Source organism: Pseudomonas sp. GW460-LB5, assembly GCF_059423245.1.
Map to the genome: position 1 here is coordinate 1 of NZ_JBWKXT010000032.1, position 56,362 is coordinate 56,362.

51 protein-coding genes and 1 pseudogene (1 of these 52 cut by a window edge) are annotated in these 56,362 nt (G+C 63.6%); 19 read left to right on the forward strand and 33 right to left on the reverse strand.

Annotated features, from left to right (window positions below; genetic code table 11):
* The 9 genes and pseudogenes from AC07XM_RS19060 to rpsB all read right to left on the reverse strand — a co-directional run.
* A pseudogene (locus AC07XM_RS19060) lies at window positions 1-185 on the reverse strand (POTRA domain-containing protein); the annotation flags it as partial.
* 73 nt (window positions 186-258) lie between these two features.
* A complete protein-coding gene (rseP, locus tag AC07XM_RS19065; RefSeq protein ID WP_102689596.1) occupies window positions 259-1,611 on the reverse strand; it encodes an RIP metalloprotease RseP in 1,353 nt (450 codons plus the stop codon).
* A 70-nt stretch (window positions 1,612-1,681) separates the two neighbouring features.
* Window positions 1,682-2,872 (reverse strand): 1-deoxy-D-xylulose-5-phosphate reductoisomerase, encoded by a 1,191-nt coding sequence (gene ispC, locus AC07XM_RS19070; RefSeq protein WP_060517529.1) that lies wholly within the window; start codon window positions 2,870-2,872, stop codon window positions 1,682-1,684.
* Entirely contained in the window at window positions 2,869-3,684 is an 816-nt protein-coding gene (locus tag AC07XM_RS19075) for a phosphatidate cytidylyltransferase (protein ID WP_016485211.1), read from the reverse strand. The genes ispC and AC07XM_RS19075 overlap by 4 nt, the downstream gene beginning before the upstream one ends.
* Entirely contained in the window at window positions 3,684-4,439 is a 756-nt protein-coding gene (uppS, locus tag AC07XM_RS19080; RefSeq protein WP_016485210.1) for a polyprenyl diphosphate synthase, read from the reverse strand. Before uppS ends, AC07XM_RS19075 begins: the two co-directional genes overlap by 1 nt.
* 15 nt (window positions 4,440-4,454) lie before the next feature.
* A complete protein-coding gene (gene frr / locus AC07XM_RS19085) occupies window positions 4,455-5,012 on the reverse strand; it encodes a ribosome recycling factor (protein WP_016485209.1) in 558 nt (185 codons plus the stop codon).
* Window positions 5,009-5,752 (reverse strand): UMP kinase, encoded by a 744-nt coding sequence (pyrH, locus tag AC07XM_RS19090; RefSeq protein ID WP_012270836.1) that lies wholly within the window; start codon window positions 5,750-5,752, stop codon window positions 5,009-5,011. The genes frr and pyrH overlap by 4 nt, the downstream gene beginning before the upstream one ends.
* A gap of 179 nt (window positions 5,753-5,931) precedes the next feature.
* Window positions 5,932-6,795 carry a translation elongation factor Ts gene (gene tsf / locus AC07XM_RS19095; protein ID WP_016485208.1) on the reverse strand — a complete coding sequence of 288 codons (864 nt, stop codon included), beginning with the start codon at window positions 6,793-6,795 and terminating at the stop codon, window positions 5,932-5,934.
* Window positions 6,796-6,980: 185 nt separating this feature from the next.
* Window positions 6,981-7,718, reverse strand: a complete 738-nt coding sequence (gene rpsB / locus AC07XM_RS19100) for a 30S ribosomal protein S2 (protein WP_016485207.1) — start codon at window positions 7,716-7,718, stop codon at window positions 6,981-6,983.
* Window positions 7,719-8,063: 345 nt separating this feature from the next.
* On the opposite strand from rpsB, the gene map reads away from it, so the two are divergent.
* From map to dapC, 3 genes are read left to right on the forward strand one after another with little or no spacing between them, the layout of a single operon-like run.
* Window positions 8,064-8,846 (forward strand): type I methionyl aminopeptidase, encoded by a 783-nt coding sequence (map, locus tag AC07XM_RS19105; RefSeq protein ID WP_016485206.1) that lies wholly within the window; start codon window positions 8,064-8,066, stop codon window positions 8,844-8,846.
* A 41-nt stretch (window positions 8,847-8,887) separates the two neighbouring features.
* On the forward strand, window positions 8,888-11,590 hold the full coding sequence (locus tag AC07XM_RS19110; protein WP_016485205.1) for a [protein-PII] uridylyltransferase: 2,703 nt from the start codon (window positions 8,888-8,890) through the stop codon (window positions 11,588-11,590).
* A 30-nt stretch (window positions 11,591-11,620) separates the two neighbouring features.
* The gene (gene dapC, locus AC07XM_RS19115; RefSeq protein ID WP_016485204.1) at window positions 11,621-12,817 is read left to right on the forward strand and encodes a succinyldiaminopimelate transaminase; all 1,197 of its coding nucleotides are present in this window, start codon (window positions 11,621-11,623) and stop codon (window positions 12,815-12,817) included.
* 119 nt (window positions 12,818-12,936) lie between these two features.
* On the opposite strand, the gene AC07XM_RS19120 is transcribed toward dapC, so the two are convergent.
* Complete coding sequence (locus AC07XM_RS19120) at window positions 12,937-14,583, reverse strand: Na+/H+ antiporter (protein WP_023047678.1); 1,647 nt, start codon at window positions 14,581-14,583, stop codon at window positions 12,937-12,939.
* Window positions 14,584-14,916: 333 nt separating this feature from the next.
* Between AC07XM_RS19120 and AC07XM_RS19125 the strand changes: the two genes are divergently transcribed.
* From AC07XM_RS19125 to AC07XM_RS19140, 4 genes are all read left to right on the forward strand, one after another.
* Complete coding sequence (locus AC07XM_RS19125; protein WP_172455938.1) at window positions 14,917-15,264, forward strand: ArsC family reductase; 348 nt, start codon at window positions 14,917-14,919, stop codon at window positions 15,262-15,264.
* Window positions 15,265-15,295: 31 nt separating this feature from the next.
* The gene (gene dapD / locus AC07XM_RS19130; RefSeq protein WP_016485200.1) at window positions 15,296-16,330 is read left to right on the forward strand and encodes a 2,3,4,5-tetrahydropyridine-2,6-dicarboxylate N-succinyltransferase; all 1,035 of its coding nucleotides are present in this window, start codon (window positions 15,296-15,298) and stop codon (window positions 16,328-16,330) included.
* Between the two features lie 77 nt (window positions 16,331-16,407).
* The gene (locus AC07XM_RS19135) at window positions 16,408-17,613 is read left to right on the forward strand and encodes a cysteine desulfurase (protein WP_095115722.1); all 1,206 of its coding nucleotides are present in this window, start codon (window positions 16,408-16,410) and stop codon (window positions 17,611-17,613) included.
* On the forward strand, window positions 17,610-18,020 hold the full coding sequence (locus AC07XM_RS19140) for a SufE family protein (protein WP_102689598.1): 411 nt from the start codon (window positions 17,610-17,612) through the stop codon (window positions 18,018-18,020). The genes AC07XM_RS19135 and AC07XM_RS19140 overlap by 4 nt, the downstream gene beginning before the upstream one ends.
* A gap of 49 nt (window positions 18,021-18,069) precedes the next feature.
* On the opposite strand, the gene tcdA is transcribed toward AC07XM_RS19140, so the two are convergent.
* Window positions 18,070-18,879, reverse strand: coding sequence for a tRNA cyclic N6-threonylcarbamoyladenosine(37) synthase TcdA (gene tcdA / locus AC07XM_RS19145; protein ID WP_161775553.1), 810 nt, complete (start codon window positions 18,877-18,879; stop codon window positions 18,070-18,072).
* Between the two features lie 119 nt (window positions 18,880-18,998).
* Between tcdA and AC07XM_RS19150 the strand changes: the two genes are divergently transcribed.
* The 4 genes from AC07XM_RS19150 to AC07XM_RS19165 all read left to right on the forward strand — a co-directional run bounded on the left by AC07XM_RS19150 (window position 18,999) and on the right by AC07XM_RS19165 (window position 24,150).
* Window positions 18,999-21,590, forward strand: a complete 2,592-nt coding sequence (locus AC07XM_RS19150) for a glycosyltransferase (protein WP_060517537.1) — start codon at window positions 18,999-19,001, stop codon at window positions 21,588-21,590.
* 201 nt (window positions 21,591-21,791) lie between these two features.
* Complete coding sequence (dapE, locus tag AC07XM_RS19155; RefSeq protein ID WP_016485195.1) at window positions 21,792-22,943, forward strand: succinyl-diaminopimelate desuccinylase; 1,152 nt, start codon at window positions 21,792-21,794, stop codon at window positions 22,941-22,943.
* Window positions 22,943-23,755 (forward strand): putative RNA methyltransferase, encoded by an 813-nt coding sequence (locus AC07XM_RS19160; protein WP_016485194.1) that lies wholly within the window; start codon window positions 22,943-22,945, stop codon window positions 23,753-23,755. Before dapE ends, AC07XM_RS19160 begins: the two co-directional genes overlap by 1 nt.
* A 17-nt stretch (window positions 23,756-23,772) precedes the next feature.
* On the forward strand, window positions 23,773-24,150 hold the full coding sequence (locus AC07XM_RS19165) for a hypothetical protein (protein ID WP_102689599.1): 378 nt from the start codon (window positions 23,773-23,775) through the stop codon (window positions 24,148-24,150).
* A gap of 122 nt (window positions 24,151-24,272) precedes the next feature.
* Here the strand turns inward: AC07XM_RS19165 and AC07XM_RS19170 are convergent, their stop codons facing one another.
* Window positions 24,273-24,482, reverse strand: coding sequence for a cold-shock protein (locus tag AC07XM_RS19170; RefSeq protein WP_003252255.1), 210 nt, complete (start codon window positions 24,480-24,482; stop codon window positions 24,273-24,275).
* A 232-nt stretch (window positions 24,483-24,714) separates the two neighbouring features.
* Here AC07XM_RS19170 and plsB point away from each other — a divergent pair, with 232 nt between their 5' ends.
* The 3 genes from plsB (at window position 24,715) to AC07XM_RS19185 (ending at window position 28,399) form a co-directional block, all read left to right on the forward strand.
* Window positions 24,715-27,201 carry a glycerol-3-phosphate 1-O-acyltransferase PlsB gene (plsB, locus tag AC07XM_RS19175; RefSeq protein ID WP_016485192.1) on the forward strand — a complete coding sequence of 829 codons (2,487 nt, stop codon included), beginning with the start codon at window positions 24,715-24,717 and terminating at the stop codon, window positions 27,199-27,201.
* Between the two features lie 76 nt (window positions 27,202-27,277).
* Window positions 27,278-27,676 (forward strand): YbaY family lipoprotein, encoded by a 399-nt coding sequence (locus AC07XM_RS19180; protein WP_016485191.1) that lies wholly within the window; start codon window positions 27,278-27,280, stop codon window positions 27,674-27,676.
* Between the two features lie 33 nt (window positions 27,677-27,709).
* Window positions 27,710-28,399 carry a DUF4197 domain-containing protein gene (locus AC07XM_RS19185; protein ID WP_016485190.1) on the forward strand — a complete coding sequence of 230 codons (690 nt, stop codon included), beginning with the start codon at window positions 27,710-27,712 and terminating at the stop codon, window positions 28,397-28,399.
* Between the two features lie 68 nt (window positions 28,400-28,467).
* Here the strand turns inward: AC07XM_RS19185 and AC07XM_RS19190 are convergent, their stop codons facing one another.
* Together AC07XM_RS19190 and AC07XM_RS19195 are read right to left on the reverse strand one after the other, a co-directional pair.
* Window positions 28,468-31,533, reverse strand: a complete 3,066-nt coding sequence (locus AC07XM_RS19190; RefSeq protein ID WP_016485189.1) for an efflux RND transporter permease subunit — start codon at window positions 31,531-31,533, stop codon at window positions 28,468-28,470.
* 6 nt (window positions 31,534-31,539) lie between these two features.
* The gene (locus tag AC07XM_RS19195; protein WP_070086572.1) at window positions 31,540-32,640 is read right to left on the reverse strand and encodes an efflux RND transporter periplasmic adaptor subunit; all 1,101 of its coding nucleotides are present in this window, start codon (window positions 32,638-32,640) and stop codon (window positions 31,540-31,542) included.
* Between the two features lie 166 nt (window positions 32,641-32,806).
* On the opposite strand from AC07XM_RS19195, the gene AC07XM_RS19200 reads away from it, so the two are divergent.
* Entirely contained in the window at window positions 32,807-33,448 is a 642-nt protein-coding gene (locus AC07XM_RS19200; RefSeq protein ID WP_024717681.1) for a TetR/AcrR family transcriptional regulator, read from the forward strand.
* A gap of 194 nt (window positions 33,449-33,642) precedes the next feature.
* Here AC07XM_RS19200 and AC07XM_RS19205 read toward each other — a convergent pair whose 3' ends face one another.
* Window positions 33,643-34,419, reverse strand: coding sequence for a class I SAM-dependent methyltransferase (locus AC07XM_RS19205; RefSeq protein ID WP_016485186.1), 777 nt, complete (start codon window positions 34,417-34,419; stop codon window positions 33,643-33,645).
* 103 nt (window positions 34,420-34,522) lie between these two features.
* Here AC07XM_RS19205 and AC07XM_RS19210 point away from each other — a divergent pair, with 103 nt between their 5' ends.
* Window positions 34,523-35,143, forward strand: a complete 621-nt coding sequence (locus AC07XM_RS19210) for an energy transducer TonB (protein WP_102689600.1) — start codon at window positions 34,523-34,525, stop codon at window positions 35,141-35,143.
* A gap of 2 nt (window positions 35,144-35,145) precedes the next feature.
* On the opposite strand, the gene AC07XM_RS19215 is transcribed toward AC07XM_RS19210, so the two are convergent.
* The 7 genes from AC07XM_RS19215 to ppc all read right to left on the reverse strand — a co-directional run bounded on the left by AC07XM_RS19215 (window position 35,146) and on the right by ppc (window position 42,409).
* The gene (locus AC07XM_RS19215; protein ID WP_102689601.1) at window positions 35,146-35,835 is read right to left on the reverse strand and encodes an extensin-like domain-containing protein; all 690 of its coding nucleotides are present in this window, start codon (window positions 35,833-35,835) and stop codon (window positions 35,146-35,148) included.
* Window positions 35,835-36,665, reverse strand: a complete 831-nt coding sequence (locus tag AC07XM_RS19220; protein ID WP_016485183.1) for an isocitrate lyase/PEP mutase family protein — start codon at window positions 36,663-36,665, stop codon at window positions 35,835-35,837. The genes AC07XM_RS19215 and AC07XM_RS19220 overlap by 1 nt, the downstream gene beginning before the upstream one ends.
* Window positions 36,666-36,693: 28 nt before the next feature.
* Window positions 36,694-37,563, reverse strand: coding sequence for a DUF72 domain-containing protein (locus AC07XM_RS19225; RefSeq protein WP_023049120.1), 870 nt, complete (start codon window positions 37,561-37,563; stop codon window positions 36,694-36,696).
* Between the two features lie 3 nt (window positions 37,564-37,566).
* Window positions 37,567-37,857: a hypothetical protein gene (locus tag AC07XM_RS19230; RefSeq protein WP_016485181.1), complete on the reverse strand. Its 291-nt coding sequence runs from the start codon at window positions 37,855-37,857 to the stop codon at window positions 37,567-37,569.
* 131 nt (window positions 37,858-37,988) lie between these two features.
* Entirely contained in the window at window positions 37,989-38,663 is a 675-nt protein-coding gene (tsaB, locus tag AC07XM_RS19235; protein ID WP_060517544.1) for a tRNA (adenosine(37)-N6)-threonylcarbamoyltransferase complex dimerization subunit type 1 TsaB, read from the reverse strand.
* 210 nt (window positions 38,664-38,873) lie between these two features.
* Window positions 38,874-39,524 (reverse strand): adenylate kinase, encoded by a 651-nt coding sequence (gene adk / locus AC07XM_RS19240; protein ID WP_016485179.1) that lies wholly within the window; start codon window positions 39,522-39,524, stop codon window positions 38,874-38,876.
* Window positions 39,525-39,781: 257 nt separating this feature from the next.
* Entirely contained in the window at window positions 39,782-42,409 is a 2,628-nt protein-coding gene (ppc, locus tag AC07XM_RS19245; protein WP_016485178.1) for a phosphoenolpyruvate carboxylase, read from the reverse strand.
* 165 nt (window positions 42,410-42,574) lie between these two features.
* Here ppc and AC07XM_RS19250 point away from each other — a divergent pair, with 165 nt between their 5' ends.
* The 3 genes from AC07XM_RS19250 to lptF all read left to right on the forward strand — a co-directional run bounded on the left by AC07XM_RS19250 (window position 42,575) and on the right by lptF (window position 44,451).
* Window positions 42,575-42,919 (forward strand): pilin assembly protein, encoded by a 345-nt coding sequence (locus AC07XM_RS19250; RefSeq protein ID WP_102689602.1) that lies wholly within the window; start codon window positions 42,575-42,577, stop codon window positions 42,917-42,919.
* Window positions 42,920-43,195: 276 nt separating this feature from the next.
* On the forward strand, window positions 43,196-43,609 hold the full coding sequence (locus AC07XM_RS19255; RefSeq protein WP_014592166.1) for a DUF4398 domain-containing protein: 414 nt from the start codon (window positions 43,196-43,198) through the stop codon (window positions 43,607-43,609).
* Between the two features lie 50 nt (window positions 43,610-43,659).
* Complete coding sequence (gene lptF, locus AC07XM_RS19260) at window positions 43,660-44,451, forward strand: lipotoxin F family OmpA-related lipoprotein LptF (RefSeq protein ID WP_016485176.1); 792 nt, start codon at window positions 43,660-43,662, stop codon at window positions 44,449-44,451.
* Between the two features lie 86 nt (window positions 44,452-44,537).
* Here lptF and AC07XM_RS19265 read toward each other — a convergent pair whose 3' ends face one another.
* The 11 genes from AC07XM_RS19265 to AC07XM_RS19315 all read right to left on the reverse strand — a co-directional run.
* Window positions 44,538-44,864 carry a PA3694 family proteiin gene (locus AC07XM_RS19265; RefSeq protein ID WP_016485175.1) on the reverse strand — a complete coding sequence of 109 codons (327 nt, stop codon included), beginning with the start codon at window positions 44,862-44,864 and terminating at the stop codon, window positions 44,538-44,540.
* Window positions 44,861-45,784 (reverse strand): alpha/beta hydrolase, encoded by a 924-nt coding sequence (locus AC07XM_RS19270; RefSeq protein WP_102689603.1) that lies wholly within the window; start codon window positions 45,782-45,784, stop codon window positions 44,861-44,863. The genes AC07XM_RS19265 and AC07XM_RS19270 overlap by 4 nt, the downstream gene beginning before the upstream one ends.
* Window positions 45,756-47,033, reverse strand: a complete 1,278-nt coding sequence (locus tag AC07XM_RS19275; RefSeq protein WP_016485173.1) for a flavohemoglobin expression-modulating QEGLA motif protein — start codon at window positions 47,031-47,033, stop codon at window positions 45,756-45,758. Before AC07XM_RS19275 ends, AC07XM_RS19270 begins: the two co-directional genes overlap by 29 nt.
* Window positions 47,034-47,187: 154 nt before the next feature.
* On the reverse strand, window positions 47,188-47,736 hold the full coding sequence (locus AC07XM_RS19280; protein WP_016485172.1) for a hypothetical protein: 549 nt from the start codon (window positions 47,734-47,736) through the stop codon (window positions 47,188-47,190).
* A 29-nt stretch (window positions 47,737-47,765) separates the two neighbouring features.
* Window positions 47,766-48,470: a TetR/AcrR family transcriptional regulator gene (locus AC07XM_RS19285; protein ID WP_016485171.1), complete on the reverse strand. Its 705-nt coding sequence runs from the start codon at window positions 48,468-48,470 to the stop codon at window positions 47,766-47,768.
* 209 nt (window positions 48,471-48,679) lie between these two features.
* Complete coding sequence (lysS, locus tag AC07XM_RS19290; protein ID WP_012270790.1) at window positions 48,680-50,182, reverse strand: lysine--tRNA ligase; 1,503 nt, start codon at window positions 50,180-50,182, stop codon at window positions 48,680-48,682.
* Between the two features lie 93 nt (window positions 50,183-50,275).
* A protein-coding gene (gene prfB / locus AC07XM_RS19295) for a peptide chain release factor 2 (RefSeq protein ID WP_096425666.1) occupies window positions 50,276-51,371 on the reverse strand; the annotation gives its coding sequence in 2 pieces (ribosomal slippage) (window positions 50,276-51,298 and window positions 51,300-51,371; 1,095 coding nt in all).
* A 123-nt stretch (window positions 51,372-51,494) separates the two neighbouring features.
* Window positions 51,495-52,499: a Wsp signal transduction system regulator diguanylate cyclase WspR gene (wspR, locus tag AC07XM_RS19300; protein WP_016485169.1), complete on the reverse strand. Its 1,005-nt coding sequence runs from the start codon at window positions 52,497-52,499 to the stop codon at window positions 51,495-51,497.
* Window positions 52,500-52,550: 51 nt separating this feature from the next.
* Entirely contained in the window at window positions 52,551-53,564 is a 1,014-nt protein-coding gene (gene wspF / locus AC07XM_RS19305; protein ID WP_095115735.1) for a Wsp signal transduction system protein-glutamate methylesterase WspF, read from the reverse strand.
* Window positions 53,561-55,861, reverse strand: a complete 2,301-nt coding sequence (locus AC07XM_RS19310) for a hybrid sensor histidine kinase/response regulator (RefSeq protein ID WP_102689604.1) — start codon at window positions 55,859-55,861, stop codon at window positions 53,561-53,563. Before AC07XM_RS19310 ends, wspF begins: the two co-directional genes overlap by 4 nt.
* Window positions 55,858-56,362, reverse strand: partial view of a chemotaxis protein CheW gene (locus AC07XM_RS19315; RefSeq protein WP_016485166.1) — the 3' portion only. The gene runs 161 nt beyond the window's last position; only the last 505 of its 666 coding nucleotides appear in the window; the start codon falls outside the window, past its right edge; the stop codon is at window positions 55,858-55,860. The genes AC07XM_RS19310 and AC07XM_RS19315 overlap by 4 nt, the downstream gene beginning before the upstream one ends.

The window sequence follows — 56,362 nt, forward strand, 5'->3', positions numbered from 1 at the left end:
GTCGAGTCCACCAGGCGGCGATCATCGGCCTGGTCGCCGACGTTCAGCGGCAAGGCACCGAAAACACTGCCAGCGGAAACCCGCTGCAGGCCGTTGACGCGAATATCGGAGATGGTGAAGGACTCGGCGTGAACTTCAGCGATCATCAGTGCGGACATGACCGCAGTTAGCAGCAGACGTTTCATGAAGTCCTTTTATTCCAACTGGCAATAAACAACCTGCCGCGAAAAAGCGGCAGGTTCGCAATTGAGCGAAGCTTTATAGTCGACCCAGATCGTTGATCAGGGCGAGCAACATCACCCCTATGACCAAACTGATACCGATCTGGACCCCCCAACCTTGCACCCGATCCGACAGCGGACGACCGCGCGCCCACTCGACCAGGTAAAACAGCAAATGCCCCCCATCCAGTACCGGGATGGGCAGCAAGTTAAGAACCCCCAGGCTTATGCTCAGGTAGGTCAGGAAATTCAGGAAATCCCCCACGCCGGACTGGGCTGAAGCGCCCGCCACTTTAGCAATGGTTATCGGTCCACTCAAGTTTTTTACCGAGAGCTCCCCGAACAGCATTTTCTTCAGCGATTCGAGGGTCAGCACGCTCATGCTCCAGGTGCGTGACAAGCCCTCACCCACCGCTTCAAGCGGGCCGTAGCTGATTTCGCGGAGCATGCTGGCAGGCCATTCGCCACCTTTTACTCCGGCACCCAGATAACCACCGGCAGCCTTGCCCTCCCCCTTGCGCGCCAGGGTTACCCGCACGTCCAGGGCCGCGCCGTCACGCTCGACACGCACTACCACATTGGCAGCCGGGCGGGCACGCACACTGTCGACCACCTGCTGCCATTGCGTCACGGCAACACCGTCGATGCTCAGCAGCTTGTCACCCGTCCTGAGGCCCGCAGCGGCAGCCGGCCCCTTCGGATCGATCTCGGCCAGCACCGGCTCAATCGCCGGGCGCCAAGGGTGCAGCCCCAGGGACTGGATAGGGTCCGGCTCGTCAGCGCCCTTTAGCCAGCTGTCCAGCTTGACCGGCAGTTGGCGCTCGGCGGACGCGCCTTCGTCGCGCACCCCAACCTGCAAGGTGCCGCTCTCGCCAAGGCGACGAACAAGCTGCAAGTTGACCGCCGACCAACCGCTGGTCGGCTTGCCGTCGATAGAGACGATTTCCTGACCTGCGGTCAGCCCGGCCGATGCAGCCAGGCTGCCAGCATCGACCGCACCGATCACCGGCCGCACTTGCTGGGTACCCATCATTGCCAGCACCCAGAAGAACAGGATGGCCAGCAGGAAGTTGGCGATCGGGCCCGCCGCGACGATCGCGATACGCTGGCCCACGGGCTTTCGGTTAAACGACTGATCAGCCAGCGCTGGCGGTACATCACCCTCGCGCTCGTCGAGCATCTTCACGTAGCCACCCAGCGGGATGGCGGCGACCACAAACTCAGTGCCATGGCGATCGTGCCAGCGCAACAGCGGTGTGCCGAAGCCCACCGAGAAGCGCAGCACCTTGACGCCGCAGCGGCGCGCCACCCAGAAGTGGCCGAATTCGTGGAAGGTGACCAGCACACCCAAAGCCACAAGGGTGCCGATAATCATGTAGAGCGCTGTCATGTCCATCTCCGAATGATGTTCAGCGGGCCGGCTGTATGCCAGCCCCCTCAGAAACCTGGGTGGGTTTGCATCAGCGACCGTGACGCCTCAGCCACTCACGGGAAAGCTCCCGGGCACGCTGGTCGGCGGCGAACACCGCGTCCAGCGACGGCAGCGGCACGACGGGCTCCTGATCGAGCACCTGTTCGATCATACCCGCGATCTCCGGAAAGCGGATACGCCGCTCAAGAAATGCTTCGACCGCCACCTCATTGGCTGCATTGAGTACGGCGGGTGCGCTGTTGCCCGCCTCGGCAGCCTGCCGCGCCAGGCGCAGGCAAGGGAAGCGCTGTTCGTCGGGCGCATGGAAATCCAGACGGGCGATGGCGAACAGGTCGAGCGGGGCCACCCCGGAATCGATACGTTCAGGCCACGCCAGGGCATTGGCGATCGGCGTACGCATGTCCGGATTACCCAGCTGCGCCAGCACCGAACCGTCCACGTAATCGACCAGGGAGTGAATGACACTCTGTGGGTGCACCACCACCTCGACCTTGGCCGGAGGGGCATCGAACAACCAGCAGGCCTCGATCAGCTCGAGCCCCTTGTTCATCATGCTGGCCGAATCCACGGAAATCTTGCGCCCCATCGACCAGTTGGGATGCGCACAGGCCTGCTCCGGCGTCACATCCAGCAAAGCTTCGACCGGCGTTTCACGGAACGGGCCACCGGAAGCCGTCAGCAGTATCCGGCGCACGCCAACCGCGCTCAGGCCACGCGCGTAGTCGCCGGGCATGCACTGGAAGATCGCGTTGTGCTCGCTATCGATCGGCAACAGCACGGCACCGCTGCGCCGCACGGCCTCGATGAACAGCGCACCGGACATTACCAAGGCTTCCTTGTTGGCCAGCAGCACCTTCTTGCCCGCCTCGACGGCAGCCAAGGTGGGGCGCAGGCCGGCAGCGCCGACAATCGCTGCCATCACCGCATCCACTTCCGCTGCCGAAGCCACCTGACAAAGCCCGGCCTCGCCTTCCAGCACCTCGGTGGTGCAGCCGGCAGCCGCCAGGTTTTCGCGCAGTCGCACAGCTGCTTCGGCACTCGGCACTACAGCGAAGGCCGGGCGATGGCGCATGCACAGGGCCAGCAACTCGTCGATGCGCGAATAACCGCTGAGGGCGAACACCTGATAGCGATCGGGGTGGCGCGCGATCACATCCAGCGTGCTCAGACCGATGGAGCCGGTGGCCCCGAGTACGGTAATACGTTGCGGACGGCTCACATCACACCCCATTCGGCAGCCCACAACAACACGGCAAAAATCGGGATCGCCGCAGTAAGGCTGTCAATGCGGTCGAGTACACCACCATGGCCGGGCAGCAGATTACTGCTGTCCTTGATACCGGAGCGGCGTTTGAACATGCTCTCTGTCAGGTCACCGACCACCGAGGACATGACCAGCAGCGCGGCACCCAGCAGGCCCAGCAGGATCTGACCGAAACCCCAGTCACGACTGATGCCAACCGCCAACGTAATCGCAAGGCTCACCGCCAGGCCGCCATACACGCCTTCCCAGCTCTTGCCTGGGCTGACCTGCGGGGCCAGCTTGCGCTTGCCGAAGGCCCTGCCAGAGAAGTAAGCGCCAATGTCGGCGGCCCACACCAGCACCATGACCGACAGGATCAGCCAATTGCCCAGCGGCCAGTGCTTGAGCAACACCAGCCCCTGCCAGGCAGGCAGCAATACCAGCAGGCCGATCAGCAACCGGCAGGCGGCACTGGCCCACAGCTCGCTGCTACGCGGGTAGGTAAGCACCAGCCAGGTGGCCAGCCCCCACCAGATCACTGCAGCACCCAGCACCCAGGGCGCCAGCTCCGGAAGGATGTACAGCAACATCAGCGCTCCGGCGACCACCGCGGCATAGGCGATACGCAGCGGCTGGGCCATCAACCCGGCCAGACGTGCCCACTCCCAGGCGCCAAGGGTCACCACGAAGCCGATGAACAGGGCGAAATCCCCGCCGTTGAGCAGGAAGAAGCCACCCAGCGCGATCGGCAGCAGGATCAGCGCAGTCATGATGCGTTGTTTAAGCATTAAGCACGAGCTCCAGCCTCGACCTGCTCGCTGGTCTTACCGAAGCGGCGCTGGCGCGAAGCGAAATCGGCCAGGGCATTGCGCATGGCCTCGTGTTTGAAGTCCGGCCAGTACAGGTCGGAGAAATACAGCTCGGCGTAGGCCAGCTGCCACAACAGGAAATTGCTGATGCGGTGCTCGCCACCGGTGCGAATGCACAGGTCCGGCAGCGGTAGCTCGCCGGTTGCCAGGCAGGTCTGCAGCAGGCCCGGGGTAATGTCTTCCGGGCGCAGGTGCCCGGCTTGCACTTCCCGCGCCAGCCGCTGAGCGGCCTGAGCGATGTCCCACTGGCCACCGTAGTTGGCCGCAATCTGCAGGATGAAGCGGTTGTTGCCGGCGGTCAGCGCCTCGGCCTCGCGCATGGCAGCTTGCAGTTCGGGATGGAAACGCGAACGGTCACCGATGATGCGCAAGCTGATGTTGTTCTCGTTGAGGCGCTTCGCCTCGCGGCGCAGGGCCGAGAAGAACAGCTCCATCAGCGCACCGACCTCTTCGGCGGGGCGCTGCCAGTTTTCGCTGGAGAACGCGAACAGGGTCAGTACCTCGACCCCGGACTTGGCACACACTTCGATGACCGCGCGAACGGCGTCTACACCCGCCTTGTGCCCGGCAACGCCGGGCAGCAGGCGTTTTTTCGCCCAGCGGTTGTTGCCATCCATGATGATCGCGACGTGACGCGGCACCGAGGACGGCGCCACTGGCTTGGTCTTTTCCATTAAGAAACCCCGGCCTTAGACGGCCATCAGGTCCTTTTCCTTGGCTTTGAAGGCAGCATCGACTTCGGCAACGAACTTGTCGGTCAGCTTCTGGATCTCGTCAGCGGCGCGACGTTCTTCGTCTTCGCTGATTTCCTTGTCCTTGGTCAGCTTCTTCAGGTCGGCAAGGGCGTCGCGGCGTACGTTGCGCACGGCAACCTTGGCATCCTCGCACACGCCACTGGCCTGCTTGGTATAGCCCTTGCGGGTTTCCTCGGTCAGGGCTGGCATTGGCACACGAATGGTAGTGCCGGCGCTGGACGGGTTCAGGCCCAGGTCAGAGGTAAGAATGGCCTTTTCGATGGCAGCGCTGAGGTTTTTGTCATGAGCGACAATTTTCAGGGTGCGGGCATCTTCGACGCTGATCGCAGCCACCTGGTTCAGCGGCATTTCGCTGCCCCAGGCAGTGACCTTGACGCTATCCAGGATGCTTGGGTGGGCACGACCGGTGCGGATCGCCGCCAGGTTACGGCTCAGGGCCTCAAGGGACTTGGTCATGCGCTCCTGCGCGTCTTTCTTGATGTCGTTGATCATGCTTGGCCTTCCTCGATCAGAGTACCTTCAGCGCCACCCACCACGATGTTCAGCAGGGCGCCAGGCTTGTTCATGTTGAATACCCGCAATGGCATCCCGTGGTCGCGGCACAGGACGATTGCGGTCAGGTCCATCACACCCAGCTTGCGATCCAGGACCTCATCGTAGGTCAGGTGATCGAACTTCTCGGCGTGTGGGTCCTTGAATGGATCGGCAGTGTACACACCATCGACCTTGGTCGCCTTCAGCACGACGTCGGCATCGATTTCGATGGCGCGCAGGCAAGCGGCGGAGTCGGTGGTGAAGAACGGGTTGCCGGTACCGGCGGAGAAAATTACCACATCCCCGGAGTTGAGGTGGCGAATAGCTTTGCGGCGATCATAATGATCGGTGACGCCGACCATGGAGATGGCGGACATGACCAGGGCCGGGATGTTCGAGCGCTCCAGCGCATCGCGCATGGCCAGGCCGTTCATCACGGTGGCCAGCATACCCATGTGGTCACCGGTGACGCGGTCCATGCCGGCTGCGCTGAGTGCAGCGCCACGGAACAGGTTGCCACCGCCAATCACCAGGCCGACCTGGACACCAATCCCTACCAACTGGCCAACTTCAAGGGCCATGCGATCCAGCACCTTCGGGTCGATCCCGAAGTCTTCCGAGCCCATCAGGGCCTCGCCGCTAAGTTTGAGCAAAATGCGTTTATAGCGAGGTTGGCGACCACTCACCTGCTGAGCCATTGCGAGTCTCTCCTGCGGCGTACTTTAGAAAATTCGTGCGGGCTGTTTTCAGCCTGCTAACTGTAGCGTGGCACCGCTTTGGTGCCAGCGGCGGCGGGTTTCATAAACCCTTCGCCGTTTTGACAAAGAGGCTGCGCGCGTGAGCGGGCAGCCTCTTTGGGGCGACAGACGGGGCTGTCTTACTGCTTGGCGGCAGCTACCTGAGCGGCAACTTCAGCAGCGAAGTCGTCGACTGGCTTCTCGATGCCTTCGCCTACTTTGAAGTAGGTGAAGGAAACGATTTCAGCGCCGGCTTTCTTGGCCAGCTCGCCAACCTTGACTTCTGGGTTCATGACGAAGGCCTGCTCTTTCAGCGAAGCTTCAGCCTTGAACTTGGTGATACGGCCGTTGATCATGTTCTCAACGATGTTTTCCGGCTTGCCGGCAATCTTGTCGGCGTTCAGCTGCAGGAAGACATTCTTCTCGCGCTCGATGGCCTCGGCGGAGATTTCCGACGAATCCAGGAACTCAGGGTTCGACGCTGCAACGTGCATGGCGATGTTCTTCGCCAGCTCGACGTCACCGCCTTTCAGAACGACGACTGCGCCGATCTTGTTGCCGTGCAGGTAGGCACCGACAACGTCACCTTCAACGCGCACCAGGCGACGGATGTTGACGTTCTCGCCACACTTGGCAACCAGGGCTTCACGAGCTGCTTCACGCGAGGCGATCAGCGGAGCGGCGTCGGTCAGTTTCTGGGCGAAGGCTTCTTCAAGGCTTTCGGCAACGAAGTTCTTGAAGTCGTCTTGCAGGGCCAGGAAGTCGGTCTGCGAGTTCACTTCCAGCAGAACGGCGGATTTACCGTCGGTCTTGACGGCGATAGCGCCTTCAGCAGCGACGTTGCCAGCCTTTTTGGCGGCCTTGATGGCGCCCGAGGCACGCATGTCGTCAATGGCTTTCTCGATGTCGCCGCCAGCCTTTTCCAGGGCTTTCTTGCAATCCATCATGCCTTCGCCAGTACGCTCGCGCAGTTCTTTTACCAGCGCTGCAGTAATTGCTGCCATTTCAAAATCCTCTTGGAAAGTTTTTCAACCATTCCACCCGTTCGTCACGGGCGTTAAATTCTGCGAATCCGCTGTTGTTATCTCAGCCAACCCATAATGCGGGGCCCTTGCTGACAGCAGGATTTCAAGGTGGCAAAAAGGGGGCAAAGCCCCCTTTTTGCGTGCCAAGTAGACGCTAGCGCCTATTACTCAGCAGCAGGTGCAGCCGCTTCTTCAACATAGACTTCGGTGCCGCCAGCAACGTTGTTGCGGCCGCGGATGATGGCGTCAGCCATCGAAGTCATGTACAGCTCGATGGCGCGGATGGCGTCGTCGTTGCCTGGGATGATGTAGTCAACACCTTCCGGGCTGCTGTTGGTATCGACAACGCCGATAACCGGGATGCCCAGCTTGTTAGCTTCGGTGATAGCAATGCGCTCGTGGTCAACGTCGATCACGAACAGGGCATCAGGCAGACCGCCCATGTCCTTGATACCACCCAGGCTGCGGTCCAGCTTTTCCAGATCGCGCGAACGCATCAGGGCTTCTTTCTTGGTCAGCTTGGCAAAGGTGCCGTCTTCGGCCTGGGCTTCCAGGTCGCGCAGACGCTTGATCGAAGCGCGGATGGTCTTGTAGTTGGTCAGCATGCCGCCCAACCAGCGGTGGTCAACGTATGGCGAACCGGCACGAGCAGCTTGCTCGGCGACGATCTTGCCGGCGGAACGCTTGGTGCCGACGAACATGATCTTGTTCTTGCCCTGAGCCAGACGCTCTACGAACGCCAGGGCGTCGTTGAACATTGGCAGGGTTTTTTCCAGGTTGATGATGTGGATCTTGTTACGCGCGCCGAAAATGTACTTGCCCATTTTCGGGTTCCAGTAACGGGTCTGGTGGCCGAAGTGCACACCGGCCTTCAGCATATCGCGCATATTGACTTGGGACATGATAGTTCCTTGGTAAGTCGGGTTGGGCCTCCACGCGTCCCAATGACCAACCCGCAAATTCGAGAATCCGGGGCACCCAGGTCATCGTGTCGACACGTGTGTGGGTTTAGGCTTACGGGGTCGTCCCCGAAAGCGGCGCATGTTATACCACAGACCGCCAGCGAACGAAACCCGAATGAGGTTGCGTCTGTCAGCGGTTTTTGCAGCGCCCCGCCAAACAGGCCAGAATGCCTCCTGTAGACAGCAGCATGGCCGCCTTTATCCCGACAGAATGCCGCCCTGCTCTGCTAGAATCCGGCCTTTCCCGTTTGTTCGCGCCGCGTGCGGCGCCGTAGAGAGCCTGTAATGACCGTCAACATCAAGACCGCAGAAGACATCGAGAAGATGCGCATCGCCGGCCGCCTGGCCGCCGAGGTGCTGGAAATGATCGAGGAGCACGTCAAGCCCGGTGTTACCACCGAAGAGCTCGACCGCTTGTGCCACGACTATATCGTCAACGTCCAGCAGGCCATCCCGGCGCCGCTCAACTACAAGGGCTACCCGAAGTCGATCTGCACCTCGATCAACCATGTGGTCTGCCACGGCATCCCCAACGACAAGCCGCTCAAGGACGGTGACACGCTCAACATCGACGTCACCGTGATCAAGGACGGCTACCACGGCGATACCAGCCGCATGTTCCACGTGGGCAACGTGCCGGTGTGGGCCGAGCGCCTGTCCAAGGTTACCCAGGAGTGCATGTACAAGGCCATCGAGCTGGTCAAGCCGGGCTGCCGCCTGGGCGATATCGGCGAAGTGATCCAGAAGCACGCGGAAAAGAACGGCTTCTCGGTGGTACGCGAGTTCTGCGGCCACGGCATCGGCAAGGTGTTCCACGAAGAACCGCAGATCCTGCACTACGGCCGCGCCGGCACCGGCATGGAGCTTAAAGAAGGCATGACCTTCACCATCGAGCCGATGATCAACCAGGGCAAGGCCGACACCAAGGTGCTGGGCGACGGCTGGACCGCCATCACCAAGGACCGCAAGCTCTCGGCCCAGTGGGAACACACCCTGGTGGTGACCGCGACCGGCTATGAGATCTTCACCCTGCGCAAGGACGACACCATCCCGCGCACCTCGGCCTGACCGCACTCCCACAGGCCACCCGACGACAGGAACGTGACGCGATGCCCCAGGTGGACCCCGAGCTGTTCGACCGCGGCCAGTTCCAGGCGGAACTGGCCCTCAAGGCGAGCCCCATCGCCGCCTTCAAGAAAGCCATCCGCCAGGCCGGCGAGGTGCTCGACAAGCGTTTCCGCAGTGGCGACGATATCCGTCCACTGATCGAAGCCCGCGCCTGGCTCGTCGACAATATCCTGCAACAGGCATGGAACCAGTTCGACTGGGGCGACCAGAATGGCATCGCCCTGGTCGCGGTGGGTGGCTACGGGCGCGGTGAGCTGCACCCGCATTCAGACATCGACCTGCTGATTTTGCTGGGCGCCGCCGAGCACGAACAATACCGCGACGCCATCGAACGCTTTCTCACCCTGCTGTGGGACATCGGCCTGGAAGTGGGCCAGAGCGTGCGCACCGTCGACGAGTGCGCCGAACAGGCCCGCGCGGACCTGACGGTGATTACCAACCTGATGGAAAGCCGCACCATCGCCGGCCCCGAGGCCCTGCGTCAGCGCATGCTGGAGGTGACCAGCACCGCGCACATGTGGCCGAGCAAAGACTTCTTCCTGGCCAAACGCGCCGAACTCAAGGCCCGTCATCACAAGTACAACGACACCGAGTACAACCTCGAACCTAACGTCAAGGGCTCGCCAGGCGGCCTGCGCGACATCCAGACCGTGCTGTGGGTGGCCCGCCGCCAGTACGGCACCCTGAACCTGCACGCGCTGGCCGGCGAGGGTTTCTTGCTGGAAAGCGAGAACGAACTGCTGGCCTCGTCTCAGGATTTTCTGTGGAAGGTACGTTACGCCCTGCACATGCTGGCCGGTCGCGCCGAGGACCGCCTGCTGTTCGACCACCAGCGCAGCCTCGCCGCGCTGCTTGGGTACAGCGACGACAACCCCAAGCGGGCAATCGAGCAGTTCATGCAGCAGTACTACCGGGTGGTGATGAGCATCAGCCAGCTGTGCGACCTGATCATCCAGCACTTCGAAGAGGTCATCCTCGCCGACGAAGACAGCGGCACCACCCAACCGCTGAATGCACGCTTTCGCCTGCACGACGGCTATATCGAGGCCACCCACCCGAACGTGTTCAAGCGCACACCGTTCGCCATGCTGGAAATCTTCGTGCTGATGGCCCAGCACCCGGAAATCAAGGGCGTGCGCGCCGATACGGTGCGCCTGCTGCGTGAGCACCGCCACCTGATCGACGACACTTTCCGCACCGATATCCGCAACACCAGCCTGTTCATCGAGCTGTTCAAGTGCGAAATCGGCATCCACCGCAACCTGCGGCGGATGAACCGCTACGGCATCCTTGGCCGCTACCTGCCGGAGTTCGGCCTGATCGTCGGGCAGATGCAGCATGACCTGTTCCACATCTATACGGTCGATGCACACACCCTCAACCTCATCAAGCACCTGCGCAAGCTGCAGTACACACCGGTGTCCGAGAAATTCCCGCTGGCCAGCAAGCTGATGGGGCGCCTGCCCAAGCCCGAGCTGATCTACCTTGCCGGCCTTTACCACGACATCGGCAAAGGTCGCCAGGGCGACCATTCCGAGCTGGGCGCGGTGGATGCGAAGAAGTTCTGCGAGCGACACCAGTTGCCGGCCTGGGACAGCCGGTTGATCGTCTGGCTGGTGCAGAACCACCTGGTGATGTCGACCACAGCCCAGCGCAAGGACTTGTCCGACCCGCAGGTAATCAACGACTTTGCCCTGCACGTGGGCGACGAGACGCGCCTGGACTACCTGTACGTGCTGACCGTGGCCGACATCAATGCCACCAACCCCAGCCTGTGGAACTCGTGGCGGGCCAGTCTGTTGCGCCAGCTCTACAGCGAGACCAAGCGCGCCCTGCGCCGCGGCCTGGAAAACCCGCTGGACCGCGAAGAGCAGATCCGCCAGACGCAGTCCTCAGCACTGGATATTCTGGTGCGCGAGGGTACCGACCCGGACGACGTCGAGCAGCTGTGGTCGCAACTGGGTGATGACTACTTCCTCAAGCACACCGCCGCCGACGTAGCCTGGCATACGGATGCGATCCTGCAGCAACCGGCTGATGGCGGGCCGCTGGTGCTGATCAAGGAAACCACCCAGCGGGAGTTCGAAGGCGGCACGCAGATCTTCATCTACGCCCCCGATCAGCACGATTTCTTTGCCGTGACGGTGGCGGCCATGTCGCAGCTGAACCTGAACATCCATGACGCGCGGATCATCACGTCGAGCAGCCAGTTCACCCTCGACACCTACATTGTGCTGGACAACGACGGCGGCTCGATCGGCGACAACCCGCAGCGGGTCAAGCAGATTCGCGATGGCCTGACCGAAGCGCTGCGCAACCCCGAAGACTACCCGACCATCATCCAGCGCCGGGTGCCGCGCCAGCTCAAGCACTTCGACTTCCCGCCGCAGGTGACCATCCTCAACGATGCCCAGCGGCCAGTGACCATCCTCGAAATCACCGCACCCGACCGCCCAGGCCTGCTGGCCCGGCTGGGGCGCATTTTCCTGGAGTTCGACCTGTCGCTGCAGAACGCCAAGATCGCCACTCTGGGCGAACGGGTGGAAGACGTGTTCTTCATCACTGATGCCGACAACCAGCCGCTGTCCGACCCGCAGCTGTGCAGCCGCCTGCAGGAGGCCATCGTGCAGCAGCTACAAGCCGGCCAAGGTAGCGACACCAGCCCGACCCGCGTGACCATTTAACGATTAGACGATTGACGAGACCTTGCGCCGATGAACCATGCCTTGACCCAGCTTCAGCCCTACCCGTTCGAAAAGCTCCGCGCCCTGCTGGGCAGCGTGAAGCCTGCGGCGGACAAACGCGCCATCGCCCTGTCGATCGGTGAGCCGAAGCATGAATCGCCGGCGTTCGTGGCCCAGGCCATGGCCGACAACCTTGACAAGCTGGCGGTGTACCCCAGCACCATCGGCGTGCCGGCCCTGCGCCAGGCCATCGGCCAGTGGTGCGAGCAGCGTTTTGGTGTGCCGGCCGGCTGGCTGGATGCCGAGCAGCACATCCTGCCGGTCAATGGCACCCGTGAAGCGCTGTTTGCCTTCACCCAGGCGGTGGTCAACCGTGCAGATGACGGCCTGGTAATCAGCCCAAACCCGTTCTACCAGATCTACGAAGGCGCAGCACTGCTGGCCGGGGCAACACCGCACTACCTGCCCTGCCTGGAAAGCAACGGTTTCAACCCCGATTTCGATGCCGTAACGGCGGACGTGTGGAAGCGCTGCCAGATCCTGTTCCTGTGCTCGCCGGGCAACCCCACCGGTGCATTGGTGCCGATGGACACCCTGAAAAAGCTGATTGCCCTGGCTGACGAACACGACTTCGTGATCGCCGCCGACGAGTGCTACAGCGAGCTGTACTTCGACGAAGATGCGCCACCACCGGGCCTGCTGACCGCCTGCGCCGAGCTTGGCCGTAGTGATTTTGCCCGCTGCGTGGTGTTCCATAGCCTGTCCAAGCGCTCCAACCTGCCGGGCCTGCGTTCGGGCTTTGTGGCTGGCGACGCCAAGATCATCAAGCCGTTCCTGCTGTACCGCACCTACCACGGCTGTGCCATGCCGGTGCAAACCCAGCTGGCCAGCATTGCCGCGTGGCAGGACGAGGCGCATGTGCGCGAGAACCGCGACCAGTACCGCGCCAAATACGATGCCGTGCTGGACATCCTGCAGCCGGTGCTGGACGTGCAGCGCCCGGATGGCAGCTTCTACCTGTGGGCCAAGGTGCCGGGCTGCGATGCCGAATTCACCCGCGACCTGTTCGAAGCCCAGCATGTGACCGTGGTACCAGGCTCGTACCTGTCGCGTGAAGTGGAGGGTGTGAACCCAGGCGCCGGGCGCGTACGCATGGCGCTGGTTGCACCGCTGGCCGAGTGCATCGAGGCGGCAGAGCGGATTCGTGCCTTCCTGCAAAACCGCTAATTGAGCTGGGGGCGCTGTGCGCCCCATTCGCGGGACAAGCCCGCGCCCACAGGCCTCCGGCAACCTCAAATGGAGGACCTGTGGGAGCGGGCTTGTCCCGCGAATGGCAACAAGGAGATCTACTTGACCTGCCCCAGGTTGGCCTCACTCATATCCAGCTCCCCAAGCACCTGCCGCACCACCTCATCGCCCACCTGGTGCTGGCGATGCAGGTTATACAGCTCCAGCCGCTGCGCCCTCAGCGCACGCAAGCGCAAACGCCGCTCCAGCAAGTCCATCTGTTCGGCCAGGGCCTTGGCCTCGGCACTGTCGTTGTAGCTGTCCAGTTCATCCCGATACTCAGCCATCAACCGTGCCTTCAGCTCGGTCGCCAGGGTCGCCTGCGCAGCATCTTGCGGGGCATTGGCGTCGATCACCTCCTCTGCTTCCAGGGCATGAATCGCTGCCTCGGCCGTGCGCCGCCAGGCTTCCTGCACCTCCTGGTGCAAGCGTTCGTCCGGGCTCTTGGTCACCCCGCGCAGCAATATCGGCAGCGCGATGCAGGCGCTGATCAACGACAGCAGGATCACCCCGGCGGCAATGAAAATCAGCAAATCACGCTCAGGGAAGGCCTTGCCCGCCCCCATCAGCAACGGCACCGACATCACACCCGCCAGGGTCACCGCCCCGCGCACACCGCCCAAGGTCAGCAGCCAGCAGGAGCGCGCCGTAGGCATCAGCACCAGCGCCGGTTTGCCGCGCCAGCGGCGCACCACGCCGATCGACCGCCAGATGCTCTGCACCCAGATGAACCGCAGCAGAATCAGTGCAGCAAAGATCGCCACCACGTCCAGGCAGCGGTAGGCCAGGGTCGGCCACACGGTGGCTTCGTGGCTGACCACCGCCTTGATGATGTCTGGCAACTGCAGGCCCAACAGCAGGAAGATCAGGCCATTGAAGGCGAACTCCAGCAACGACCAGACGCTCCGGTTAAGCAGGCGGGTGCTGGTCTGGCGTGGCAGCAGGTCGAGCCAGCTTTGCATCATGCCGGCCGCTACCGCCGAAAGGATGCCCGAAACGCCCAGGCGCTCGGCCAGCACGTAGGCCGCGAACGGCAGCAGCAGCATGAACACCACGTGGGTGGCCGGGTCGTCCCAGCCGCGGGCGATCATCCAGGCGCGCAGGCGGCCGACCAGCCAGCTCAGGCCCACCCCCACCGCCAGACCGCCAAGCGCGACCAGCACAAAGCTGAAGCTGGCATCGGCCAGCGAAAACACCCCGGTGATCGCCGCCGCCAGGGCGAACTTGAAGGTCACCAGGCCCGATGCATCGTTCATCAGGGCCTCCCCCTGCAGCATGTGCATCAGCGGGGTGGGCAGGCGGTCCTGGGCGATGGCCGAAACCGCCACGGCATCGGTCGGCGACAGCACCGCCGCCAAGGCGAAAGCCACCGGCAGGGGGATGCTCGGCAGCAGCCAGTGAATGAAATAGCCGGCCCCGACCACAGTGAACAGCACCAACCCTACGGCCAGCGCCACCACTGGCCCGCGAATGCGCCACAACTCACGCTTGGGGATGCGCCAACCGTCGGCAAAGAGCAGGGGCGGCAAGAACAGGAACAGGAACAACTCGGGGTCCAGGGCCACATGCAGCCCCAGTGTCGGCAGGGCCAGCAAGGCACCGGCAGCGATCTGCACCAGCGGCAAGGGCAGCGGGATCATGCGGCCGACCAGCTTCGACAGGCTGACCAGCGTCAGCAGGATGAGGACGGTGTAGGCGGACTGCATCCGGGAAAGCTTCCTTTGTGAACCAGAAACGGTAGCAAGGCGAACCATCGCCATTGAAACAATATGTTAGCGGCGACCGACGGTTCGGGGCCGCTGCACGATAGTCGCAGGTGACGGCGGAATATGTAACATGATGATACTTCAGAAGGCGCAGGCCTTGATTCTTGCAGCGCCCATGAGATCGAGCGCCGCCCGCGCGGCGCTCGATCTCATGGGCGCTGCAAGGCTCAGGGCAAGTACACCCGTGGCGCTCACTGTTTCGTTCCCGCATAATCCCGCGACTGACATCGAAAGACGGAGAGATTGGGGCGACTTGTAACCCCAATGTACACAATGACCTACACGCTCTACGGCATCAAAGCCTGTGACACCATGAAAAAAGCGCGTACCTGGCTCGAAGACAAAGCCATCGCCTACGAATTTCACGAATACAAGACCCAAGGCATCGACCGCGACCGCCTGAACCGCTGGTGCGACGAACACGGCTGGGAAGTCATCCTCAACCGTGCCGGCACCACCTTCCGCAAGCTGGACGACGCCAGCAAGGCAGACCTCGACCAGGCCAAGGCCGTCGAGCTGATGCTGGCCCAGCCGTCGATGATCAAACGCCCGGTGCTGGACCTTGGCGCGCGCACCCTGGTCGGCTTCAAGCCGGACCTGTACGCCGCTGCCCTGGCCTGAGCCCCCACCCTATTTCGCACGAGGTAATCACATGTCCAATACCCTGTTCAGCCTGGCCTTCGGTGTCGGCTCCCAGAACCGCCAGGGCGCCTGGCTGGAAGTGTTCTACGCGCAACCGCTGCTCAACCCGAGCGCCGAGCTGGTTGCCGCTGTAGCCCCTGTTCTCGGTTACGAAGGTGGCAACCAGGCCATCGCCTTCAGCAACGGCCAGGCCTTGAAATTGGCCGAAGCCCTGAAAGGCGTGGATGCGGCCCAGGCCGCCCTGCTGACCCGCCTGGCCGAAAGCCACAAGCCGCTGGTCGCTACCCTGCTGGCCGAAGACGCTGCCCTGACCTCCACCCCAGAGGCCTACCTCAAGCTGCACCTGTTGTCGCACCGCCTGGTCAAGCCACACGGCCTGAGCCTGGCTGGCATCTTCCCGCTGCTGCCGAACGTAGCCTGGACCAACCAGGGCGCGGTCGACCTGGCCGAACTGGCCGAGCTGCAACTGGAAGCGCGCCTGAAGGGCGAGCTGCTGGAAGTGTTCTCGGTGGACAAGTTCCCGAAGATGACCGACTACGTGGTCCCGGCCGGCGTGCGCATCGCCGATACCGCCCGTGTGCGCCTGGGCGCCTACATCGGCGAAGGCACCACCATCATGCACGAAGGCTTCGTCAACTTTAACGCGGGCACCGAAGGCCCGGGCATGATCGAAGGCCGCGTGTCCGCCGGCGTATTCGTTGGCAAAGGTTCCGACCTGGGCGGCGGTTGCTCGACCATGGGTACCCTGTCCGGTGGCGGCAACATCGTCATCAAGGTGGGCGAAGGCTGCCTGATCGGCGCCAACGCTGGTATCGGCATTCCGCTGGGCGACCGCAACACCGTTGAAGCCGGCCTGTACATCACCGCTGGCACCAAGGTGAACCTGCTGGACGAGAACAACGAGCTGGTCAAGGTGGTCAAGGCCCGCGACCTGGCCGGCCAGACCGACCTGCTGTTCCGCCGCAACTCGCTGAATGGCGCGGTAGAATGCAAGACCCACAAGTCGGCCATCGAGCTGAACGAGGCGCTGCACGCTCACAACTGAGCATGCTTGGCGTTTGAAATGTTAAGATCGGGTCTGGCACCACGCCAGACCCGATTTTCATTCCAGGCCCCGTGAACATGTTCCAGCCCTCCCCCTGGCGTGCCGACTTCCCCGCCATCGCCGCCCTGCAACGGCAGCACCAGACCTACCTGGACAGCGCCGCTACCACCCAAAAGCCGCAAGCCCTGATCGATGCCTTGAGCCATTACTACAGCCATGGCGCGGCCAACGTACACCGTGCCCAGCACCTGCCCGGTGCACTGGCGACCCAGGCTTTCGAAACCAGCCGAGACAAGGTCGCCGCCTGGTTGAATGCTGCGGACTCACGGCAGATCGTGTTCACCCACGGTGCCACCTCGGCCTTGAACCTGCTGGCCTACGGCCTTGAGCACCGCTTCGAAGCCGGTGACGAAATTGCCATCAGCGCGCTGGAGCACCATGCCAACCTGCTGCCCTGGCAACAGCTGGCACGCCGGCGCAACCTGCGCCTGGTGATACTGCCGCTGGATGCCTTTGGCCGCATCGACCTGAACCAGGCACTGCAACTGATAGGCCCGCGCACCCGGGTGCTCGCCGTCAGCCAGCTGTCCAACGTACTGGGTACCTGGCAACCGCTGCCGGCCCTGCTTTCCCATGCCCGCGCACAAGGCGCGCTGACCGTGGTCGACGGTGCCCAGGGCGTGGTGCATGGTCGCCACGATGTGCAGCAACTGGGCTGCGACTTCTATGTGTTCTCCAGCCACAAGTTGTACGGCCCGGATGGGGTTGGCGTGCTGTACGGCCACACTCGGGCGCTGGAGCTGCTGCGCCATTGGCAGTTCGGTGGCGAGATGGTGCAACTGGCCGAGTACCAGAGCGCCAGCTTTCGCCCTGCACCGCTGGGGTTCGAGGCGGGTACGCCGCCAATCGCCGGGGTGATAGGCCTGGGGGCGACCCTGGATTATTTGGCCAGCCTCGACGTCCAGGCTGTCGAAGCCCACGAAACCAGCCTGCACCAGCGCCTGCTGCGCGGCCTGGCTGACCGTGAGGGCGTGCGGGTATTGGGGGCACCGCAGACGGCGCTGGCCAGCTTCGTCATCGAGGGCGTGCACAACGCAGATATCGCCCACCTGCTCACCGAGCAAGGGATAGCCGTGCGTGCCGGACACCACTGCGCCATGCCGCTCTTGCAAGGGCTGGGGCTGGAGGGCGCAATCCGTGTATCGCTGGGCTTGTACAACGACAGCGACGACTTGCAGCGCTTCTTCGCTGCGCTTGATCAGGGCCTGGAGTTGCTGCGATGAGCATGCCGGAACAGGCGCGCCAGGCGCTGGAAGCGTTTGAACAGGGCAAGGGCTGGGAACAGCGCGCCCGGCTGCTGATGCAGTGGGGCGACCGCCTGGAGCCGCTGGCCGAGACTGACAAGACCGAAGCCAGCCGGGTGCATGGCTGCGAAAGCCGGGTGTGGCTGATGGCCGAACTCGTCGATGGGCAGTGGCGGTTCAAGGCCAGCAGCGATGCACGCTTGTTGCGCGGGCTGCTGGCGTTGTTGCTGGTGCGGGTGCAGGGGTTGACCAGTGAACAGCTGGCCGGCCTTGATCTGCGTGGGTGGTTCACCCAACTGGGGCTAGAGCGCCAGCTGTCCCCGTCACGCAGCAATGGGCTGCATGCGGTGTTGCAGCGAATGGCGGAGTTGGCGTCCAACCACTAAATCCAAGGCATACGCTGCTCCCTGTAGGAGCGAGGTGGCCTGTGCATGATTACTCAGGCTTGATCCGCTCCGAAGGCCGCCGCGCACCCGCCACCAATTTCTCGATCGCCTTGCTCGCCGCCACCATGCCAAAGGTCGCGGTCACCATCATCACTGCACCAAAGCCACCCGAGCAGTCCAGCCTTACCCCCTCCCCTACAAAGCTTTTTTGCAGGCAAACGCTGCCATCACCCTTGGGATAACGCAGCTGTTCGCTTGAGAACACGCACGGCACACCATAGTTGCGGCTGACATTGCGCGAGAAGTTGTAATCGCGGCGCAAGGTGGAGCGCACCCGCGAGGCCAGTGGGTCGTTGAAGGTCTTGTTCAGGTCGGCGATCTGGATCTGGGTCGGGTCGATCTGCCCACCAGCGCCACCCGTGGTAACGATGGCAATCTTTCGCCGCCGGCACCAGGCAATCAACGCCGCCTTGGCCATGACGCTGTCGATGCAGTCGATCACACAGTCCAGGTGCTCGTGGATATGCTCGGCCATGGTTTCACGGGTAACGAAGTCCGCTACCGCATGCACCGTGCATGCCGGGTTGATCGCACGCAAGCGTTCAGCCATGACGTCGACCTTGGGCCGCCCCACCTGGCCTTCCAGGGCATGGGCCTGGCGGTTGGTGTTGCTGACGCAGACGTCGTCCAGGTCAAACAGGCTGATTTCGCCCACGCCACTGCGGGCCAGCGCTTCAGCCACCCAGGACCCTACCCCGCCAATACCGACCACAGCCACATGGGCCTGCCCCAGGCGCTGCAGCCCCTGGTCGCCATACAGCCGGGCAACGCCGGCGAAGCGTGGATCTTCTGTGCTCATGTTCATACCCCAAAAAACCGGCGCGCATTATATGCCAGCGGGCCCATGGCCTGCATCGTTAGGAAAGAGACTACTAACCCTGCTTTAATGTCCTATCACTTCGACACAAATGGACGACAATGTCTTCACGTAAATTCGGCCTGAACCTGGTTGTGGTGCTGGCCATCGCCGCGTTGTTCACCGGGTTCTGGGCACTGATCAACCGCCCGGTCTCCGCCCCTGCCTGGCCAGAACAGATCTCTGGCTTTTCGTATTCGCCGTTCCGCCTGGGTGAAAGCCCGCAGAAGGGCCAGTACCCCACTGACGACGAGATGCGCCAGGACCTGGAGCAGTTGAGCAAACTGACCGACAGCATCCGAATCTATACCGTGGAGGGCACCCAGGCCGACATCCCGCGCCTGGCCGAGGAGTTTGGCTTGCGGGTGACGCTGGGGATCTGGATCAGCCCGGACCTGGAACGCAACGAGCGCGAAATCGCCACGGCCATCCAGTTGGCCAACACCTCGCGCAGCGTGGTGCGGGTAGTGGTCGGCAACGAGGCGCTGTTCCGTGAAGAAGTCACCCCGGAAAACCTGATCAAATACCTGGACCGGGTACGCGCAGCCGTCAAGGTACCGGTGACCACCAGTGAACAATGGCACATCTGGAAGGAAAACCCGGAGATCGCCAAGCACGTCGACCTGATTGCCGCGCACATCCTGCCCTACTGGGAATTCGTCCCGATGAAGGATTCGGTCGAGTTCGTGCTCGACCGCGCCCGGGAGCTGAAGCACCAGTTCCCGCGCAAACCCCTGCTGTTGTCCGAGGTCGGCTGGCCGAGCAACGGCCGCATGCGCGGTGGTGCCGATGCCAGCCAGGCCGACCAGGCCATCTACCTGCGCACCTTGGTCAATACCCTCAACCGCCGTGGCTACAACTACTTTGTCATCGAAGCCTATGACCAGCCGTGGAAGGCTAGCGACGAAGGCTCGGTAGGCGCCTATTGGGGCGTGTACAACGCCGAGCGTCAGCAAAAATTCAACTTCGATGGGCCCGTGGTGGCGATCCCGCAGTGGCGAGCCCTGGCGGTGGCCTCGGTGGTGCTGGCGATGATTGCGCTGATGGTGCTGTTCATCGACGGCTCGGCCCTGCGCCAGCGCGGCCGCACATTCCTGACCTTCATCACCTTTTTGTGCGGGTCGGTACTGGTGTGGATTGCCTACGACTACAGCCAGCAGTACAGCACCTGGTTCAGCCTGACCGTGGGCGTACTGCTTGCTCTTGGCGCGCTGGGCGTGTTCATCGTGCTGCTTACCGAGGCCCATGAACTGGCCGAGGCCGTATGGATACACAAGCGCCGACGCGAGTTCCTGCCGGTACAGGCCGACAGCGCCTACCGGCCCAAGGTATCGGTGCATGTGCCGTGCTACAACGAGCCACCTGAGATGGTGAAGCAGACCCTCGACGCCCTGGCCGCGCTGGACTACCCCGACTACGAAGTGCTGGTGATCGACAACAACACCAAGGACCCGGCCGTGTGGGAGCCGCTGAAGGCTCACTGCGAGAAGCTCGGCGAGCGCTTCAAGTTTTTCCACGTCGCGCCACTGGCCGGCTTCAAGGGCGGCGCGCTCAACTACCTGATCCCGCACACGGCCAAGGACGCTGAGGTGATTGCGGTGATCGACTCGGACTACTGCGTCGACCGCAACTGGCTCAAGCACATGGTGCCGCACTTCGCCGATCCGAAAATTGCCGTGGTGCAGTCGCCGCAGGACTACCGCGACCAGCACGAAAGCGCCTTCAAGAAGCTGTGCTACAGCGAGTACAAGGGCTTCTTCCACATCGGCATGGTCACCCGCAACGACCGTGACGCAATCATCCAGCACGGCACCATGACCATGACCCGGCGCACGGTACTGGAAGAGCTGGGCTGGGCCGAATGGTGCATCTGCGAGGACGCCGAGCTGGGCCTGCGCGTGTTCGAGAAAGGCCTGTCGGCCGCCTACGCCCACAACAGCTACGGCAAGGGCCTGATGCCTGACACCTTCATCGATTTCAAGAAGCAGCGCTTCCGCTGGGCCTACGGCGCCATTCAGATCATCAAACACCACGCCAGTGCCCTGTTGCGCGGCAAGGGCAGCGAGCTGACCCGTGGCCAGCGCTACCACTTCCTGGCCGGCTGGCTGCCGTGGGTCGCCGACGGCATGAATATCTTCTTTACTATCGGTGCGCTGCTGTGGTCAGCGGCAATGATCATCGTGCCGCACCGCGTCGACCCGCCGCTGATGATCTTCGCCATCCCGCCGCTGGCGCTGTTCTTCTTCAAGGTCGGCAAGATCATTTTCCTTTACCGCCGTGCGGTGGGGGTCAACCTCAAGGACGCCTTCGCCGCAGCGCTGGCCGGCCTGGCGCTGTCGCATACCATTGCCAAGGCGGTGCTTTACGGCTTTTTCACCAGCAGCATGCCGTTTTTCCGCACGCCCAAGAATGCCGACAGCCATGGGCTGTTGGTGGCACTTTCCGAAGCGCGCGAAGAGCTGTTCATCATGTTGCTGCTGTGGGGCGCGGCGTTGGGTATCTACCTGGTGCAAGGGCTGCCGAGTTCGGACATGCGCTTCTGGGTGGCGATGTTGCTGGTGCAGTCGTTGCCTTATGTGGCAGCGCTGGTGATGGCGTTGCTGTCTTCGCTGCCCAAGCCAGTGGAGAAGGCTGCCGAAGCGCAGCAGGCGTGAGATTGCCGGGGCTGCTTTGCAGCCCATTCGCGGCACAAGGCCGCTCCCACAAGGATGACCGCAGCCCATCAGGCATGTGCATGACCTGTGGGAGCGGCCTTGTGCCGCGAATGGGCCGCAACGCGGCCCCACTGCCACATCGGTTTGATATAAGATAACGCCCCTCAGATTTCCCCGCCTTGCCTTGCCCCGGAGTCCCCCATGACGGCCCCTGCCGAGCTCTCGCCTACCCTTCAACTGGCCTGCGACCTGATCCGTCGCCCCTCGGTCACCCCTGTCGACGCCGACTGCCAGGCGCAGATGATGAAGCGCCTGGGCGCCGTGGGCTTCGCGCTCGAGCCGATGCGCATTGAAGACGTAGACAACTTCTGGGCCACCCACGGCAGCCAGGACGGCCCGGTGCTGTGCTTTGCCGGCCACACCGACGTGGTGCCCACCGGCCCGGTGCAGCAATGGCAGCACGAACCGTTCGAAGCGCTGATCGACGCTGACGGCATGCTCTGCGGCCGTGGCGCCGCCGACATGAAAGGCAGCCTGGCCTCCATGGTGATCGCCAGCGAGCGCTTCGTGCACGACTACCCGAACCACCGCGGCAAGGTCGCCTTCCTGATCACCAGCGACGAGGAAGGCCCGGCCCACCACGGCACCAAGGCAGTGGTCGAGCGCCTCAAAGCACGCAACGAACGCCTGGACTGGTGCATCGTCGGCGAACCCTCCAGCACCACCCTGCTGGGTGACGTGGTCAAGAACGGCCGCCGTGGTTCGCTGGGAGCCAAGCTGACCGTGCGCGGCAAGCAGGGCCACGTGGCCTACCCGCACCTGGCACGCAACCCGATCCACCTGGCCGCCCCGGCCCTGGCGGAACTGGCAGCCGAGCACTGGGACGAAGGCAACGCGTTCTTCCCGCCGACCAGTTTCCAGATCTCCAACCTCAATTCCGGCACCGGCGCCACCAACGTGGTACCGGGCGAGCTGACCGCGCTGTTCAACTTCCGCTTCTCCACCGAGTCGACCGTCGAAGGCCTGCAGGCGCGAGTGTCGGCGATTCTCGACAAGCATGAACTGGACTGGTCGATCGACTGGGCGCTTTCAGGCCTGCCGTTCCTCACCGAACCGGGCGAACTGCTCGACGCGGTGGCACACAGCATCAAGGGCGTCACCGGCCGCGACACCCAGCCGTCTACCAGCGGGGGTACCTCCGATGGCCGCTTCATCGCCACCATGGGTACCCAGGTGGTCGAGCTTGGCCCGGTCAACGCCACCATTCACCAGGTGGACGAGCGGATTCTGGCCAGCGACCTCGACCTGCTGACCGAAATCTACTACCAGACCCTGGTTCGGTTGCTCGCCTGATGCTCGCCTGCCCTCTTTGCCAGGCGCCGCTGAGCCGGCTCGACAACAGTGTGATGTGCCCGGCCGGTCACCGCTTCGACCGAGCGCGCCAAGGTTACCTGAACCTGCTGCCGGTGCAGCACAAGAACAGCCGCGACCCGGGTGACAACCAGGCCATGGTCGAGGCCCGCCGCGACTTTCTCGACGCGGGCCACTACGCCCCTGTCGCCCACCGCCTGGCCGAGCTTGCCGCCGAGCGCCGGCCCGGCGCCTGGCTGGACATCGGCTGCGGCGAGGGCTACTACACGGCGCTGCTCGCCCAGGCGCTGCCAGCTGCCGAGGGCTATGCCCTGGACATCTCCCGCGAGGCGGTCAAGCGTGCCTGCCGCCGCGCGCCACAGGTCACCTGGATGGTCGCCAGCATGGCCCGCGTGCCGCTGGCGGACGCCAGTTGCCAGTTCATCGCCAGCGTGTTCAGCCCGCTGGACTGGGCCGAAGCCAAGCGCCTGCTCAGCCCCGGTGGCGGCCTGATGCGGGTCGGCCCGACCAGCGGCCACCTGATGGAGTTGCGTGAGGTGCTCTACGATGAAGTACGTCCTTACGCCGACGACAAGCACCTGGCCCTCGTCCCCGAAGGCATGGCCCACGCCCATAGCGAAACCCTCGAGTTCCGCTTGAACCTGGCCGTGCCCAAGGCGCGCGCCGACCTGCTCGCCATGACCCCGCACGGCTGGCGCGCCAGCGCCGAAAAACGCGCCCGGGTGATCGACCAGCCCGAGCCGTTCGAGGTTACGGTTTCCATGCGTTATGACTATTTCGTGCGCCAAGACTGAGCACACCCGGAGCCCTTATGCGCCAACCAGATATCGAGATTTACCTGAAGGACGCCGACGTCGACCACAAGCAGATTGCCCAGTGGCTCGCCCAGGCGATTGGCCCATGCAGCGACTGGCAGCAGAAAGGCCAGACATTCAAATGCAAGGCCGGTAACATTCCGGTCACCTGGTTACCCAAGGCTGTAGGGAAATGGAACAGCCTGTACCTGGAAAGCGACCAGACGCCATGGTCCGATGATGTCGCTTGCGCCCGCGCTGCATTTGCCGCACTGGGTGTGGAAGTGCGCTGCGCGCCGGGTGGCTGGGTAGAGGAAGACGGCGAAGAAGATGCCGACCGCTGGGTGCGCATAAGCGCCGACGGTGAAGAGGAAATCACCTGGCGCACAACCTGAAAATACAGCGTTGCTCGTTTCTGTAGAAGCGGGCTTGCCCGCGAACACGGGCCATGCCCGTGGCAGCCACCGTGGTGGCTGCTTCGCGGGCAAGCCCGCTCCTACGGCTTGAAACTAGAGGCTCAGAGCCCTACTACGTCTTCGGCTTGCAGGCCTTTCTGGCCCTGCACGCAGGCGTATTCCACCCGCTGCCCTTCGACCAGGGTACGATGCCCCTCACCGCGGATCGCCCGATAGTGGACGAACACATCCGCACCACCTTCGCGCTGAATGAAGCCATAACCCTTGGCATCGTTGAACCACTTTACATTCCCAGTCTCACGAGACGACATCTGAACTACTCCGGATTTTTATTGTGAAGATCGCCTTGCAGGCACGAGCTCACGGCCCCGTGCCAACGCCGCTTGCTGAAATATCCTGCAAGTGGCAGGCCGAGTATATGACACAGAACAAAAAAAATTGATGACGGTCCCGCAGTTGGCCGATTTTTGCTGAACTTACGCCGATACGGCAGACTAAATAGCTGGATACTCACCTGAAAATCACACCCAGGGCACACACCCCATGACCCGTTCCCCCCTGCGCCGCCTGATCTTCGGCGCCCTGCGTCGCCTGTTGTACCTGTGGGTGCGCTCCGAGACCATCAACCAGTCTTCCATGACCCTCAACCTCGACCGCAGCCGGCCGGTGTTCTATGCGCTGCCCTCCCCCGCGCTCACCGACCTGGCCGTGCTCGACCACGAGTGCACCAAGGCGGGGCTGCCGCGCCCGGTGCTGCCGGTGGCGGTCGGCCAACTGCAGGAGCCGGCCGGGTTCTTCTACCTGACCCCCGACCCTGACTGGCTCGGCCGCCAGGACAAAAGCGGCGCCCCGCCCACACTTGAGCGCCTGGTAGCTGCCGTCAGCCAGCATGCCGAAGAAGATGCGCAGATCATTCCGGTCAGCGTGTTCTGGGGGCAGACCCCGGCCAGCGAATCCAGCCCATGGAAGCTGTTGTTCGCCGACAGCTGGGCGGTGACCGGGCGCCTGCGCCGGCTGCTGACCGTGCTGATCCTGGGGCGCAAGACCCGGGTGCAGTTCTCCGCCCCCATCCACCTGCGCGAACTGGTGCAGCACAACAAGGGCCACGAGCGCACCGTGCGCATGGCCCAGCGCCTGATGCGCGTGCATTTTCGCAACCTCAAGACCGCCGTCATCGGCCCGGACATCTCGCACCGGCGCAACCTGGTCAAAGGCCTGATCCATGCCCCGCAGGTGCGCCAGGCCATCGCCGACGAGGCCCAACGCGAGAACCTGCCGTTGGCCAAGGCCGAAGCCCAGGCACTGCGTTATGGCAACGAGATCGCCTCGGACTACACCTACACGGTCATCCGCTTTCTCGAAGTGGTGCTCAGCTGGTTCTGGAACAAGATCTACGACGGCATCAAGGTCAACCATATCGAACAGGTTCAGGGCATAGCTCCCGGCCACGAAGTGATCTACGTGCCGTGCCACCGCAGCCACATCGATTACCTGCTGTTGTCGTACCTGCTGTTCCGCAACGGCCTTACCCCGCCGCACGTGGCGGCAGGCATCAACCTCAACATGCCGGTGGTGGGTAACCTGCTGCGCCGTGGCGGTGCCTTCTTCATGCGCCGCACGTTCAAGGGCAACCCGCTGTACACCGCCGTGTTCAACGAGTACCTGCATACTCTGTACACCAAAGGTTTTCCGGTCGAGTACTTCGTCGAAGGTGGCCGCTCGCGTACCGGGCGCATGCTGCAGCCGCGTACCGGGATGCTGGCCATTACCTTGCGCAGCTTCCTGCGCTCGTCGCGCACGCCGGTGGTGTTCGTGCCGGTGTACATCGGCTACGAGCGCGTGCTCGAAGGCCGCACCTACTTGGGCGAGTTGCGCGGTGCCAGCAAAAAGAAGGAGTCGGTGTTCGACATCTTCAAGGTGTTTGGCGCGCTCAAGCAGCGCTTTGGCCAGGTCTACGTCAACTTCGGCGAACCGATCCGCCTGGCCGGGTTCCTCGATGAGCAACAGCCCGGCTGGCGTGAACAGGATCACGGCCCCCAGTACCGCCCGGCCTGGCTCAACGACGCCACCACCCGCCTGGGCGAAACCGTGGCCCGTCACCTCAACGAGGCGGCCGCCATCAACCCGGTCAACCTGGTGGCCCTGGCGCTGCTGTCCACCAGCCGCCTGGCCCTGGACGAACGCGCCCTGACCCGTGTGCTCGACCTGTACCTGGCCTTGCTGCGCCAGGTGCCGTACTCGCCGCACACCACCCTGCCGGACGGCGACGGCCAGGCACTGATCGAGCACGTGCGCAGCATGAACCTGGTGGCCGAGCAGAAGGACGCCCTGGGCCGCATCCTCTACCTGGATGAAGGCAATGCGGTACTGATGACCTATTACCGCAACAACGTGCTGCACATTTTCGCCCTGCCGGCGCTGCTGGCCAGCTTCTTCCTCAGCAGCTCGCGCATGAGCCGCGAACTGCTGGGCCAGTATGTGCACGCGTTGTACCCGTACCTGCAGGCCGAACTGTTCCTGCGCTGGACGCCAGAGCAACTGGACGAGGTGATCGACCAATGGCTGGCCGCGCTGGTTGAACAAGGCCTGCTACGCCAGGACAACGACGTATACGTACGCCCGGCGCCCAGTTCGCGGCAGTTCGTGCTACTGACCCTGCTCGCCCGCACCATCACCCAGACCTTGCAGCGCTTCTACATGGCCACCTCGCTGCTGCTCAACAGCGGACAGAACAGCCTCAGCGCCGAAGGGCTGGAAGACCTGTGCGTGATGATGGCCCAGCGCCTGTCGATCCTGCATGGCCTGAATGCCCCAGAGTTTTTCGACAAGACGCTGTTCCGCCACTTCATCCAGACCCTGCTCCAGCAAGGCGTGCTGCATGCCGACGGGCAAGGCAAGCTGGGTTATCACGACAAGCTCGGCGAGCTGGCCGAGGGCGTGGCCAAGCGTGTGCTGTCGGCCGAACTGCGGCTGTCGATCCGCCAGGTGGCCCTGCACCGTGACGACGGCCTGGAAACTTCGACCCTCTGACGGTTCATCACGGGGGAAAATCCGCTAAAGTCCCTGGGGTTGGCCACAAGCCAGCCCCAAGGACACCGGAGATTCCATGAAAAAGCTCTTTATGCTGTGTTGCGCATCCCTGCTTGCAGCCTGTTCCAGCCAAACCCCATCCAACCAGGCAAGCCTGGACGGTGAAGTCTTCTACCTGCAGCGTATCGCCCTGCCGCCTGCCGCTACCCTGAGCGTGGAGCTGCAGGACGTTTCGCTGATGGACGCCCCCGCCGTGACCCTGGCCCGCCAGGCCGGCCCGGTCAAAGGCAACGTACCGCTGCCATTCCACCTCATTTACGACCCCGCCCAGGTCAAACCCGGCCACCGCTATGCGGTGAGCGCGCGCATCGAGCTGGAGGGCAAGCTGCTGTTCATCAATACCGAACACCATGGTGTCATGCTCGACGGCAGTGACCCGAAATCTGTACGCATCAAGGTCGACCAGGTTCGCTGACACCCGTATTCATCTGTTTACAAGGAAAGCTTCATGATCCGCACTTCCCTGCGTTTTTCCACCCTGTGCGCCGGCCTACTGCTATCGGCCAGCGCACTGGCCCTGTCGCTGGGCGACCTGAGCCAGAAAGACGCCACTGGCGGCCTGAAAGATACCCTGACCCAGGGCGCGCAGCTCGCCGTCAAGCAGTTGAGCGCCCCGGGTGGCTTCAGCAACAACCCGGACGTGCGCATCGAATTGCCGGGCAAGCTGGGCAAGGCGGCCAAGGCCATGAAAATGTTCGGCAAAGGTGAACAGGTCGATGCCCTGGAAGCCAGCATGAACAAGGCCGCTGAAGCCGCCGTGCCGCAGGCACAGGCGATTTTGGTCGATGCCGTGAAGAACATGAGCGTGACCGATGCCAAAGGCATCCTCGCCGGCGGTGACGACTCGGCCACCCAGTACCTGAACAAGAGCAGCCGCGAGCAGATCCGCGCCAAGTTCCTGCCGATCGTCAAACAGGCTACCGACAAGGTTGGCCTGGCCCAGCAGTACAACAACTTCGCCGGGCAGGCGGTGGCACTGGGCGTGGTCGACGCCAAGAGCGCCAGCATCGAGAACTACGTGACCGAGAAGGCGCTGGACGGCCTGTTCGAGATGATTGGCAAGCAGGAGCAGAGCATTCGCCAGAACCCGGCGCAGGCCGCTACCAGCCTGGCCAAGAAGGTCTTCGGCGCCCTTTGATCCGCAACGCGGCCGCAGTACCCTCGTAGGCGCAGCACAAGGCTGCTCCTACAGGGCGGTGAGGTCGGTCAGGTTTTCTTCACCCTGAACCACGCCGCATACAACGCCGGCAGGAACAACAGCGTCAACGCCGTAGCCACGATCAACCCCCCCATGATCGCCACCGCCATCGGCCCGTAGAACACGCTGCGTGACAACGGGATCATCGCCAGCACCGCCGCCAGCGCAGTCAGCACGATTGGCCGGAAGCGCCGCACCGTGGCTTCGATGATCGCCTGCCAGCGCTCCATCCCCGCTGCAATATCTTGCTCGATCTGGTCCACCAGAATCACTGAGTTGCGCATGATCATGCCCGCCAGGGCAATGGTGCCCAGCATGGCGACAAAGCCAAACGGCTGGCGGAACACCAGCAGGAACAGGGTCACGCCAATCAGCCCCAGCGGTGCGGTGAGGAACACCATGACCGTGCGCGAGAAGCTGCGCAGCTGGATCATCAGCAGGCTCAGCACCACCACCACGAACAGCGGCATGCCAGCGTTCACCGACTTCTGCCCACGCTCGGAGTCTTCAACCGTACCGCCCACTTCCAGCAGGTAGCCATCCGGCAGCTTGGCGCGTATCTCGTGCAGGGTCGGCTCGATCTGTTTCACCAGCGTGGCCGGTTGCTCCTTGTCGTAGATATCGGCGCGCACGGTCACCGTCGGCAGGCGGTTGCGGTGCCAGATGATGCCCTCCTCGAAGCCGTACTCCAGGGTCGCTACCTGCGACAGCGCCACGCTCTGGCCGTTGTCGGTCGGCAGTGCCAGGCTGCCGAGGTTACCCAGATCACCGCGCTCCTGCTGGGTGCCGCGCAGCAGGATCTCGATCAGCTCGTTGTCCTCGCGGTACTGGCTGACTGTGGTACCGGTCAACGAGCTTTGCAGGAAGCTGGCCAGGTGCGCGGTGCTCACGCCCAGGGCGCGGGCGCGGTCCTGGTCGATTTGGAGGAACACGGCCTTGCTGGGCTCTTCCCAATCCAGGTGCACGTTCACCACATGCGGGTTCTCGCGCACCTTGTCGGCCACTTGGCGGGCCAGCGCACGGGCCTGCTCGATGTGCTCGCCGGTGACCCGGAACTGCACCGGGTAACCCACGGGTGGGCCGTTTTCCAGGCGCGTGACCCGGGCACGCAGGTCAGGGAACTGCTGGTCTACAGTGCTGATCAGCCAGCTGCGCAGGCGCTCGCGGTCCTCCATCGACTTGGCCAGGACCACGAACTGGGCAAAGCTGGCTGCCGGCAGTTGCTGGTCCAGCGGCAGGTAGAAGCGTGGCGAACCGGTGCCCACATAGGCCACATAGTTATCGATGCCGTCCTGCTGCTTGAGCAGTGCCTCCAATTGCTTGACCCGCTCGGCAGTATTGGCCAGCGAGGCACCTTCGGCCAGCTTCAGGTCAACCATCAGCTCTGGGCGCCCGGAGGCCGGGAAGAACTGCTGGGGCACGAAGCGGAACAGCAGGATGCTGCCGACAAAGGCCGCGATGGTCAGCAGGATCACCGTCTTGCGTCGCCGTACGCACCACTCCACCACCCGCCGCACGCGCTGGTAGAACGGCGTGGCGTAAGGGTCGGGTGCGTGGCCGTCCTTGCCATGGCGCGCAGCATGCAGCTTGGCCAGGTCTGGCAGCAGGCGCTCGCCCAGATAGGGCACGAACACCACGGCCACCACCCATGAGGTCAACAGGGCGATGGTCACCACCTGGAAGATCGAGCGGGTGTATTCGCCGGTACTGGAGGCCGCAGTGGCGATAGGTAAAAAGCCTGCCGCAGTGATCAGGGTACCGGTCAGCATCGGGAACGCAGTGCTAGTCCAGGCATAGCTGGCCGCCTTGAGCCGGTCATAACCCTGCTCCATCTTGATCGCCATCATCTCCACGGCAATGATCGCGTCGTCCACCAGCAGGCCCAGCGCCAGCACCAGGGCCCCAAGGGAAATCTTGTGCAAGCCGATGCCGAAGTAATGCATGGCAGCGAAGGTCATGGCCAGCACCAGCGGAATGGCCAACGCCACCACCAGGCCGGTGCGCAAGCCCAGCGAGAAGAAGCTCACCAGCAGCACGATGACCAGCGCCTCGACCAGCACCTGGACAAACTCGCCCACACCGGCCTTGACCGCCGCAGGCTGGTCCGAGACCTTGCGCAGCTCCATGCCGGCTGGCAGGGTGCGCGCCACCCGCTCGAACTCGTCTTCCAGGGCTTTGCCCAGGACCAGGATGTCGCCGCCGTCCTTCATCGACACGGCGAGGCCAATGGCATCTTCGCCCATGAAGCGCATGCGCGGGGCGGGTGGGTCGTTGAAGCCACGGTGCACTTCGGCCACATCGCCGATGCGGAACGTGCGGTCACCCACGCGAATGGGGAACTGGCGAATCTGCTCGACACTGTCGAAGCGCCCGCTCACCCGCAGTTGCAGGCGCTCGCTGGGCGTCTCGAAGAAGCCGGCGGTGCTTACCGCATTCTGCTCTTGCAGGGCCTGCTGCACGGCCTCGAGGGGTACGCCAAGGGTGGCCAGCTTGAGGTTGGACAGCTCGATCCAGATTTTTTCGTCCTGCAGGCCCACCAGCTCGACCTTGCCCACATCCTTGACCCGCTGCAGCCGGATCTGGATACGGTCGGCGTAGTCCTTCAGCACCGCGTAATCGAAGCCCTTGCCGGTCAGCGCATAGATATTGCCGAAGGTGGTGCCGAACTCATCGTTGAAGAACGGGCCCTGGATCTCCGGTGGCAGAGTGTGGCGAATGTCCGCGACCTTCTTGCGGATCTGGTACCACAATTCAGGTATGTCCCTGGAATGCAGCGAGTCGCGAGCCATGAAGGTGACCTGCGATTCACCGGGGCGAGAGAACGAGACAATCCTCTCGTACTCGCCGGTTTCCATCAGCTTCTTTTCGATGCGCTCGGTGACCTGCCGCGACACTTCCTCGGCGCTGGCGCCCGGCCACAGGGTACGGATGACCATGGCTTTGAAGGTGAATGGCGGATCCTCGCTCTGGCCGAGCTTGGTGTAGGACATGGCGCCAATGGCCGCCAGCAGGATCATCAGGAACAGGACGATCTGGCGGTTGCGCAGCGCCCAGGCAGAAAGGTTGAAACCCATCGGGACTTACTCCTTGGCCGTCAGGTTCACTACACGGTTGCTGCGGTCCACAGGGCGGATTTCCTGGCCCTCACGCAGTACATGGCCACCGGCGGCGACCACCCAGTCCTCTGGGGCAAGGCCTTCGAGTACGGGCACACTGTCGCTGCCATACGCCCCCAGGCGCACCACGGCCCGCTCCAGGCGGCTGTCCTTGTTGACCCGCCACACATAGGCCTGGCCGTTTTCCGCAGTCACCGCTGACAGTGGCACCGCCAACGGGATCACGCCCTCATGCGCGATGAACACCCGGGCGCTCTGGCCCAGCTCCGCCGGCGTGGCGGCCGAGGTGAAGGCAATGCGCGCAGCGAAGGTGCGCGAGCGTGGGTCGGCGGCCGGTGACAGCTCGCGGATACGCCCCTCGAAGCGCGCTTGCGGATGTGACCACAGCTCCACACTGACCGATTGCCCCACGGCAAAGCGGGCGAACTGCTGCTCCGGGAGGCTGATGAGCACTTCTCGCTCGCCATCCGTGGCCAGGGTGAACACGGTTTGCCCGGCGGCAACCACCTGGCCTACTTCAACCTGACGCTTGGCCACCACCCCGGCCTGGGGCGCACGCAGTACGGCATAGTCGGCCTGGTTACCCGCCACATCGAACTCGGCCTTGGCCTGCTTCAGCCGGGCAAGGCCGGCGCGGTAGAGGTTTTCAGCATTGTCGAACTGCGAGTGGCTGACCATCTGCCGCTCCAGCAGCTTCTGGTAGCGATCACGCTCGGCGCGCACCAACGCCAGGTTCGCCTCGGCACCCGCCAGCTGGGCACGGTTGGCTTCAAGCTGCAGACGCACGTCCTGCGGGTCCAGTTCGGCCAGCGGCTGGTCGGCCTTGACCCGCTGCCCCTCCTCCACCAGGCGCTTGCTGACCTTGCCGCCAATGCGGAAGGCCAGCTCCGGCTCGAAGCGCGCACGCACTTCACCAGGGTAACTGTCGGCAGCGGCTTCGGCCGGCTGCGGCTGCACCACCAGCGCCGGGCGCGGCGCAGCAGGCGGGGTGGCTTCCTGACCGCATGCCGTCAGTAACAACGCGGCAACGGCGGGCAAGGCGATGGACAAGGCATGGCGCAACATGATGAATCCTTTCGCGGAGGGCACTTCGAATATGTGTACTGACGGGTATATTAAGTCACGGAACTGCTGCCGAGAAGCCAGCATCGATAAGAAATTCACTTAAACGATGGCGACGATCACTGCTGTCTACCTCTCCAGCCGGTAAGATGGGAGCTTGATCAACCAGATGCAGACCACAATGTCCAACGACGCACCCATCGGCCCGGGCCGGCCCAAGGACCTGGCCAAGCGCGAGGCGATTCTCGAAGCGGCAAAGTCGCTGTTCCTCAGCCTTGGTTATGCCAACACCAGCATGGATGCGGTCGCTGCGGCGGCAGGTGTTTCAAAACTCACCGTGTACAGCCACTTCACCGACAAGCAGACCCTGTTCTGCTCGGCGGTCATGGCCACTTGTCAGCTACAGCTGCCCGACCTGTTGTTCGAGTACCCCGAAGGGGCGCCGGTGGAGGAGGTACTGCTGACCATTGCCCGTGGTTTCCAGGCATTGATCAGTAGCGATGAGGCGGTGAAGCTCAGCCGCCTGATCATGGCCCAAGGCAGCCTGGACCCAAGCTTTGGCGAATACTTTTACGAAGCCGGGCCCAAGCGCGTGCTGGCAGCGATGGAAGCGCTGCTGCGGGGTGCAGATGAGCGGGGGTTGTTGCGCATCGACAACCCGCTGCATGCGGCCGAGCACTTCTTTTGCCTGGTCAAGGGGGCGCCGGATTACCGCTTGCTGCTGGGGTGCGCGGCGCCGCTGGAGGGGGACGAAGCCGAGGCGCATGTGCGCGAAGTGGTGGGGGTGTTCTTGCGGGCGTTCAAACCCTGAGCGCTGCCAGGCAGAGAACAGTGGTCATTGTGAGAGCGGGCTTGGCCCGCGAATGGGGCCACGCGGTGCATGGCACCGGCTTCGCCGGTGTTCGCGGGACAAGCCCGCTCCCACAGTAATCGCGCAACGTTTCAATATTCAAGCAAGCCAGTTGCTCTCACAATGACCGCGCTAGCCGGCCAGTTGGGGGAAAATCAGGCCTTCAAGGCTTTCTTCGGGTAAATGTCATACCGGCTCGACTTGCCTTCCAGGCTATGGCTGGGCTTGGGCCCGTCGATGATCGGTGCCTTGCGCGGGCGCTTCACCACCACCCGGTGGCTGGCCAGCGCCAGGGCAGCTTCGAGTAGCGCTGGGGCATCCAGGTCGTCGCCCACCAAAGGCCGGAACACGCGCATTTCCTTTTTCACCAGTGCGCTCTTGTCGCGGTGCGGGAACATCGGGTCGAGGTAAATCACCTGCGGCGCCTCGCCTTCCCAGGTGTGCATGCGCTCGATGGCATTGCCGGTCAGCAGGCGCATGCGCCCGACAATCGGGCCCACTTCGTCGTCTGAACGCGCCCGCGCCAGGCCATCTTCCAGCAGCGCAGCAATCAGCGGCTGGCGTTCGATCAGGGTCATCTGGCAGCCCAGGCTGGCCAGCACGAACGCATCTTTGCCAAGGCCTGCCGTGGCATCCAGCACTTGTGGCCGCACGCCTTGGGCAATGCCCACGGCCTTGGCGATCATCTGCCCGTTGCCACCCCCAAACTGGCGCCGGTGGGCGGCCTGGCCCTCGACAAAGTCCACCCGCACCGGCCCCGGTGCCTGCGGCCCCAGCTGCTGGATCTGCAAACCCTCGGCGCCCACCTGCACGGCGAAGCCGGCGCTCTCGTCCTGTAGCGGCAGGCTCAGGCGTTCAGCCCACACCTTGGCCTGCTCCGCATACTCAGCCGACATCGCCTCGACCCTGATACCCGTGCCTTGCTCTTCCATCGTCCACACCTAAAAAATCAAACCAAGCCTTAATGAATCAGCAGCCACGGCCGATACAGGCAATATCCCGCTATTCTGCCAGAGCACAACGCGCGCGACTGCCATGTCAGATACTCTTCCTATCGGCTTGACCTATTTGTCGCCTGTCGGCAACTACAGTCAGCACAACACTCAGGCACTCGGGGGCGTCAGCCACCTGTGGCAGGATTTCTTTGCCCGGGCCATGGCCGAGCAGCAGGAAGAGCCCGCAGACAGCGTCAGCCAATCGTTCGTGCAGTACGACCAGAACAGCGGCGAACCCATCGGCGGCGCTCGAGCACTGGCGCTGATCGACGCCCAGCGCGCCTGCCCGGTGCACGACACCGAGGTAGCACCGCCCGAGCCGCTGTTTCTGCCCAAGGCCGAGCTTGAAGCCAACCTGCTGCCGCCTGCGCCTGAGCCGTTCAGTGCCATGGAGCTGATCGAACAACAGCGCCAGCTCGACACCAGCAACAGCTGGATGCGCCCGGTGGTGATGAACCAGGGCCAACCGATTCCAGAGCCCGGCCCAGGCCCTGCCCCGCGCTCGTTGTTCCTGCCCATTGCCGAGTTCGAGACCAACCTGCTGGACCCGGCCCCGGAGCCGTTCGACGACGCCACTTTGGCCAGGCAGCAGAATGACCTGGAATTCGACATCCACTGGACACGCCCGGTGGTGCTGAACAACGTGCGCGCGCACGCCTGAGGTTAGCGGCACACCTGCCAGCGGCCCATGTCCAGATGAAAGTGATTGTGGTGTGCTGCATTGTAGGCCGGCCCCAGTACTGTGCTGAAGCTCTCGCAAGCCGCCTGCTGCACCTGCCGTAAAAATTCGGCCTTCTGCCCACCCGCCTGCCAGTCACGCGCCAGGACGATGCGCTGGCCGTCCTGCATGCGAAAACCGCTGATGTCCAGCGCATTGGCGGTCGCGTGCTGACTCAGGCGGCCCTGCTTGCGGTGATAGACATTGCGGCAGGCGAAGCTGCCCAAGTGATCGACCTGCGCAACGGGTTGGCCCAGCACCCGCTGCGCCACGGGCTGCAAACCATGGTTTTCGAACAGTGCATAGGCTACCGCCAGCGGGCAACTGGCCAGAAAACTGCTGCTTAGCCGTGCCTGGCCGCCCTCGATACGCCAAACGTTGCGCAACGGGCAGTTGGCCGAAGCCGGGCTGTCGGCTTGCGCCCGGTAGCGCAGCTGGCTGGCTTCCAGTGCCTGACGGCACAAGGCCGGGTCATCGCGCAGGCGTGAAAGCTTGTACGGCGTCAGCAGGTTGGGCGGCTGGCGTACGTCCAGCGGCGCCCAAGGGTTCCACACGGCAGGCAGGCGCCAGCCGAAGTGCCAGGCCAGACCGGCCAGCACCAATAGGCTGGCCAGCAGCGCCAGCATTGCCCGCATCAGCGGCGGAACAGGTCGTTGAGCTGGGCAAACGGCAGTGCCTGCTCACCGTAGCCGAACGTACCCTCGTTGCGAATTTCCAGCGCGGCACGGTGGAACGCCCCCAGCGCAGCACGGGCCAGCGACGAGCCGACGCTGATGCGGCGCACGCCCAAGTCCTGCAACTGGTTCACGCTCAGCGGCACCCCCGCCATGCCCATCAGCACATTCACCGGCCGCGGTGCGACCGCCTGCACCACCGCACGCACTTCCTCTACGGTGCGCAGCCCCGGCGCATACAGCACATCGGCGCCGGCCTCGGCATAGGCTTGCAGGCGCAGGATGGTGTCGTCCAGGTCCATGCGGCCGTGCAGCAGGTTTTCTGCCCGGGCGCACAAGGTGAACGGGAACGGCAGGCTACGCGCAGCCTGCACGGCGGCGCGCACGCGCTCCACGGCCAGCCCGAGGTCATAGATGGGCGCATCACTGCGGCCACTGGCATCTTCGATGGAGCCACCTACCAGGCCGATTTCGGCAGCACGCAAGATGGTCTGGGCACAATCTTCAGGCATGTCACCGAAGCCGTTCTCAAGGTCCGCGGCCACCGGCAAGGCAGTGGCATCGACGATCTCGCCGGCATTGTCCAGGGTATCGTCCAGGCTCAAGGCGCCTTCGGCGTCTGGCCGGCCCAGGCTGAAGGCCAGGCCGGCACTGGTGGTGGCCAGCGCCTCGAAACCCAGGCTGGCAAGCAGCTTGGCGGAGCCGGCATCCCACGGGTTGGGGATGACGAACGCGCCTTCGCGCTCGTGTAAAGCCTTGAAGGCTTCGGCTCGCAGGGTTTGCACATCCATGGTTCAACCTCCGGCAGTCAGGGAAAGGTCAGAGTAAGCCCAGTTGTTCGACCTCGGGCGCGCGCGGCAATTCCGGCAAAGGTGCAAGACCTGGCAAGCGTGCCATCAGGCGTTGATGGAAATGCTGGGCCAACGCCGCAGCCAGGCGATTGTCCGAGGTGTGCAGGAAAATGTAGGGGCTGCGCCCTTCTTCGATCCAGCCGGCGACTTTCTCTACCCAGGGGCTGAGGAAGGTGTGATTGGCCTCCAGCTGCGGATGGCCGATGAAGCGAACCTGTGGGTGCTGGCTGAAGGCCGCCGGGCGCGGTGGTACCTTGGGCTTCTTGGATTGCGCGTGCAGCACGGCAGGGTCGCGCGAGGTGCAGCTGAACAACGCACGCGGGTCCAGGCAAATACGCTCCACGCCGCGTTCGTGCAGCAGGCGGTTGAGCAGGCGTTCTTCTTCACCCTTGGCGAAAAAGGCCTGGTTGCGCACCTCCACGGCCACCGGCAGCCCGATTTGGTCGAGGAAGTGGCAAAGCTCGCCCAAGCGCGCCGGGCCGAACTGGGCCGGCAATTGCAGCCAGTACGGTGATACGCGCTGGCCCAGCGGGGCCATCAGCCGCGTGAAGTCGAAGGCAGGCTCAAGCTGATCACGCAGGTCACCCTCATGGCTGATGTCGCGGGGAAACTTGGCGGTGAAGCGGAAATGCTGGGGCATCACCTGCGCCCAGCGGGCAATGGTGCCGGGGGCGGGGCGTGCGTAGAACGTGGTGTTGCCCTCGACGGCATTGAACACCTGGCTGTAGAAGCCAAGCATTTCATTGCTGCTGGCGTCGGCGGGATACAGGTACTCACGCCAGGCGTTTTCGCTCCAGGACGGGCAACCGAGGAAATAAGGCAGTGGTGGTGGACTCATCCACTAAATGTACAGGTCGAGCCCCAGTACTTCCATGTCCCAGTCAGTGAAACCGGCGGTGCTCAGGTAGCTGGCCAATGCGGTGGCGGTGCGGCGGTCACGGGCGCGGGGGAAGATCATGTCTTGCTGGCGGGCTGGCAGGCCACCGCTGCGTCGGCGGGCGGTGGCTTCCACGGGCGCGGGCTGGCTGTCTTCTATCAGCTCGGCATCATCGATGGCCTCGTCACGCGCCGGTGCCTTGCGCGGGGTGCGCTTGACCGGGTAGGACTGCGATGAGAAACCGTCGATACGCATGGCATGAGCACTCAGGACCAATGATGGCAATTTAGCAGCATCAGAGATCCGTCGCTAATGCTTGAGTGATAACTGGACCACAGATCGCGCAAAAGGTTTTAGAGTGAACGGCGATAACCGACGAACAGCACTCAGTGCTTCTTGGGCGTGGCTACATTATCGCGCAGATAAACCGGTTGCGCCTGTTCGGCAGCAATTGCCTCACCTCGGGCCCAGGCGAAGGTGGCCAGGCTGAGAATGTCGAGGGCACTGGGCAAGGCGCCAGGGTTACTGGCCGCCACCTTTACCGCCAGGCGCTCGGCGTAGCCCCAGCCGGTACCGGCACCGAACCACTCGCCGTTGCTGCCGGCCGGCAGCGCTACCTGCTCGGGCGGCAACACCGCTTCGCGGCCGACCAGGCGCATTTCGCCTGCCGTGGCTTGGTAGCAGCCCCAGTACACTTCGTCCATGCGCGCATCGATGGCAGCCGCCACCTGCTGCACGCCCTGCTCGCGCAAGGCCCCCTGGGCCAGCGCGGCCAGGTTGGACACCGGCAGCACCGGGCGCTCCAGCGCGAAGGCCAGGCCCTGGACCACACCAATGGCAATGCGCACGCCAGTGAATGCACCCGGGCCTCGGCCGAAGGCGATGGCATCCAGTGCATTCAGCGCAACGCCGGATTCGGCCAGCAACTGCTTGATCATCGGCAGCAACTTCTGCGCGTGCTGACGTGGGATCACCTCGTAATGGCTGGTTACCTTGCCGTCATGCAGCAGCGCGACGGAACAGGCTTCGGTGGCGGTATCCAGGGCCAGCAGGGTGGTCATCGAACGGGTATCCAGGTGCGAATGAAAAGAGCGGCAGTATAGAGCAGCGGCGGCGTTGTGTCCCGAGGGGGCGCTGTGCGGCCTTTGCAGGTGGCCTGTACAACATGGCCTTGACGCAATCCCTGTAGGAGCGGGCCAGGCCCCGTGGGTTGCAGCCCTGGAACGACAACGGCCCGCTAGCGGGCCGTTGTCGGGGGCGTCAGGCGCTGATCAGCTCAGGGCTGCCAGGACCTTGGCGGTGATGGCGTCGACCGAACCGACACCTTCGATGTGGCTGTACTTCGGCTTGCCGGCATTGGCGGCCGACAGCTTTTGGTAGAACTCTACCAGCGGCTTGGTCTGGGTGTGGTAGACCGACAGGCGATGACGAACGGTTTCTTCCTTGTCGTCGTCGCGCTGGATCAGGTCTTCGCCCGTCACGTCGTCCTTGCCTTCCACTTTCGGCGGATTGTACTGAATGTGGTAGGTGCGGCCCGAGGCCAGGTGCACGCGGCGGCCCGCCATGCGGCCGACGATTTCTTCGTCGTCTACGGCGATTTCGACCACGGCGTCGATGTCGACACCCGCCGCGACCATGGCTTCTGCTTGCGGGATGGTGCGTGGGAAGCCGTCGAACAGGCAGCCATTGGCGCAATCAGGCTGGGCGATGCGCTCCTTGACCAGGCTGATGATCAGCTCGTCGGAGACCAGCTGGCCGGCATCCATGACTTTTTTCAGCTCCAGGCCCAGTGGGGTACCTGCCTTGACGGCGGCACGCAGCATGTCACCGGTGGAGATTTGTGGAATACCGAACTTTTCGGTGATGAACTTTGCCTGAGTACCTTTACCGGCCCCGGGAGCTCCCAGCAGAATTACGCGCATCTCGTGCTCCTCAAATTTTTTTATGAAATTCAATGGATTCGGCAACCAGGGCCAAGTCCGGAAAATCGGGTATGACCATAAAACGGTCAGAAGGCTGCTCAAGATACACAGCGCCCGGCAGCCATACAAGCGTCCCAAAGTTGCAGGAAAGCGCCACTTGTGGCCGACCGGGCAGGTGGTTGCGCCAGGCGCAACCAGCCACGCCTCATCCGTGCATGGCCTTCATGCCATTAACCCCGACAGGCCTGGATAACCTCTTAGCCGGTATTGCGCAGCCCGGCAGCAATACCCGCTACGGTCACCAGCAAGGCCTGCTCCAACGGGCTGTCCAGAGCGGCTTCGCGGCCGCGCGAGCGGGCCAGCAACTCGGCCTGCAGGCGGTGCAGCGGGTCCAGATAGGTGTTGCGCAGGCTGATGAATTCCAGCGTCTCGGGGCTGTGCGCCAGTAGCACCTGCTGCCCGGTCAGGCCCAGCACCACCTGGCAAGACTGCGACAATAGGTCGCGCAGGTGCGCACCTAAAGGAAGCAGGTGCGGTTGCACCAGACGTTCGTCGTAGGCCTCGGCAATTTGCGCATCGGCCTTGGCCAGCACCATTTCCAGCATGTCGATGCGGGTGCGGAAGAACGGCCATTGCTCGCGCATCTGCGCCAGCAACTCACCCTGGCCACGGGCCAAGGCGTTGCTCAGCGCGGTTTCCCAGCCCAGCCAGGCCGGCAGCATCAACCGGGTCTGGGTCCAGCCAAATATCCACGGGATGGCCCGCAGGCTCTCGATCCCCCCGGCGCGGCGCTTGGCCGGGCGGCTGCCCAGCGGCAGGCGCCCCAGTTCCTGTTCTGGCGTCGACTGGCGGAAATACTCGACGAAATCGGGGTTGTCGCGCACTACGCTGCGGTAAGCCTTGACGCCATCGGCAGCCAGCTGGTCCATCACCTCGCGCCAGGCCGGCTGCGGGGGCGGTGGTGGCAACAGCGTGGCTTCGAGCACAGCGGCCAGGTACAGGTTCAGGTTTTGCTCGGCGATGCCCGGCAAACCGAACTTGAAGCGGATCATTTCGCCCTGCTCGGTGGTGCGGAACCGCCCCGCCACCGAACCCGGTGGCTGCGACAGGATCGCTGCGTGGGCCGGGCCACCGCCGCGCCCTACTGTTCCGCCCCGGCCGTGGAACAGCAGCAGTTCGACCTGGTGTTCGGCGCAGATGCGCACCAGGTTTTCCTGGGCCCGGTACTGCGCCCAGGCCGCCGCCGTGGTGCCGGCATCCTTGGCCGAGTCGGAGTAGCCGATCATCACTTCCTGCGGGCCGCGCAGCCCGGCCCGGTAACCCGGCAGGCCGAGCAGGCGCTGCATTACCGGGCCGGCATTGTCCAGGTCGGCCAGGGTCTCGAACAGCGGTACCACACGCATGGGGCGGGTCAGGCCGGCTTCCTTGAGCAGGAGCTGCACCGCCAGCACATCCGAAGCGGCACCGGCCATGGAAATGACATAGGAGCCCAGCGAGGCCGCTGGCGCGGCGGCAACTTCACGGCAGGTTGCCAGCACCTCGGCGGTATCTGCCTGTGGCTTGAAGTGCGCGGGCAACAGCGGCCGGCGGTTTTTAAGCTCGGCCTGAAGGAATTCGATGCGGCGATCTTCATCCCAGTCGGCATAGCGCCCCAGGCCCAGGTAGTCGGTGATTTCGGTCAGCGCATCACGGTGGCGGGCAGCGTCCTGGCGCACGTCCAGGCGGCCGAGGAAAAGCCCGAAGGTGACGGCGCGGCGCAGGCAGTCGAGCAACGGGCCTTCGGCGATAACGCCCATGCCACACGCGTGCAGCGACTGGTAGCAGAGTTCCAGCGGCGCAATCAGGTCGCGGTTATCCACCAGTACTTCAGCGCTGGCCGGTTGGCTGCCGGTTAACGCCGAATGTGCCCAGGCACGCGTCGCCCGCAGGCGGTCGCGCAATTGCTTGAGCACGGCGCGGTAGGGTTCGGGACTGTCCCCTACCCGTTCGCGCAAGGCGTCGCTGGCCTGCTGCATGGACAACTCGGCGGCCAGTGCATCGATGTCGCGCAGGAACAGGTCAGCAGCCATCCAGCGCGCCAGCAACAGCACTTCCCGGGTGACAGCGGCGGTCACATTGGGGTTGCCATCACGGTCACCGCCCATCCACGAGGCAAAGCGGATCGGCGCGGCTTCCAGCGGCAGGCGCAGGCCGGTGGCTTCCAGCAGGGCTTTGTCGACTTTGCGCAGGTGGCTGGGGATAGCGTGCCACAGCGAATGTTCGATTACCGCGAAGCCCCACTTGGCTTCGTCTACCGGGGTAGGCCGGGTGCGGCGGATTTCTTCGGTGTGCCAGGCCTCGGCGATCAGCCGGCGCAGGCGTTCACGTACCTGCTGGCGTTCGTCCGGGGTCAGGTCGCGGTGGTCCTGGGCAGCGAGCTGGCCGGCGATGGCGTCGTACTTCTGGATCAAGGTGCGGCGCGCCACCTCGGTGGGGTGCGCGGTGAGCACCAGTTGGATGTCGAGCTTGGCCAGTTGCCGGGCCAGGGCATCGTTGCTGTGGCCGGCCTGCTTAAGGCGCGCCAGCAGCTCGGGTAACACCCGCGCCTCGAAAGGTTCGGCTTGATCGGCGTCGCGGCGGCGGATCAACTGGTACTGTTCGGCCATATTGGCCAGGTTGAGGAACTGGTTGAAAGCCCTGGCCACCGGCAGCAGATCGTCTTCGGCCAGGTCGGCCAGGGTAGAGGTCAGTTGCTCGCCAGGGCCACGGCGGTCGGCCTTGGCGCTGTGGCGAATGTCCTCGATTTTCTGCAAGAACGCATCGCCATGCTGCTGGCGAATGGTTTCGCCGAGCAGCTCACCCAACACATGGACATCTTCACGCAAACGCACATCGATATCGGTCATTGGCCCTCTCTTTGGCGCGGCACTGGCGCACTCCTGTATACAGCTCTACCGAAGAGTGCCCCCAGCCGAGCGGCAATGGCAAGCCGAGATCAGCCAAAGCAAACTAAAGTGAAAGCACAGCACTCCCATGCAATGCAGCCTGTAAAGGCGTCAACAGAGGTCATCATGAAAATCCGTGAACTCGCCCAGCACTGGGAACAAAATGCCGCCGGTACGCTCAGCCCCACGGGCCATGTGTTGCATCTGGACCTGGAGTCCGAGGCGCGCCTGGCCGCGCTGATCGACATGTACCCCAAGCGCACCGCCGAAGAACTGCTTGGCGAACTGGTGGCGGCCGCCCTTGAAGAGCTTGAAGCAAGCTTCCCCTACGTGCAGGGTCGCCAGGTCATTGCCACCGATGAAGAAGGCGACCCGCTGTACGAAGATATAGGCTCTACGCCACGTTTTCTGTCCCTCTCGCGACAGCACCTGCATAGCCTGAGCACCCACGGCGACGACAGCGAACAATAACCACCTGCCCCAACGTTCCGGGCCTCGCCAAGGCCCGGAATACCGCTCCAGCCCGCGAAAGTTCACACCATCCCTCACTGACCAATCAGTCAGAAATAATTCCTCGTTTAGCGCACTTTTTTCTGAACCATTCTGAAAACGTTCGAGTCGGAGCCAATAGCCATCACGCTAAAACCCTGCACACTGCCATCGTGCACCGTTCAGCTGAAGCGCACGGTTTTGTCAGGGATTGAGCGATGGACTGCTACGGACATCGTCGTTATCAGGAGTGATCCAATGGAGCTGACCACCATGAAGACCCGCACCAGCAAACTGTCATCTACTCATGTGCGCGGGTTCAAGCTGGCCGCGCTGGCCCTGGGCAGTAGCCTGGTCCTGGCCGGCTGTGCGGGCAACCCGCCCACCGAGCAGTATGCCGTTACCCAGTCCGCCGTGAACTCTGCCGTCAGCGCGGGGGGCACCGAGTTCGCCGCCGTGGAAATGAAAGCGGCCCAGGACAAGTTCAAGCAAGCCGAAATCGCCATGCACGACAAGAAGTACGACGAGGCCAAGCGCCTGGCCCAACAGGCCGAGTGGGACGCACGCCTCGCCGAACGCAAGGCCCAGGCGGCCAAGGCCCAGAAGGCCGTGCAGGATGCCCGCCAGGGCGTTCAGGACGTACGTGAGGAAGGCCTGCGCAGCGCTCAGTGAGCCCTGCCCCGCCAACCTTAGCCTTCGCACTCGATCAAAGGATGAACACTATGCGCAAACACGTCATGATTCCCGCCCTGCTGGCCCTCAGCGTCGGTCTTGCTGCCTGCTCGCACGACCCGAATGCCAATCTGGAAGCGGCCCGTACCAACTTCTCCTCGCTGCAGAGCGACCCGCAAGCAAGCAAAGTCGCCGCACTGGAGACCAAAGATGCCCAGGATTGGCTGAACAAAGCCGACAAGGCTTACATGGACCGTGAAGACGAGAAGAAGGTCGACCAACTGGCCTATCTGACCAACCAGCGTGTCGAAGTGGCCAAGCAGACCATTGCCCTGCGTACTGCCGAAGGTGAGTTGAAGAACGCCTCGGCCCAGCGCGCCCAGGCCAAGCTGGACGCCCGCGACGCGCAGATCGCCAAGCTTCAGGACAGCCTGAATGCCAAGCAGACCGACCGCGGTACGCTGGTGACCTTCGGCGACGTGCTGTTCGACTTCAACAAGGCCGAACTCAAGAGCAACGCCTACCCGAACATCACCAAACTGGCCCAGTTCCTTCAGGAAAACCCGGAGCGCAAGGTGATCGTAGAGGGCTACACCGACAGCGTCGGCTCGGCCAACTACAACCAGAGCCTGTCCGAGCGCCGTGCCAACAGCGTGCGCATGGCACTGGTACGTGCAGGCGTAGACCCGGCGCGCATCGTCGCCCAGGGCTATGGCAAGGAGTACCCGGTCGCGGACAACGGCAGCAATTCGGGCCGCGCGCAAAACCGTCGGGTGGAGGTGACCATCTCCAACGACAACCAGCCAGTGGCACCGCGCTCGATGAGCCAGGTTCAGCGTTAAGGCTGGCTAGCTGAACAGAAAGCCCCGCGATCGACGCGGGGCTTTTCTTTGTCCGCCGCAGACGCCCAAAATGCTGCGCCGAACACTCACTTCACCTGCTTCGGGGTTTCCTCGCCCATGCAGCGCACCGCACGCTTGCGGTTGTCCACCAGCACCCCGGTCAGGCCTTTCTGCTCGGTGTCGAACAATACCAGCACGCCATCGACGCACTGGGCCACTTGCGGTGCCGGGTCCAGCGAAACCTTGTAGTCCTCGCCCGGAATCGTCTTGAGCATGGTGAAGTCCTGCAACAACAGGGCATCCTCCGGTTTGGCGAAATGCAGGTAACCGTAGTACCACAAGGCCCCCACCGTCACGATGATGCTGCCGACGCCGGTCAGGATCAGCGGGATGGCGTTGCGTTCTTCACTCATTGCTTGTTGTTCTCGTCAGGGTAATTGGGCACTTCGGCCAGGCGCCGCAGGCCGTTGAAATGGCTGGGGTCATCAAGAAAACGCAGCATCACCTGGCGCCACGTGGGGTCGGCGAAGGTCTGTACGTGGCCACCACGGGTCAATTGCAGCACCCGCGGCGGTGGCGCGTGCTGGTACAGGCGGATGCCGTTGTCCATCGGCACCAGGTTATCGTCAATGCTGTGGAAGAACAGCTTGGGCGGGCTGCTGAGCTGCTCGATCGAACGGATTGCGCTGTCGCCGTCCGGCACCAGCCACGACAGCGGCACCTGTAACGGCCAGGTCATCCACGAGGTGCTGAGGGCAAAACGCCCGACTGAACGGTAACTGGCTGGCACCCCATCAAACACCAGCGCACTGAACCGCTGACGCTGCTCGGGATGGACCGCCAGGTAGTGAATGGCCATGGCCCCACCTAGGCTTTGCCCCAGCAGCACCAGTGGCTTGCCCTTTACCTCGGGGGCCTGGTCCAGCCAGGCCATGGCAGCGGAAATATCTTCGTACACGTCTGGCAGGCTCGGCGTGCCCTGCGACAAGCCGTACCCGCGGTAATCGATCATCAGCACCTGGTAACCCTGCTCCGGCAGCCAGTAGCTGCCCCCCAGGTGCCCGGGCAGGTTGCCGCCGTTACCGTGCAAATGCAGCACCGTACCCTTGACCTCGATGCCGGCCTTGGCCGGCAACCACCAGCCATGCAGCCGCAGGCCGTCCGACGTCACAAGGGTGACATCGCGGTAGGCGAGTTTGGCGCGCTCGGGGGTAAACGCCTGACCGCGCTCGGGGTAGAACAGCAAGCTGCTGCAGCCACTCAGCCCCAACAGCAGCAAGCCAAGCGCCAGCAGGCGGCAGCGGTCAGAGAATGTTCGCGTAGTCGGCTTCAATACGGTCCAGGCTCAGGTGGTTGAGGAAGTTGGAGAAGCACATCCAGGCCGACAGCGCGTTAAGGTCGCGGAACTGCTCGGGCAGGTACTTGGGCGGCTCGACCAGGCCCTCCTCCACCAGTTGGCGCAGGGTGCGCATGTCTTCCAGGGTGGTCTTGCCACAGAACAGCAACGGGATCTGTTCGAGCTTGCCTTTTTTCACGGCCAACTGAATGTAGTTGTAAACCATGATGAAGCCCTTGAGGTAGGACAAATCCTTGGTGAATGGCAGGCCATTGGGCACCGAACCGCGGAACACCCGGCTGGCATTGCTGTAGCTCTGCGCGATCTCGAAGCCTTGCTCACGGAAGAAATCGAACACCTGGAGGAAATCGGCGCCCTCCTCGACCATGTGGATGGCGCGGGTGCGGTTGGTGAGCTTGCGCAGACGGCTAGGGTAGGAAGCAAAGGCAATCACCTCCATGAGGATGGCCAGGCCTTCCTGGGTAACCGTCGACGAGGGCGGCCCCTTGGCCAGGAAGGTGCAGATCGGCTGGTTCAGGCCATTGAGCGTGGTGCCGACATGCACCAGCCCTTCGTGTACCTCCAGGGCGCGCACGTCGCGCGCGTTGAACATGGCATCGGCGCGCACCTTGATGTAGTCGGCACCGGCCGCCGCATCGGCGACGATACCGTCGGACTCGAACACGCGGATGGTTCCCTCGGCCTCGCCGAACACCTTGTTCAGCCGGTGCTGGAGGATCTCCACGGCCTCCTTGGCGGTGAGGTTTTTCGGTTCGTCCTTCAGGTCGCCACGGCCATCGATGTTGTTCAGGTAGTCCGACAGCATCAGGCCGAGGTCGGCCAGGGTCGGGTCACCGGCATGGAAGGCATCGGAGGCAGCACCATACAGCTCCTGGGAGATAAGGCCAAAGTCCTCGGTACCGCGCGCTTCGAGCATACGCACCACCATGCGGTATTCGCGGCACATGCGCTTCATGATCTGCCCGACCGGGTTGAACTGGCCAAGCTGGCGGATGATGTCGCGCTCGATGCCCTGGAACTCGGCCTTGACCGCGCCGGAGTCGAACGACAGCGGGCGCGACTGGTAATAGGCACGGTCGACGGCCGGCGGCTCCTTGCCCTTGCCCTTGAGGAAGCCCTGACGAATGTTGTCGTCCCACTTCACCGCGTCCAGCACCCGGATCGGGGTCTGTGCCGCCACGATGCGGTCAGACAGGGCACGGATGGTTTGCTGGTATTCGTCCACTGGGGACTCCTTATTGCAACAATGAGCCAAGCCTTGTGTTGCCTGTGCTGGCCTCTTCGCGGCTAAAGCCGCTCCCACGGGGACCGCACAGGTCTCAAGCCTGATGCAGTGCCTGTGGGAGCGGCTTTAGCCGCGAAGAGGCCGGCACAGGTCACTACTTGCCAGTACGCTGGAACCGCGCCACTTCGACGAACAAATCGGAGTTGGCCGGGTCGTCCAGGTAGGCCAGCACACGCGCCGACGGGCTGTCGATCAGCACGCCGTCACCGTTGTCTTCCGGCACCTCGGTACTGCGCCCGGTCAGTTCCTTTTTGTCCACCGCCTGCTGCACCTGCTCGACATCCAGGTTGTAGACCACCAGCTCCTTGCCCTCGACGATGTCGAAACCGCCGATCAGGAAGTTGCCCCCCAGGCGCTTGGGCACGCCTGCCGACAGGTACCAGCGGTTACCGTGGCGCGAAACGGTGAACACGTATTCCTCAGGCGCCTTGCCCTTGGCCGTGGCCACCGCCTTGTAGGCACCGCCGCCGCTGCGGCTGATGGTCAGCTTCAACGGCTCGCCCCAGGCGTCCTTGCTGCTCCACTTGCCGAGCAGGGCCTTGGGCGCCGCCTGGTTGCTGGGCAAAGGCTCATGGAAGGTCACCAGACAACCGCCCAGCAGCAGGAATGACAGAGTCAACAACACCACACGCCAGGCTTTCATCAGGTTCTCCTTGAAAAATCGGTCTCGGCTCAGGCCGATGCCAGCACCAGCTGCAGGTATCGGGTAAGCATAGCGAGCATCTGCCCATCGGCTTGCGCGTTCGCATCCTTGAGCAGGCCCTGATATTCCATCTGCTCGATAATCGCCGTCAACATCTGGGCGTCCTGTTCCGGTTGCCGCGATCCCACCACCTGCAACAATTGCCGGGTGCCGTGCAGCAGGATCTGCTCGTGGGCACGTACCAGCTCAGCCAGGCGTGGACACAGCAGCGCTTCCTGGCGAAAGGCCTGTTCGGCCATCAGGAAATCGCGGCGGTTCAGCAGTTGCCGCTGCACATAGTCGGCAGTCATGCGCGCCACTTCGTCAGCCAGCCGCGCCCGTGCCTGCGGGCTGCCGTCGCCCTGGGCCAGCAACTGGCGCAACACCACCTCGGTGTTGGCCCACAGTTTGGCCATGTAGGCGGCACTGCGCTCGACATATTGGGCGAAGGTGTCGGTGAGCAGGTCCTCGATGTCCTTGAAGTAGTAGGTGGTGGCCGACAGCGGCACAGCGGCCTCGGCGGCCACCGCACGGTGGCGCACACCGCGAACCCCATCGCGCACAACGATGCGCATGGCGGCGTCGAGGATCAGCTGGCGGCGCTGTTCGCTGCCTTGGCGGGCAGTCTTGCGACCTTGGTATTGCACGTTTTCGGCGACGGCGGTAGCGATGCCGGCGGCGCCTTGATCAGGCATGGCGGGTGTCACGGGGATACCTCACGGTTCAAGTCATCTGCGGCCTGCGCTGGCCTCATCGCCGGCACGCCAGCCCCCACAGGCCCGCACAATCGTCAGGACCTATGCAGTACCTGTGGGCGCTGGCTTGCCGGCGATAGAGCCAGTACAGACAACATAAAGCTTCAGGCAAGAAAAAGCCGCCTCGAAAGGCGGCTTGTTCAATTCACTCAGGCCTGTGGACGCATGTGCGGGAACAGGATCACGTCGCGGATCGACGGCGAGTTGGTCAACAGCATCACCAGCCGGTCGATACCGATGCCTTCACCGGCGGTCGGCGGCATGCCGTATTCCAGCGCACGCACGAAGTCGGCATCGTAGTGCATGGCTTCGTCGTCACCGGCGTCCTTCTCGGCCACCTGGGCCAGGAAGCGCTCGGCCTGGTCCTCGGCATCGTTGAGCTCGGAGTAGGCGTTGGCGATTTCGCGGCCACCGATGAACAGCTCGAAGCGGTCGGTGACAGCCGGGTTGTCGTCGTTACGACGGGCCAGCGGCGACACTTCGAACGGGTACTCGGTGATGAAGTGCGGCTGCTCCAGCTTGTGCTCGACCAGCTCTTCGAAAATCATCACCTGCAGCTTGCCCAGGCCTTCGTGGCCCAGCACCTTGGCACCGGCCTTCTTGGCGATGTCGCGGGCGCGGTCAACGTCCTGCAGGTCGGCAGCGGTCAGTTCCGGGTTGTACTTGAGGATCGAGTCGAACACCGACAGGCGCACGAACGGCTCGCCGAAGTGGAACACCTTGTCGCCGTACGGCACGTCGGTAGAGCCCAGTACAAGCTGTGCCAGCTCGCGGAACAGTTCCTCGGTGAGGTCCATGTTGTCGCGGTAATCGGCGTAGGCCTGGTAGAACTCGAGCATGGTGAATTCAGGGTTGTGACGCGTCGAAACACCTTCGTTACGGAAGTTGCGGTTGATCTCGAACACCTTTTCAAAGCCACCGACCACCAGGCGCTTGAGGTACAGCTCCGGCGCGATACGCAGGAACATGGCCATGTCCAGGGCGTTGTGGTGGGTTTCGAACGGCTTGGCCGCCGCGCCGCCCGGGATGGTCTGCAGCATTGGCGTTTCAACTTCGAGGAAGTCACGCTCGATGAGGAACTTGCGAATGTGCGAGATCACCTGCGAACGCACACGGAACGTGTGGCGGGTTTCTTCGTTGACCATCAGGTCGACGTAACGCTGGCGGTAGCGCTGCTCGGTGTCGGTCAGGCCATGGTGCTTGTCGGGCAGCGGGCGCAGCGACTTGGTCAGCAGACGCACGTTGGTCATTTCGACGTACAGGTCGCCCTTGCCGGAACGGGCCAGTGTGCCTTCGGCGCTGATGATGTCGCCCAGGTCCCAGGTCTTGACTGCGGCCAGGGTTTCTTCTGGCAGGGTCTTGCGGTTGACGTAGACCTGGATACGACCGGTCATGTCCTGGATCACCATGAACGAGCCACGGTTGAGCATGATACGGCCGGCAACCTTGACCGGGATCGCGGCTGCTTCCAGCTCTTCCTTGGTCTTGTCCGCGTACTGTTTCTGCAGGTCGTTGCAGTAGCTGTCGCGACGGAAGTCGTTGGGGAAGGCGTTGCCTTTGGCGCGCTCGGCGGCAAGTTTTTCCTTGCGCAGGGCGATCAGGGCATTTTCTTCCTGTTGCAGGTCTTGCGATTCGGTCTTGAGGTCGCTCATGTCGTCATTCTTTCCATCAGGTATTCGTTGCCCTATTCGGGCAGGGCACGCGATACCGGCGGGTAGCCAGGTATCGCGGCAGTGGAGTGCGGCTTACAGCCCTTGCTTGAGGCTTGCTTCCAGGTACTGGTCGAGGTCACCGTCCAGCACTTTCTGGCAGTCGCTGCGCTCTACGCCTGTGCGCAGGTCTTTGATGCGCGAGTCATCCAGTACGTAGGAACGGATCTGGTGGCCCCAGCCGATGTCCGACTTGCTGTCTTCCAGCGCCTGCGAAGCAGCATTGCGCTTCTGCATTTCCAGCTCGTACAACTTGGCCCGCAGCATTTTCATGGCGGTGTCTTTGTTGGCGTGCTGGGAGCGTTCGTTCTGACAGGCCACCACGGTGTTGGTCGGCACGTGGGTAATACGTACGGCCGAGTCGGTGGTGTTCACGTGCTGACCACCGGCACCGGAGGAACGGTAGGTGTCGATGCGCAGGTCGGACGGGTTGATCTCGATCTCGACCTTGTCGTCGATTTCGGGCGACACGAATACCGCCGAGAACGAGGTGTGGCGACGGGCACCGGAGTCGAACGGGCTCTTGCGCACCAGGCGGTGCACACCGATTTCGGTACGCAGCCAGCCGAAGGCATACTCGCCCTTGATGTGCACGGTGGCGCCCTTGATCCCGGCGACTTCACCTTCGGAAAGCTCGATGATGGTGGCGTCAAAACCACGCTTGTCGGCCCAGCGCAGGTACATGCGCAGCAGGATGTTGGCCCAGTCCTGCGCCTCGGTACCGCCGGAGCCGGCCTGGATATCCAGGTAGGCGTTGTTCATGTCCATTTCGCCGCTGAACATGCGACGGAACTCAAGCTGCGCCAGGGACTCTTCCAGGCCCTGCAGCTCGGTCTCGACGTCGCTGACAGCGCTTTCGTCCTCTTCCTCGACAGCCATGTCGAGCAGGTCCTTGCAGTCGGACAGGCCATTGGACAGCTTGTCCAGGGTCTCGACGACCTGTGCCAGCATGGCACGCTCGCGGCCCAGGGCCTGGGCGTACTCGGGCTTGTTCCAGACGTTGGGGTCTTCCAGCTCGCGGTTGACTTCGATCAGGCGGTCATGCTTGTGATCGTAGTCAAAGATACCCCCGAATGGACTGGGAACGCTCGGTGAGGTCCTTGATGGTGTTCAGGATCGGTTGGATTTCCATGGGCTGGCTACTCGTGCGAATTCGGTGAAAAGCCTGCGAGTATAACCGAGTCCGCTGCACGACGGCAGACCCGCCGGGCGACCGGAGCGCCGTATTTACCCCATGGCAGCGGCGTACCTGCCGTCAGGCAATGCCAACCTGGTTCCGCCCGCTGTTCTTGGCCTGGTACAAGCCTTTGTCCGCCGCCGAGATCAACAGCCGGCAGTGGCTGCCGACGGCCGGGGTCTGGGTGGCCAGGCCAATGCTCACGGTCAGGCGGGCATCGGCAGCCGGAGCGGTGTGCGGGATGCCCAGGGCCAGCACGGTCTGGCGCAGCTTCTCGGCCACCAGGCGTGCCCCGCCGGGCGACGTATTGGGCAGCACCAGCGCAAACTCCTCGCCACCATAGCGGGCCGGCAGGTCGGTCGGCCGCGAGCACGAGCCACGGATCGCCTCGGCTACCTGACGCAAAGCCTCGTCGCCGGCAAGGTGACCGAAGCTGTCGTTGTAGGCCTTGAAATAATCCACATCGATCATCAGCAACGACAGCTGCTGCTGTTCCCGCATGGCGCGGCGCCATTCCAGCTCCAGGTACTCGTCGAAGTGGCGGCGATTGGACAGCCCGGTCAGGCCATCGGAGTTCATCAGCCGCTGCAGCATCAGGTTGGAATCGAGCAGCTGCTGCTGGCTGACGCGCAAGGCGCGGTAGGCCTCGTCGCGTTGCAACAGCGTGAGGTAGGAGCGTGAGTGGTAGCGAATACGCGCGACCAGTTCGATGGTATCCGGCAGCTTGACCAGATAGTCGTTGGCCCCGGCGGCAAACGCCGCGCTCTTCACCAGCGGGTCTTCCTTGGTCGACAGGACGATGATCGGGATGTCCTGAGTGGCCGGGTTGTTGCGGTATTCGCGCACCAGGGTCAGACCGTCAAGACCAGGCATGATCAGGTCCTGGAGGATTACCGTGGGCTTGATGCGCATGGCCTGTAGCACCGCCTGGTGCGGATCGGCACAGAAGTGGAAGTCGATGTTGTCTTCATTGGCCAGCCCCCGCCGCACCGCCTCGCCGATCATGGCCTGGTCGTCGACCAGCAGCACCATCGCCGAGTTCTCGTTGGTGGTGGGAAAACCCTCGATCGGTAATTCATTCATACCTGTTCACCCGATCACTGCCGGCCTGGCGGCGTGATTCATTACATTTCGTCATTTTGCGAAAAAGTCCGTCAAGCGCCCGGCGATGCGTTCAAGCGGGCGAATTTCCACCGCGGCATCAATGGCCGCAGCAGCCTTGGGCATGCCGTACACTGCGCTGCTGGCCTGGTCCTGGGCAATGGTCAGAAAGCCCTGCTGACGCATCAGCTTCAGGCCCTGGGCGCCGTCGCGGCCCATACCGGTGAGCAGCACGCCCACCGCATCGCCATTCCAGTAACGTGCCACGCTTTCGAAGAACACATCGATCGATGGCCGATAGATTTCATTGACAGGCTCGGCAGTGTAGGCCAGTTGGCCATTCTGTAGCAGGCGAATGTGGTGGTTGGTGCCTGCCAGCAACACCTGGCCCGGCTGCGGCGGCTCGCCTTCGCGGGCCAGGCGCACCGGCAGGCCTGCTGCGCTGCTGAGCCATTCGGCCATCCCTGCGGCAAACACCTGGTCCACATGCTGGACCAGCACGATGGCCGCCGGAAACGCTGCCGGCAAACCCTTGAGCAGCACTTCGAGGGCCGCCGGGCCACCCGCAGACGAGCCGATCGCCACCAGCCCGCGACGCTGGGAAGCCTCGCGCACGGGCGCGGCAACCGGCTTTGCGGCAGGGCTGCGCTGCTGGCCGACCAACCAGCCGATATTGAGGATCTTGCGCAGCAGCGGTGCCGCCGCTTCGCGGGCATCGCCAGCGCCCAGCGCCGGGGTATCGACCACGTCGAGGGCACCATGTCCCATGGCCTCGAACACCCTGTGCACATTCTGTTTGCGGTCCACCGTGACGATGACGATGGCGCACGGGGTTTCGGCCATGATCCGCCGGGTGGCCTCCACGCCGTCCATTACCGGCATGATCAGGTCCATCAGGATCAGGTCCGGCAATTGCTCGGCGCAGCGCTGCACCGCCTCGGCGCCGTTGCTGGCCACCCACACCACCTGGTGAGCAGGCTCCAGGGCGACCGCCCGGCGCAGCGCCTCGACGGCCATGGGCATGTCATTGACGATGGCGATCTTCATCCCTGAGCACCTCCGATCAGCTCCACCACAGCATCCAGCAACGCATCGTCGTGGAAACTGGCCTTTGCCAAATAGTAGTCGGCGCCTGCATCCAGGCCACGCCGTCGGTCTTCCTCACGGTCTTTATAGGACACCACCATTACCGGCAGCGACTGCAGGCGCTGGTCGCGGCGAACCAGGGTGACCAGCTCGATGCCGTCCATGCGCGGCATGTCGATGTCGGTGATCAGCAGGTCGAAGTCCTCGCCGCGCAGGGCGTTCCAGCCGTCCATGCCATCTACCGCCACCGCCACATCGTAGCCGCGGTTGCCCAGCAGCTTGCGCTGCAGCTCGCGCACGGTCAGCGAGTCGTCGACCACCAGGATGCGTTTACGGACCACGCCGCGGGCACCGCTGCTGCCGCGCTCGACGCGTTCCAGGCTGCCGGTGCTGAGCAGTTTTTCCACCGAGCGCAGCAAGTCTTCGACATCGACGATCAGTACCACCGAGCCATCATCGAGCAAAGCGCCAGAGGAAATGTCCTGCACCTTGCCCAGCCGTGGGTCGAGTGGCATCACCACCAGCACCCGCTCGCCCACCAGCCGCTCCACGGCCACGCCATACAGTTGCTCGCGCTCGCGGATCACCACCACGCGCAGGCTGGCTTCGTCGCTTTGCCCGGCCGGGCGGTTGAGCAACTGGCTGGCTGCCACCAGGCCGATATGCCGGCCTTCATGCCAGAAATGCTGGCGCCCTTCGATCTGTACGATCTGCTCGGCGGTCACCTCCAGCGTGCGTTCGATATGGGCCAGCGGGAAGGCGTAGGCTTCACCACCCACCTCGACAACCAGGCTACGTACCACCGACAAGGTCAGCGGTACCTGCAGGTGGAAGCGGCAGCCCTGCCCCGCCACCTGGGTCAGCTCTATTGAGCCGCGCAGCTCGCGGATCATGTGCTGCACCGCATCCAGCCCCACACCGCGCCCGGACACCTCGGTGACCGTGTCGCGCAGGCTGAAACCAGGCAGGAACAGGAACGTCAGCAGTTCCGCCTCGCTCATGCGCGCCACAGTGTCGGCGGGCGACAGGGCACGCTCGACGATGCTGCTGCGCAGGCGCTCCAGGTCGATACCGGCGCCATCGTCGATCAGCTCCAGGCTGAGCATGCCGGCCTGGTGCGAAGCCCGCAGGCGGATCACGCCTTCGTCGGGCTTGCCCGCCAGCAGGCGCCGCTGGGGCAATTCGATGCCGTGGTCGACGGCATTGCGCAACAGGTGCGTCAGCGGTGCTTCGAGCTTTTCCAGCACATCGCGATCGACCTGGGTTTTCTCCCCTTCCACCACCAACCGCACCGGCTTGCCCAGCGAACGGCCCAGGTCGCGGACCATGCGGCTCTGCCCGGTCAGCACGTCGGCAAACGGCCGCATGCGGCAAGCCAGGGCCGTGTCATACAGCAACTGCGCACGCTGGCTGGCCTGCCAGCCGAACTCGTCCAGGTCGGCCGCCTGCTGCTGCAGGATCTGCTGGGTTTCCGCCAGCAGACGCTGGGTTTGCGCCAGGGCTTCGAGCACCTCGCTGCTCTGGCCACTGTCCTCGAGTTGCAGGCGCAAGCCGTCGAGCGCCTGCATGCCTTGGCCGTGCATGCGTTTGAGGCGTTGCAGGGTGGCCAGGTAAGGCTTGAGCCGCTGGGTTTCCACCAGCGACTTGCTGGACAGGTCGAGCAGACTATTGAGGCGGTCGGCGGTGACACGCAGTACCCGCTCGGCACCTTCGCCTGCGCGCTTGCCAGCCTTGCGCTGCAGAATCGGCTCGGGCTCTGCCTCTGGGTCGGGCGGTTCGGCTGGCAATACCGGGGGGGCAGACGGCAAGCTTGCCAACGGCGGCTCTGGGACCACGGGTGCAGCCAGCGGCGGTGCAGGCATCGCAGCGCCCGGGTCGAGCAGGCTGGCCATCTGCGCAAGAAACACCGGCAAGGTCGCCTGCGCCGCGGCATCGCCTGGCGTGGCGATACGCATCAGCAGGTCGGTCCCCTGCAACAGTGTGTCAATGTGCTCGGCGGTCAGCCGCAGCCGACCTTCCTGCGCCGCCACCAGGCAATCTTCCATGACGTGGGCAACGCTGACACCAGCATCCACCCCGACGATGCGCGCGGCCCCCTTGAGCGAGTGAGCGGCACGCATGCACGCCTCAAGCTGGTCGGCCTGGGTGGGGTTGCGTTCCAGTGCCATCAAGCCAGCACTCAGCACCTGGGTCTGCGCCTCGGCCTCCAGGCTGAACAGTTCGAGCAACGATGCGTCGCGCATTTGCTCTGGGGTCATGACAGGCTCCGCTGCACGGCAGACAGTAGGTGTTGATCGTCCAGCACCCGCACGCTGCGGCCGCGCCACTGCAGGACAGCAGCGGTGAAGCGTGAGGCGTCCTGGCCGCTGCCCAGCAGCAATGGATCGAGCCGGTGAATACCGTCGATTTCCTCGACGGCCATCACTACAGGCCCACCTGCGGCAGCCAGAATCAGCATGCGGGGCATGGCCCGACCGCTCCGTTGCTCGGCGGTGCCGGCCTGCACACCCAGCAAATCAGCCAGCGACAGGCATGGGACCAACGCACCGCGGACATTGGCAACCCCCTGCAGCAGCCGCGAGCGCTGGTGCGGCAGCGAATGCACAGCCTGCAGCGGGGCGATTTCGGCGAGGCTGGCAGTGGCCAGCGCCAGCCATTCTTCGCCCAGTCGAAATAGCAGCATGGAGCGGCCGGTGTTTTCTTCGACCTGTTGTACCGCTGCTGCCTGGTGATCCGGCATCAGCGCATAGCGGTCGAGC

What these genes read in the sequence shown, in the direction of transcription:
- AC07XM_RS19200 (WP_024717681.1), top strand. Translation starts at nt 32,807, where the DNA reads ATGCAGACCACAATGTCCAACGACGCACCCATCGGCCCGGGCCGGCCC.
- plsB (WP_016485192.1), top strand. Translation starts at nt 24,715, where the DNA reads ATGACCCGTTCCCCCCTGCGCCGCCTGATCTTCGGCGCCCTGCGTCGC.
- AC07XM_RS19110 (WP_016485205.1), top strand. Translation starts at nt 8,888, where the DNA reads ATGCCCCAGGTGGACCCCGAGCTGTTCGACCGCGGCCAGTTCCAGGCG.
- AC07XM_RS19165 (WP_102689599.1), top strand. Translation starts at nt 23,773, where the DNA reads ATGCGCCAACCAGATATCGAGATTTACCTGAAGGACGCCGACGTCGAC.
- uppS (WP_016485210.1), bottom strand. Translation starts at nt 4,439, where the DNA reads ATGGAAAAGACCAAGCCAGTGGCGCCGTCCTCGGTGCCGCGTCACGTC.
- lysS (WP_012270790.1), bottom strand. Translation starts at nt 50,182, where the DNA reads ATGAGCGACCTCAAGACCGAATCGCAAGACCTGCAACAGGAAGAAAAT.
- dapE (WP_016485195.1), top strand. Translation starts at nt 21,792, where the DNA reads ATGACGGCCCCTGCCGAGCTCTCGCCTACCCTTCAACTGGCCTGCGAC.
- tsf (WP_016485208.1), bottom strand. Translation starts at nt 6,795, where the DNA reads ATGGCAGCAATTACTGCAGCGCTGGTAAAAGAACTGCGCGAGCGTACT.
- pyrH (WP_012270836.1), bottom strand. Translation starts at nt 5,752, where the DNA reads ATGGCTCAGCAGGTGAGTGGTCGCCAACCTCGCTATAAACGCATTTTG.
- AC07XM_RS19075 (WP_016485211.1), bottom strand. Translation starts at nt 3,684, where the DNA reads ATGCTTAAACAACGCATCATGACTGCGCTGATCCTGCTGCCGATCGCG.
- AC07XM_RS19125 (WP_172455938.1), top strand. Translation starts at nt 14,917, where the DNA reads ATGACCTACACGCTCTACGGCATCAAAGCCTGTGACACCATGAAAAAA.
- AC07XM_RS19250 (WP_102689602.1), top strand. Translation starts at nt 42,575, where the DNA reads ATGAAAATCCGTGAACTCGCCCAGCACTGGGAACAAAATGCCGCCGGT.
- dapD (WP_016485200.1), top strand. Translation starts at nt 15,296, where the DNA reads ATGTCCAATACCCTGTTCAGCCTGGCCTTCGGTGTCGGCTCCCAGAAC.
- wspR (WP_016485169.1), bottom strand. Translation starts at nt 52,499, where the DNA reads ATGAATGAATTACCGATCGAGGGTTTTCCCACCACCAACGAGAACTCG.
- frr (WP_016485209.1), bottom strand. Translation starts at nt 5,012, where the DNA reads ATGATCAACGACATCAAGAAAGACGCGCAGGAGCGCATGACCAAGTCC.
- lptF (WP_016485176.1), top strand. Translation starts at nt 43,660, where the DNA reads ATGCGCAAACACGTCATGATTCCCGCCCTGCTGGCCCTCAGCGTCGGT.
- rseP (WP_102689596.1), bottom strand. Translation starts at nt 1,611, where the DNA reads ATGACAGCGCTCTACATGATTATCGGCACCCTTGTGGCTTTGGGTGTG.
- adk (WP_016485179.1), bottom strand. Translation starts at nt 39,524, where the DNA reads ATGCGCGTAATTCTGCTGGGAGCTCCCGGGGCCGGTAAAGGTACTCAG.
- AC07XM_RS19185 (WP_016485190.1), top strand. Translation starts at nt 27,710, where the DNA reads ATGATCCGCACTTCCCTGCGTTTTTCCACCCTGTGCGCCGGCCTACTG.
- AC07XM_RS19225 (WP_023049120.1), bottom strand. Translation starts at nt 37,563, where the DNA reads ATGAGTCCACCACCACTGCCTTATTTCCTCGGTTGCCCGTCCTGGAGC.
- AC07XM_RS19135 (WP_095115722.1), top strand. Translation starts at nt 16,408, where the DNA reads ATGTTCCAGCCCTCCCCCTGGCGTGCCGACTTCCCCGCCATCGCCGCC.
- AC07XM_RS19150 (WP_060517537.1), top strand. Translation starts at nt 18,999, where the DNA reads ATGTCTTCACGTAAATTCGGCCTGAACCTGGTTGTGGTGCTGGCCATC.
- AC07XM_RS19140 (WP_102689598.1), top strand. Translation starts at nt 17,610, where the DNA reads ATGAGCATGCCGGAACAGGCGCGCCAGGCGCTGGAAGCGTTTGAACAG.
- tsaB (WP_060517544.1), bottom strand. Translation starts at nt 38,663, where the DNA reads ATGACCACCCTGCTGGCCCTGGATACCGCCACCGAAGCCTGTTCCGTC.
- rpsB (WP_016485207.1), bottom strand. Translation starts at nt 7,718, where the DNA reads ATGTCCCAAGTCAATATGCGCGATATGCTGAAGGCCGGTGTGCACTTC.
- AC07XM_RS19190 (WP_016485189.1), bottom strand. Translation starts at nt 31,533, where the DNA reads ATGGGTTTCAACCTTTCTGCCTGGGCGCTGCGCAACCGCCAGATCGTC.
- map (WP_016485206.1), top strand. Translation starts at nt 8,064, where the DNA reads ATGACCGTCAACATCAAGACCGCAGAAGACATCGAGAAGATGCGCATC.
- dapC (WP_016485204.1), top strand. Translation starts at nt 11,621, where the DNA reads ATGAACCATGCCTTGACCCAGCTTCAGCCCTACCCGTTCGAAAAGCTC.
- wspF (WP_095115735.1), bottom strand. Translation starts at nt 53,564, where the DNA reads ATGAAGATCGCCATCGTCAATGACATGCCCATGGCCGTCGAGGCGCTG.
- AC07XM_RS19285 (WP_016485171.1), bottom strand. Translation starts at nt 48,470, where the DNA reads ATGCCTGATCAAGGCGCCGCCGGCATCGCTACCGCCGTCGCCGAAAAC.
- AC07XM_RS19280 (WP_016485172.1), bottom strand. Translation starts at nt 47,736, where the DNA reads ATGAAAGCCTGGCGTGTGGTGTTGTTGACTCTGTCATTCCTGCTGCTG.
- AC07XM_RS19310 (WP_102689604.1), bottom strand. Translation starts at nt 55,861, where the DNA reads ATGACCCCAGAGCAAATGCGCGACGCATCGTTGCTCGAACTGTTCAGC.
- AC07XM_RS19205 (WP_016485186.1), bottom strand. Translation starts at nt 34,419, where the DNA reads ATGGAAGAGCAAGGCACGGGTATCAGGGTCGAGGCGATGTCGGCTGAG.
- AC07XM_RS19215 (WP_102689601.1), bottom strand. Translation starts at nt 35,835, where the DNA reads ATGCGGGCAATGCTGGCGCTGCTGGCCAGCCTATTGGTGCTGGCCGGT.
- AC07XM_RS19160 (WP_016485194.1), top strand. Translation starts at nt 22,943, where the DNA reads ATGCTCGCCTGCCCTCTTTGCCAGGCGCCGCTGAGCCGGCTCGACAAC.
- AC07XM_RS19180 (WP_016485191.1), top strand. Translation starts at nt 27,278, where the DNA reads ATGAAAAAGCTCTTTATGCTGTGTTGCGCATCCCTGCTTGCAGCCTGT.
- AC07XM_RS19210 (WP_102689600.1), top strand. Translation starts at nt 34,523, where the DNA reads ATGTCAGATACTCTTCCTATCGGCTTGACCTATTTGTCGCCTGTCGGC.
- AC07XM_RS19230 (WP_016485181.1), bottom strand. Translation starts at nt 37,857, where the DNA reads ATGCGTATCGACGGTTTCTCATCGCAGTCCTACCCGGTCAAGCGCACC.
- AC07XM_RS19220 (WP_016485183.1), bottom strand. Translation starts at nt 36,665, where the DNA reads ATGGATGTGCAAACCCTGCGAGCCGAAGCCTTCAAGGCTTTACACGAG.
- tcdA (WP_161775553.1), bottom strand. Translation starts at nt 18,879, where the DNA reads ATGAGCACAGAAGATCCACGCTTCGCCGGCGTTGCCCGGCTGTATGGC.
- AC07XM_RS19255 (WP_014592166.1), top strand. Translation starts at nt 43,196, where the DNA reads ATGGAGCTGACCACCATGAAGACCCGCACCAGCAAACTGTCATCTACT.
- AC07XM_RS19120 (WP_023047678.1), bottom strand. Translation starts at nt 14,583, where the DNA reads ATGCAGTCCGCCTACACCGTCCTCATCCTGCTGACGCTGGTCAGCCTG.
- ppc (WP_016485178.1), bottom strand. Translation starts at nt 42,409, where the DNA reads ATGACCGATATCGATGTGCGTTTGCGTGAAGATGTCCATGTGTTGGGT.
- AC07XM_RS19265 (WP_016485175.1), bottom strand. Translation starts at nt 44,864, where the DNA reads ATGAGTGAAGAACGCAACGCCATCCCGCTGATCCTGACCGGCGTCGGC.
- AC07XM_RS19195 (WP_070086572.1), bottom strand. Translation starts at nt 32,640, where the DNA reads ATGTTGCGCCATGCCTTGTCCATCGCCTTGCCCGCCGTTGCCGCGTTG.
- AC07XM_RS19170 (WP_003252255.1), bottom strand. Translation starts at nt 24,482, where the DNA reads ATGTCGTCTCGTGAGACTGGGAATGTAAAGTGGTTCAACGATGCCAAG.